The organism is Pseudomonas helleri (assembly GCF_001043025.1).
Taxonomy (GTDB): Bacteria; Pseudomonadota; Gammaproteobacteria; order Pseudomonadales; family Pseudomonadaceae; genus Aquipseudomonas; species Aquipseudomonas helleri.
The window spans coordinates 1-57,671 of record NZ_JYLD01000019.1 but is presented as its reverse complement, the minus strand read 5'-3'; the positions used below and the strand labels follow the sequence as shown (position 1 = coordinate 57,671).

47 protein-coding genes, 1 tRNA gene and 1 other RNA gene (1 of these 49 running past the window's edge) are annotated in these 57,671 nt (G+C 57.1%); 20 read left to right on the top strand and 29 right to left on the bottom strand.

Annotated features, from left to right (window positions below; translation table 11 throughout):
- The 7 genes from TU84_RS22965 to rlmE all read right to left on the bottom strand — a co-directional run.
- Positions 1-48, bottom strand: a tRNA-Leu gene (locus TU84_RS22965) (it extends 38 nt beyond the left edge of the window).
- A gap of 29 nt (positions 49-77) precedes the next feature.
- Entirely contained in the window at positions 78-461 is a 384-nt protein-coding gene (secG, locus tag TU84_RS22960) for a preprotein translocase subunit SecG (RefSeq protein WP_048373267.1), read from the bottom strand.
- A 4-nt stretch (positions 462-465) separates the two neighbouring features.
- Positions 466-1,221: a triose-phosphate isomerase gene (gene tpiA, locus TU84_RS22955; protein ID WP_048373265.1), complete on the bottom strand. Its 756-nt coding sequence runs from the start codon at positions 1,219-1,221 to the stop codon at positions 466-468.
- Positions 1,222-1,287: 66 nt separating this feature from the next.
- On the bottom strand, positions 1,288-2,625 hold the full coding sequence (gene glmM, locus TU84_RS22950; RefSeq protein WP_048373262.1) for a phosphoglucosamine mutase: 1,338 nt from the start codon (positions 2,623-2,625) through the stop codon (positions 1,288-1,290).
- A gap of 16 nt (positions 2,626-2,641) precedes the next feature.
- Positions 2,642-3,493: a dihydropteroate synthase gene (gene folP, locus TU84_RS22945; RefSeq protein ID WP_048373260.1), complete on the bottom strand. Its 852-nt coding sequence runs from the start codon at positions 3,491-3,493 to the stop codon at positions 2,642-2,644.
- 8 nt (positions 3,494-3,501) lie between these two features.
- Positions 3,502-5,415 carry an ATP-dependent zinc metalloprotease FtsH gene (gene ftsH / locus TU84_RS22940; RefSeq protein WP_048373258.1) on the bottom strand — a complete coding sequence of 638 codons (1,914 nt, stop codon included), beginning with the start codon at positions 5,413-5,415 and terminating at the stop codon, positions 3,502-3,504.
- A gap of 190 nt (positions 5,416-5,605) precedes the next feature.
- Positions 5,606-6,256 (bottom strand): 23S rRNA (uridine(2552)-2'-O)-methyltransferase RlmE, encoded by a 651-nt coding sequence (gene rlmE / locus TU84_RS22935; protein WP_019410404.1) that lies wholly within the window; start codon positions 6,254-6,256, stop codon positions 5,606-5,608.
- Positions 6,257-6,361: 105 nt separating this feature from the next.
- Between rlmE and yhbY the strand changes: the two genes are divergently transcribed.
- Positions 6,362-6,670, top strand: coding sequence for a ribosome assembly RNA-binding protein YhbY (yhbY, locus tag TU84_RS22930; protein WP_048373256.1), 309 nt, complete (start codon positions 6,362-6,364; stop codon positions 6,668-6,670).
- 292 nt (positions 6,671-6,962) lie between these two features.
- Here the strand turns inward: yhbY and greA are convergent, their stop codons facing one another.
- From greA to grpE, 7 genes are all read right to left on the bottom strand, one after another.
- Complete coding sequence (greA, locus tag TU84_RS22925; RefSeq protein WP_048373254.1) at positions 6,963-7,439, bottom strand: transcription elongation factor GreA; 477 nt, start codon at positions 7,437-7,439, stop codon at positions 6,963-6,965.
- The gene (carB, locus tag TU84_RS22920) at positions 7,436-10,657 is read right to left on the bottom strand and encodes a carbamoyl-phosphate synthase large subunit (RefSeq protein WP_048373252.1); all 3,222 of its coding nucleotides are present in this window, start codon (positions 10,655-10,657) and stop codon (positions 7,436-7,438) included. Before carB ends, greA begins: the two co-directional genes overlap by 4 nt.
- A 114-nt stretch (positions 10,658-10,771) precedes the next feature.
- The gene (gene carA, locus TU84_RS22915; protein ID WP_048373250.1) at positions 10,772-11,908 is read right to left on the bottom strand and encodes a glutamine-hydrolyzing carbamoyl-phosphate synthase small subunit; all 1,137 of its coding nucleotides are present in this window, start codon (positions 11,906-11,908) and stop codon (positions 10,772-10,774) included.
- Between the two features lie 260 nt (positions 11,909-12,168).
- Positions 12,169-12,975 carry a 4-hydroxy-tetrahydrodipicolinate reductase gene (dapB, locus tag TU84_RS22910; RefSeq protein WP_048373248.1) on the bottom strand — a complete coding sequence of 269 codons (807 nt, stop codon included), beginning with the start codon at positions 12,973-12,975 and terminating at the stop codon, positions 12,169-12,171.
- A gap of 10 nt (positions 12,976-12,985) precedes the next feature.
- Positions 12,986-14,110, bottom strand: a complete 1,125-nt coding sequence (gene dnaJ, locus TU84_RS22905) for a molecular chaperone DnaJ (protein WP_048373247.1) — start codon at positions 14,108-14,110, stop codon at positions 12,986-12,988.
- Between the two features lie 319 nt (positions 14,111-14,429).
- Entirely contained in the window at positions 14,430-16,346 is a 1,917-nt protein-coding gene (gene dnaK / locus TU84_RS22900; protein WP_048373245.1) for a molecular chaperone DnaK, read from the bottom strand.
- A gap of 100 nt (positions 16,347-16,446) precedes the next feature.
- Positions 16,447-17,013 carry a nucleotide exchange factor GrpE gene (gene grpE, locus TU84_RS22895; protein ID WP_048373243.1) on the bottom strand — a complete coding sequence of 189 codons (567 nt, stop codon included), beginning with the start codon at positions 17,011-17,013 and terminating at the stop codon, positions 16,447-16,449.
- 253 nt (positions 17,014-17,266) lie between these two features.
- Between grpE and recN the strand changes: the two genes are divergently transcribed.
- Positions 17,267-18,949 carry a DNA repair protein RecN gene (recN, locus tag TU84_RS22890; protein ID WP_048373242.1) on the top strand — a complete coding sequence of 561 codons (1,683 nt, stop codon included), beginning with the start codon at positions 17,267-17,269 and terminating at the stop codon, positions 18,947-18,949.
- Between the two features lie 96 nt (positions 18,950-19,045).
- On the opposite strand, the gene fur is transcribed toward recN, so the two are convergent.
- Positions 19,046-19,459 (bottom strand): ferric iron uptake transcriptional regulator, encoded by a 414-nt coding sequence (gene fur, locus TU84_RS22885; protein ID WP_048373240.1) that lies wholly within the window; start codon positions 19,457-19,459, stop codon positions 19,046-19,048.
- Between the two features lie 98 nt (positions 19,460-19,557).
- Here fur and TU84_RS22880 point away from each other — a divergent pair, with 98 nt between their 5' ends.
- The gene (locus TU84_RS22880; RefSeq protein ID WP_048373239.1) at positions 19,558-20,091 is read left to right on the top strand and encodes an outer membrane protein assembly factor BamE; all 534 of its coding nucleotides are present in this window, start codon (positions 19,558-19,560) and stop codon (positions 20,089-20,091) included.
- A gap of 59 nt (positions 20,092-20,150) precedes the next feature.
- Here TU84_RS22880 and TU84_RS22875 read toward each other — a convergent pair whose 3' ends face one another.
- Entirely contained in the window at positions 20,151-20,468 is a 318-nt protein-coding gene (locus TU84_RS22875) for an RnfH family protein (protein WP_048373237.1), read from the bottom strand.
- Positions 20,461-20,895: a type II toxin-antitoxin system RatA family toxin gene (locus TU84_RS22870; protein WP_048373235.1), complete on the bottom strand. Its 435-nt coding sequence runs from the start codon at positions 20,893-20,895 to the stop codon at positions 20,461-20,463. The genes TU84_RS22875 and TU84_RS22870 overlap by 8 nt, the downstream gene beginning before the upstream one ends.
- 233 nt (positions 20,896-21,128) lie before the next feature.
- Between TU84_RS22870 and smpB the strand changes: the two genes are divergently transcribed.
- Entirely contained in the window at positions 21,129-21,611 is a 483-nt protein-coding gene (gene smpB / locus TU84_RS22865; protein ID WP_048373233.1) for an SsrA-binding protein SmpB, read from the top strand.
- 123 nt (positions 21,612-21,734) lie between these two features.
- Here smpB and TU84_RS22860 read toward each other — a convergent pair whose 3' ends face one another.
- Positions 21,735-22,502 (bottom strand): GntR family transcriptional regulator, encoded by a 768-nt coding sequence (locus tag TU84_RS22860; RefSeq protein WP_048373231.1) that lies wholly within the window; start codon positions 22,500-22,502, stop codon positions 21,735-21,737.
- Between the two features lie 260 nt (positions 22,503-22,762).
- On the opposite strand from TU84_RS22860, the gene TU84_RS22855 reads away from it, so the two are divergent.
- The 5 genes from TU84_RS22855 to TU84_RS22835 all read left to right on the top strand — a co-directional run bounded on the left by TU84_RS22855 (position 22,763) and on the right by TU84_RS22835 (position 30,343).
- Positions 22,763-24,457, top strand: a complete 1,695-nt coding sequence (locus TU84_RS22855; RefSeq protein ID WP_048373229.1) for a lactate permease LctP family transporter — start codon at positions 22,763-22,765, stop codon at positions 24,455-24,457.
- A gap of 144 nt (positions 24,458-24,601) precedes the next feature.
- Complete coding sequence (locus TU84_RS22850) at positions 24,602-25,426, top strand: (Fe-S)-binding protein (RefSeq protein WP_048373227.1); 825 nt, start codon at positions 24,602-24,604, stop codon at positions 25,424-25,426.
- A complete protein-coding gene (locus TU84_RS22845; RefSeq protein ID WP_048373225.1) occupies positions 25,423-26,874 on the top strand; it encodes a LutB/LldF family L-lactate oxidation iron-sulfur protein in 1,452 nt (483 codons plus the stop codon). Before TU84_RS22850 ends, TU84_RS22845 begins: the two co-directional genes overlap by 4 nt.
- On the top strand, positions 26,871-27,542 hold the full coding sequence (locus TU84_RS22840; protein ID WP_048373223.1) for a LutC/YkgG family protein: 672 nt from the start codon (positions 26,871-26,873) through the stop codon (positions 27,540-27,542). Before TU84_RS22845 ends, TU84_RS22840 begins: the two co-directional genes overlap by 4 nt.
- Entirely contained in the window at positions 27,539-30,343 is a 2,805-nt protein-coding gene (locus TU84_RS22835) for an FAD-binding and (Fe-S)-binding domain-containing protein (RefSeq protein WP_048373221.1), read from the top strand. The genes TU84_RS22840 and TU84_RS22835 overlap by 4 nt, the downstream gene beginning before the upstream one ends.
- Positions 30,344-30,489: 146 nt before the next feature.
- Here TU84_RS22835 and TU84_RS22830 read toward each other — a convergent pair whose 3' ends face one another.
- Positions 30,490-30,840 (bottom strand): DUF6124 family protein, encoded by a 351-nt coding sequence (locus TU84_RS22830; RefSeq protein ID WP_048373219.1) that lies wholly within the window; start codon positions 30,838-30,840, stop codon positions 30,490-30,492.
- A gap of 483 nt (positions 30,841-31,323) precedes the next feature.
- Between TU84_RS22830 and TU84_RS22825 the strand changes: the two genes are divergently transcribed.
- The 6 genes from TU84_RS22825 to TU84_RS22805 all read left to right on the top strand — a co-directional run bounded on the left by TU84_RS22825 (position 31,324) and on the right by TU84_RS22805 (position 40,233).
- The gene (locus TU84_RS22825; RefSeq protein WP_048373218.1) at positions 31,324-31,602 is read left to right on the top strand and encodes a hypothetical protein; all 279 of its coding nucleotides are present in this window, start codon (positions 31,324-31,326) and stop codon (positions 31,600-31,602) included.
- Between the two features lie 72 nt (positions 31,603-31,674).
- Positions 31,675-32,066, top strand: a transfer-messenger RNA (tmRNA) gene (ssrA, locus tag TU84_RS25805).
- 173 nt (positions 32,067-32,239) lie between these two features.
- Positions 32,240-33,445 (top strand): tyrosine-type recombinase/integrase, encoded by a 1,206-nt coding sequence (locus TU84_RS22820; protein ID WP_033898248.1) that lies wholly within the window; start codon positions 32,240-32,242, stop codon positions 33,443-33,445.
- A gap of 140 nt (positions 33,446-33,585) precedes the next feature.
- Positions 33,586-38,481, top strand: a complete 4,896-nt coding sequence (locus TU84_RS22815; protein ID WP_048373217.1) for a DEAD/DEAH box helicase — start codon at positions 33,586-33,588, stop codon at positions 38,479-38,481.
- Positions 38,482-38,962: 481 nt separating this feature from the next.
- Positions 38,963-39,178 (top strand): helix-turn-helix transcriptional regulator, encoded by a 216-nt coding sequence (locus TU84_RS22810; RefSeq protein ID WP_019817960.1) that lies wholly within the window; start codon positions 38,963-38,965, stop codon positions 39,176-39,178.
- Positions 39,178-40,233 carry an AAA family ATPase gene (locus TU84_RS22805; RefSeq protein ID WP_033898246.1) on the top strand — a complete coding sequence of 352 codons (1,056 nt, stop codon included), beginning with the start codon at positions 39,178-39,180 and terminating at the stop codon, positions 40,231-40,233. The genes TU84_RS22810 and TU84_RS22805 overlap by 1 nt, the downstream gene beginning before the upstream one ends.
- A gap of 156 nt (positions 40,234-40,389) precedes the next feature.
- Here the strand turns inward: TU84_RS22805 and TU84_RS22800 are convergent, their stop codons facing one another.
- The 3 genes from TU84_RS22800 to intI1 all read right to left on the bottom strand — a co-directional run bounded on the left by TU84_RS22800 (position 40,390) and on the right by intI1 (position 43,209).
- Complete coding sequence (locus TU84_RS22800) at positions 40,390-41,223, bottom strand: hypothetical protein (protein WP_033898245.1); 834 nt, start codon at positions 41,221-41,223, stop codon at positions 40,390-40,392.
- A gap of 128 nt (positions 41,224-41,351) precedes the next feature.
- The gene (locus TU84_RS22795; protein WP_033898244.1) at positions 41,352-41,927 is read right to left on the bottom strand and encodes a recombinase family protein; all 576 of its coding nucleotides are present in this window, start codon (positions 41,925-41,927) and stop codon (positions 41,352-41,354) included.
- Positions 41,928-42,195: 268 nt separating this feature from the next.
- Positions 42,196-43,209, bottom strand: a complete 1,014-nt coding sequence (intI1, locus tag TU84_RS22790; RefSeq protein WP_000845048.1) for a class 1 integron integrase IntI1 — start codon at positions 43,207-43,209, stop codon at positions 42,196-42,198.
- Positions 43,210-43,366: 157 nt separating this feature from the next.
- Here intI1 and TU84_RS22785 point away from each other — a divergent pair, with 157 nt between their 5' ends.
- Positions 43,367-44,020 carry an FABP family protein gene (locus TU84_RS22785; protein WP_048373211.1) on the top strand — a complete coding sequence of 218 codons (654 nt, stop codon included), beginning with the start codon at positions 43,367-43,369 and terminating at the stop codon, positions 44,018-44,020.
- A gap of 86 nt (positions 44,021-44,106) precedes the next feature.
- Complete coding sequence (locus TU84_RS22780; protein ID WP_048373207.1) at positions 44,107-44,502, top strand: hypothetical protein; 396 nt, start codon at positions 44,107-44,109, stop codon at positions 44,500-44,502.
- Positions 44,503-44,690: 188 nt separating this feature from the next.
- On the opposite strand, the gene TU84_RS22770 is transcribed toward TU84_RS22780, so the two are convergent.
- The 4 genes from TU84_RS22770 to TU84_RS22755 all read right to left on the bottom strand — a co-directional run bounded on the left by TU84_RS22770 (position 44,691) and on the right by TU84_RS22755 (position 49,180).
- A complete protein-coding gene (locus TU84_RS22770; protein WP_003155741.1) occupies positions 44,691-45,314 on the bottom strand; it encodes a recombinase family protein in 624 nt (207 codons plus the stop codon).
- A gap of 61 nt (positions 45,315-45,375) precedes the next feature.
- A complete protein-coding gene (locus tag TU84_RS22765; RefSeq protein WP_048373202.1) occupies positions 45,376-46,593 on the bottom strand; it encodes a TniQ family protein in 1,218 nt (405 codons plus the stop codon).
- On the bottom strand, positions 46,590-47,498 hold the full coding sequence (locus TU84_RS22760; RefSeq protein WP_003155746.1) for a TniB family NTP-binding protein: 909 nt from the start codon (positions 47,496-47,498) through the stop codon (positions 46,590-46,592). Before TU84_RS22760 ends, TU84_RS22765 begins: the two co-directional genes overlap by 4 nt.
- Before the next feature lie 2 nt (positions 47,499-47,500).
- Positions 47,501-49,180 (bottom strand): Mu transposase C-terminal domain-containing protein, encoded by a 1,680-nt coding sequence (locus TU84_RS22755; protein ID WP_000179844.1) that lies wholly within the window; start codon positions 49,178-49,180, stop codon positions 47,501-47,503.
- Positions 49,181-49,487: 307 nt separating this feature from the next.
- Here TU84_RS22755 and TU84_RS22750 point away from each other — a divergent pair, with 307 nt between their 5' ends.
- Together TU84_RS22750 and TU84_RS22745 are read left to right on the top strand one after the other, a co-directional pair.
- Entirely contained in the window at positions 49,488-50,471 is a 984-nt protein-coding gene (locus TU84_RS22750) for a hypothetical protein (RefSeq protein WP_023109109.1), read from the top strand.
- A 527-nt stretch (positions 50,472-50,998) separates the two neighbouring features.
- Complete coding sequence (locus TU84_RS22745) at positions 50,999-51,364, top strand: hypothetical protein (protein WP_031638081.1); 366 nt, start codon at positions 50,999-51,001, stop codon at positions 51,362-51,364.
- 379 nt (positions 51,365-51,743) lie between these two features.
- On the opposite strand, the gene mobI is transcribed toward TU84_RS22745, so the two are convergent.
- Together mobI and TU84_RS22730 are read right to left on the bottom strand one after the other, a co-directional pair.
- Positions 51,744-52,205, bottom strand: coding sequence for a conjugative transfer protein MobI(A/C) (mobI, locus tag TU84_RS22740; RefSeq protein WP_023109112.1), 462 nt, complete (start codon positions 52,203-52,205; stop codon positions 51,744-51,746).
- Positions 52,206-52,966: 761 nt separating this feature from the next.
- Positions 52,967-55,366 (bottom strand): membrane-bound PQQ-dependent dehydrogenase, glucose/quinate/shikimate family, encoded by a 2,400-nt coding sequence (locus tag TU84_RS22730; RefSeq protein ID WP_088500413.1) that lies wholly within the window; start codon positions 55,364-55,366, stop codon positions 52,967-52,969.
- Positions 55,367-56,240: 874 nt separating this feature from the next.
- Between TU84_RS22730 and TU84_RS22725 the strand changes: the two genes are divergently transcribed.
- On the top strand, positions 56,241-57,533 hold the full coding sequence (locus tag TU84_RS22725) for a carbohydrate porin (protein WP_047292077.1): 1,293 nt from the start codon (positions 56,241-56,243) through the stop codon (positions 57,531-57,533).
- A 30-nt stretch (positions 57,534-57,563) separates the two neighbouring features.
- Here the strand turns inward: TU84_RS22725 and TU84_RS26150 are convergent.
- Positions 57,564-57,671 (bottom strand): IS3 family transposase (locus TU84_RS26150; RefSeq protein ID WP_138762977.1); only part of this gene is annotated, 108 nt, incomplete at its 5' end.

The following is a 57,671-nucleotide window of genomic DNA, read 5'->3' as shown; positions in this document are numbered from 1 at the left end:
GGCACAACCACCTCAAGGTTGCGTGTCTACCAATTCCACCACCTCGGCAATACTACAGTTACATCATGAAACCCGTTTTACTTTTGCTCTTGAGCTGGAGGTACGTCAGTCGCTGGAGTAGCCGACTTTTGCTCATTAAGCACCGGCACATCATCTGAAGCCGGTTTTTGCTTTGGTGCTTCCAACACTGCTGGATCTGGCAAACCTACTTGAGTCAGCTCATGAGCTTTCTCTTTAGCAAAGTAACCTAACCCTAAGCTGGTTATGAAAAAACCTGCGGCAAGTATAGCAGTAAACTTACTAAGAAAGGTAGAGGAACCTTGGCTTCCGAACACAGTATTTGATGCACCTGCTCCGAAAGATGCTCCAGCATCCGCACCTTTACCCTGTTGCAGCAATACCAGGGTAATTACACCCAATGCAGCCAACAGATGAAAAACCACTACGACTGTTTCCAGCATTTTCTCAGTTTCCCGCGGCGCGACAAATCGCACCGAACTCATCTGCATTCAGGGAAGCCCCACCAATGAGCCCCCCATCGATATCCGGCATGCTGAACAGTTCGACCGCATTGGCCGCCTTCACGCTGCCGCCGTATAGAAGCCGCACACCTTGTGCCACCTCAGGATTCTTCTGCGCCAGCTGTGCGCGAATGGCCGCATGCACATCTTGCGCTTGCTGCGGTGTTGCAGTCAGCCCGGTACCAATGGCCCAGACCGGCTCGTATGCAATCACTGCGCTTGCAAAGACATCAATACCGAACTCATCAATGACAGCGTTCAGTTGACGCTCTACAACCTCAAGCGTTTGCCCCGCTTCGCGCTGCTCCAGGGTTTCCCCTATGCACAACACCGGCGTTAAGCCAGAAGCCTGAGCAGCTGCAAACTTGCGATTCAGCGTCTCGTCCGACTCACCTAAAATCAGGCGTCGCTCAGAGTGCCCTATCAACACCAGCTCACAACCCGCATCCACCAACTGGCTTGGAGATATCTCCCCAGTCAGCGCACCTTGCTTGGAGTCTATCGCAGCATCCTGAGCGCCAACCGAGATTGGCGTATCTTCCAAGCCATTGATTACACGATCAATAAACAAGTCAGACGGGAATACCGCGATTTCAACATCACTCGGCAAGTCCAGATTACGCAGACCATCGATCAGCTCAGCGACGCTGGCGCGGGTACCGTGCATCTTCCAGTTACCAGCTACCATAGTGCGACGCATGCTTTACCTCGTCGGTCAAAGTGGGCGCAGATGTTACCCAACCAAATCAACGCTTGCAAGCCGAAATCAGGCACAAACTTCACTTACTAGCTTTGTCAGCTCTTCTGCGTAGCCGCGAACCATGTTTTCGTCGTCACCTTCGACCATGACACGCACCAAAGGCTCAGTGCCAGACTTGCGCAGCAACACGCGGCCACGGCCTTTCATTTCATCGGTAACACGTGCACACGCCTCTTTTACAGCCGGGTGCTCAACTGGATTGACGCCCCCGCTAAAACGCACGTTCAACAGTACTTGCGGGCATTTGCGCAGCGCTTGACGCGCTTGAGCGAGGCTTTCACCACGACGGCGCAGCGCCAACAACACTTGCAGCGCCGCAATAATCGCGTCGCCGGTTGTGGTGTGCTGGAAGCAAACGATATGCCCGGAGTTTTCACCACCGATCTGCCAGTCACGCTCTTGCAGTGCAGCAATCACATAACGGTCACCGACACCGGCACGCACAAATGGAATACCCAGGTCAGCCAAGGCCAGCTCAAGCCCCAGGTTGCTCATCAACGTGCCAACCACACCACCCTGCAGCTTGCCGCGCTCATGCAGGTCTCGCGCAATGATGAACAGCAACTCGTCACCATCAACAATGGCGCCCGTGTGATCCACCATCAGCACGCGGTCACCGTCACCGTCGAAGGCGATACCCAGGTCTGCTTTTTCAGCGAGCACAGCCGCCTGCAACGACTCCATATGCGTCGAGCCGCAGTTGTCGTTGATGTTCAAACCATTGGGCTGGGCCGACAACACCGTAACGTTGGCGCCCAGCTCTTTGAACACGCTAGGGGCAACCTTGTAGGTCGCGCCGTGAGCGCAGTCGAGAACCACTTTCAGGCCGCTAAAGTTGGTACTGGTCGGCACACTGCTTTTGCAGAACTCGATATAGCGACCGGACGCATCATTGATACGCGACACTTTGCCAAGCTTGTCCGAGTCCACAACGGTCATCTGTGCGTCGAGCAACTCTTCGATCATCAGCTCAACTTCATCGGGGAGCTTGGTACCCTCACCCGAGAAAAACTTGATGCCGTTGTCGTCATGAGGATTGTGCGACGCACTGATCACGATGCCGGCTTCGGCATGAAAAGTTCGCGTCAGGTACGCAATGGCCGGTGTCGGCATTGGTCCCAGAAGCATGACATCTGCACCCGCAGCCGACAGGCCCGCTTCTAGCGCCGATTCAAACATGTAACCGGAAATACGCGTGTCCTTGCCCACCAGAATCCGACAAGCACCCATGCTACGAAACGCCATACCCGCCGCCCAACCCAACTTGAGCATGAAGTCCGGGGTAATCGGATAAACGCCGACGCGACCGCGAATACCGTCGGTGCCAAAATACTTCTTCGTCATAAGTGCTCCATCATTCTTAGTCGGCGGACTCTACCGCTGCGATCATCCGTACCACATCAACCGTTTCGGCCACATCATGGACACGCAAAATACGCGCGCCCTTGGTCACGGCAAGTGCCGCCAGCGCAAGGCTGCCAGACAAGCGCTCAGTGACAGGCCGATTCAACGCCTGACCAATCATACTTTTACGCGACACACCCACCAGCAAAGGCCGCCCCAACGCATGCAGGGACTCCATATGCTTGAACAAGCTGAGGTTATGTTGCAGTGTTTTTGCAAAGCCAAACCCTGGGTCCAGCACAATACGCTCTGGCGCAATTCCGGCCGCAACGCATTGCCGGGTACGCTCCAGCAGAAACGCCGAGACCTCACCCACCAGATCCGTGTATTGCGGATTATCCTGCATATCGCCGGGCTCGCCCAACATGTGCATCAAGCACACCGGCAAACCTGTAGCTGCAGCAGCCTGCAAGGCACCTTCACGACGTAACGAGCGAACATCATTGATAAGCCCCGCGCCGAGGCGCGCAACTTCTGTCATGACGATTGGCGTGGAGGTATCGACCGAGATAATCACATCTAGTTCACGACTGATGCGCTCAACTACAGGGGCGACCCGATCAAGTTCTTCCTGTGCCAGGACTACACGGGCACCCGGACGCGTCGACTCCCCCCCGACATCAATCAGGGTTGCGCCCGCCAGCACCATCGACTCTGCATGGCGCACAGCCGAATCCGCCGGCGCAAAGCGCCCACCGTCAGAAAAGGAATCAGGGGTAACGTTGAGAATACCCATAACATGCGTATGGGCCAAATCAAGAACCCGGTTGCCGCAAGGCAACCGGGTCAGGGACTGAACAGAAGTCATTTCAAGCCTTAGTGATCAGCTGCAGGACCGCCGATAGGCGCTTCTGGACGATCGGTCTTGTCCAGGGTCGGCGGAGGCGTCGGAGTGCCCTTGCCGCTGTCATCCCAATCACGCGGCTCGCGTGGCGTGCGTCCTGCCATGATGTCGTCGATCTGATCAGCATCAATCGTCTCGTACTTCATCAGTGCATCAGCCATGGCTTCAAGCTTGTCACGGTTGTCCGTAAGGATCTGCTTGGCCGTGCCGTAGCACTCATCAATGATGCTGCGCACTTCAGAGTCGATCAGCTTGGCTGTCTCGCCCGAAACGTTCGCACCCTGACCACCACCGCCACGCCCCAGGTAAGACTCATCATCCTCGGCGTACATCAACGGGCCCAGCTTCTCGGACAAGCCCCACTTGGTCACCATGTTCCGCGCAATCTGGCTCGCACGCATGATGTCGTTGGAGGCGCCGGTGGTAACACCGTCAAAGCCCAAGGTCATTTCTTCAGCAATACGACCACCGTAAAGCGAGCAGATCTGGCTGATCAAAGCACGCTTGGAGAGGCTGTAACGATCCTCTTCCGGCAGGAACATCGTCACACCCAGCGCACGACCACGTGGAATGATCGACACTTTGTACACCGGGTCATGCTCTGGCACCACACGACCGACGATAGCGTGGCCCGCTTCGTGATAAGCCGTGTTGCGCTTCTCTTTATCCGACATCACCATCGATTTGCGCTCGGCGCCCATCATGATTTTGTCTTTGGCCAGCTCAAACTCTTTCATTTCAACAATGCGTTTACCGGTACGCGCAGCGAACAAGGAAGCCTCGTTCACCAGGTTCGCGAGGTCTGCACCCGAGAACCCTGGCGTACCCCGTGCAATCACACCCGGCTGAACGTCATCACCCACCGGCACTTTACGCATGTGCACTTTGAGGATCTGCTCACGACCACGGATGTCCGGCAAGCCCACCACCACCTGACGGTCAAAACGGCCTGGACGCAGCAGCGCAGGGTCGAGTACGTCAGGGCGGTTGGTTGCGGCAATCACAATGATGCCGTCATTCATTTCAAAGCCGTCCATCTCAACCAGCAATTGGTTGAGGGTCTGCTCACGCTCATCATGACCGCCGCCCATACCGGCGCCACGGTGACGACCGACAGCGTCGATTTCGTCGATGAAGATGATGCAAGGTGCGTGCTTTTTAGCTTGTTCAAACATGTCGCGAACACGGCTTGCACCGACACCCACGAACATTTCAACGAAGTCAGAACCAGAAATCGTAAAGAACGGTACTTTCGCTTCGCCAGCAATCGCCTTGGCAAGCAAGGTTTTACCGGTACCTGGCGGGCCAACCATCAGCACGCCACGAGGAATTTTGCCGCCCAGGCGCTGGAACTTGCCCGGATCACGGAGGAACTCAACCAGCTCGCCCACTTCTTCTTTCGCTTCGTCGCAGCCTGCTACGTCAGCCAGGGTCGTTTTGACCTGGTCTTCAGACAACAGACGCGCCTTGCTCTTGCCAAAGCTCATCGGGCCGCCTTTACCGCCGGCACCGCCCTGCATTTGACGCATGAAGAACATGAAGACCGCGATGATCACCAGAATCGGGAAGCTCGCTACCAGCAATTGAGTCCAGATGCTTTGCTGCTCAGGCAGTTTGCCTTCTACGGTCACATGGTTATCAACCAGATCGCCGATCAAACCGTTGTCCTGAATAGCAGGTCGAATGGTTTTGAAGGTATCGCCATCACTGCGTTTGCCGGTGATCACGTAGCCATCCACGGCAACGCGCTCGACTTTGCCATCCTTAACTTGCTGGATGAAGTCGGAATAGTTGAGGGTTTGTGGCTCGTTTGGACTGGAGAAGTTGTTCATCACCGTCACCAGGACAGCTGCGATGATCAACCACAGGATCAGATTCTTTGCCATATCGTTCAATTAGCTACCCTCTGAAGCAAGCCCCGCTATTGAAGCGTGCTTCGCATGATATTCACCGGCATAACTTACTACATTGCCTACAACCCTTGCAGGCTCCGTCTGTAACCCTTTGTGAAACTTGCCTACACAATATTCGTTATGTCAGTTCTGTAAAGCGATACAAAAAAAGCTATCACTTCAGTTAGAGACGCTCATCGCTGGCCGAACCTTCGATGCCGCGGAAGCCGCGCCCCAATAAATACTGCTCGCGAGACCGGTCTCGTGACGACGTCGGCTTGCGCATCTGCACTTTATCAAAAAGTTTGCGGATGTCTTTGTGGTATTGGTCGAAGCCCTCACCCTGGAAGACCTTGATCAAGAAATCACCACCTGGACGCAGTACACGCCCGGCAAGATCCAGTGCCAATTCGCAAAGGAACATTGCACGCGGCATATCTACGGCGGCCAATCCACTCATATTGGGGGCCATATCTGAAATCACAAGGTCTACCTGTGTATTTCCGACGGCTTCGAGAATCTGGGCCAGAACGGCGTCCTCAGTAAAGTCACCTTTAATGAAGGTCACGTCCGGGATGCTGTCCATGTCCAGAATGTCGGAAGCGATCAAACGCCCTTGGCCACCAATCAGACGACTGGTCACCTGCGACCAGCCACCCGGAGCCGCGCCCAGGTCAATTACGGTCATGCCCGGACGGATCAAACGGTCACGCTCCTGGATCTCCAGCAGCTTGTAACTTGCACGCGAGCGGTACCCATCCTTTTGCGCCATTTTGACGTATGGGTCGTTGAAATGCTCTTTCAGCCAGTTAAGGCTAGTCTTGGAACGGGCCACGGGGCACCTCAAAAATATAAACGGGTCGTGATTAACTGGGCGGTCCCGGACTCGCTCGGGTAAACTGGCCGCCGCTTTTACAAGATCAGACACAGGGGTCAGATTATGCCGCTCACTCAAGAGCAGAAGAAACAGTACAAATCCATTGGCCACCATCTGAAACCAGTATTGACTGTGGCTGATAATGGTTTGACTGAAGGTGTTTTAGCCGAACTCGAACGCGCATTGGGCGATCACGAGTTGATTAAAATCAAAGTCAACATCCTGGACCGCGAGTCTCGCCTGGAAGCCATTGCAGAACTCTGCAAGGCCGGCAAAGCGGAACTGGTACAGATTATCGGCAAAATGGCGCTTCTGTACCGCAAGAACGTCAATGTTAACAAGAACCTGTCGAACATCCATCGCTTCAAGTGATGCCGACAGGAGTCAAGGGTGCGCCTGGCGCGCCCTGACACTCTTGCTTAGCAATAGCAAAACTGCCCGCGCAATGCATCAGGCAATCAGATCCGCCCAACGCAACACTTCCCGCCGACAGCCACCCTCAAAACGCTATAACGCGTACTGACGGGCGCCTTGTACATCAGCGATGCCAATCAGTTGTGACCAGCATCGTACAAATTCGTTGTACTGCACCTGCCAGCTGCCAACCCGCAACATCCGGGCTGACGGCCAAAGCAGAACGCCCGCACGAAGCGGGCGCTGTTACTTAGATATGACGCACTTCAACAATCTCGTACTCAATGACGCCACTCGGTGTTTTCACTGCGACCACGTCACCCTCTTCCTTGGCAATCAAGGCGCGAGCAATGGGCGAACCCACAGAGATTTTTCCGAGCTTAATGTCAGCCTCATCCTCACCCACGATCTGATACGTCACGGATTCGTCAGTTTCAACGTTCGCGATTTCAACCGTGGTACCGAAAATCACTTTACCGGTGTGCGGGATAGTCGTGACATCAATGATGACCGCGTTCTGCATGCGGCCTTCGATATCACGAATACGCGCCTCAACCATACCTTGCTGCTCACGGGCAGCATGGTATTCAGCGTTTTCTTTCAGGTCACCCAGCTCACGCGCCGTGCCGATATCCTGGCTCAGCTTGGGCCGAACAACCTTGGTCAGATGAGTGTGCTCTTCTTCCAGGGCTTTCGCGCCCTGGACCGTCATTGGGTATTTGATCATGCCTTCAATCCTGCGTGTAGATCCTGCAAGCGACGTACGGTTTTTTCAGGACCGAATTTAAGCGCTTCACAGATCGCCGCGCCAGCAGCAATAGTCGTGGTGCAGTAAATCTTGTGCTGCAGAGCGTTGCGGCGGATGGAGTAAGAGTCAGCAATCGACTGACGACCTTCAGTGGTGTTGATGATCAACGTCACTTCGTCGTTTTTGATCATATCGACAACGTGAGGGCGGCCTTCAGTCACCTTGTTCACGCGACGCACTTTCAAACCGGCGGCTTCGATGAACTTGGCAGTGCCCACCGTCGACACGATTTCAAAGCCGAGGTCGATCAGGTCACGCGCAACAGCAGCCACCAGTGGCTTGTCGTCGTCACGCACGCTGATAAACGCAGTACCGCCAGTCGGCAGCACTTCGCTCGCGCCCATTTGCGCCTTGGCAAAGGCCTCACCGAAGGTGTCGCCCACGCCCATCACTTCACCGGTGGACTTCATCTCTGGGCCGAGGATCGGGTCAACGCCAGGGAACTTGGCGAACGGGAAGACCGCCTCTTTCACACTGTAGAAGTCAGGAATGATTTCTTTAGTGAAGCCGATTTCTTTCAGGGTCTTACCGGCCATCACGCGTGCAGCGATCATTGCCAGGGAGACACCGATGCACTTGGACACGAAAGGAACGGTACGCGATGCACGCGGGTTCACTTCGATCACGTAGATGTCTTCGCCTTGCAGGGCCAATTGCACGTTCATCAGGCCAACTACGCCCAGCTCCAATGCCATTTTCTTGACCTGCTCACGCATCTCGTCCTGGATGTGCAGCGGCAGCGAGTACGGCGGCAGCGAGCAAGCAGAGTCACCGGAGTGAACACCAGCCTGTTCGATGTGCTGCATGATCGCGCCGATCACAACGTCAGTGCCGTCGCAGACAGCGTCAACGTCCATTTCGATTGCGCAGTTGAGGAAGTGGTCCAGCAGCACCGGGCTGTCGTTGGACACTTTCACCGCATCGCGCAGGTAACGCTTGAGCTCTTCTTCTTCGTAAACGATTTCCATCGCACGGCCGCCCAACACGTAGGACGGACGAACAACCAGCGGGTAACCGATCTTGCCTGCCGCACGAATTGCTTCGTCTTCGCTGCGCACAGTGGCGTTTGGCGGCTGACGCAGGTTCAGGCGCTCAACCATTTGCTGGAAGCGCTCACGGTCTTCTGCACGGTCGATGGCGTCAGGGCTGGTACCGATGATCGGCACGCCGGCTTCTTCCAGCGCACGCGCCAGTTTCAGCGGCGTTTGGCCGCCGTACTGAACGATCACGCCCTTAGGCTTCTCGACACGCACGATTTCCAGCACGTCTTCGAGGGTCACGGATTCGAAGTACAGACGATCCGAGGTGTCGTAGTCGGTCGAAACTGTTTCCGGGTTGCAGTTAACCATGATGGTTTCGTAACCATCAGCACGCAACGCCAGCGCCGCGTGAACGCAGCAGTAGTCGAACTCGATACCTTGACCGATACGGTTAGGGCCGCCACCCAGGATCATGATCTTGTCACGGTCCGACGGGTTGGCTTCGCACTCTTCCTCATAGGTCGAGTACATATAAGCGGTGTCAGTGGCGAACTCGGCCGCGCAGGTGTCAACGCGCTTGTAAACCGGGAACACTTCCAGCTTGTGACGGTGGCGACGCAGGTTCTTCTCGGTCACACCCAGCAATACAGCCAGACGTGCGTCAGAGAAGCCTTTGCGCTTGAGGCGGTACATGGTGTCGCGATCGATCGCAGACAGGCCCATGGTCTTGATCTTTTCTTCGTCCTTGATCAGATCTTCGATCTGTACCAGGAACCAAGGGTCGATCATGTTCATGCCGAAAATGTCTTCGACCGTCATGCCCGCGCGGAACGCGTCAGCCACGTACCAGATACGCTCGGCGCCCGGCACAGTCAGCTCGCGCTTGAGCACAGCCATGCTTTCCGGGTTGCTCAGGTCCAGCTTCGGATCAAGACCGCTAACGCCCACTTCCAGACCGCGAAGGGCTTTTTGCAACGATTCCTGGAAAGTACGGCCGATGGCCATTACTTCACCCACGGACTTCATTTGCGTGGTCAGGCGCGCATCGGCTTTAGCAAACTTCTCGAAAGCAAAGCGTGGCAGCTTGGTTACAACGTAGTCGATGGACGGCTCGAAGGACGCCGGGGTCGCGCCGCCGGTGATTTCGTTTTGCAGTTCGTCCAGGGTGTAGCCGATCGCCAGTTTGGCGGCGATACGCGCAATCGGGAAGCCAGTGGCTTTGGAAGCCAGCGCCGAGGAGCGGGATACACGCGGGTTCATCTCGATCACGACCATACGGCCAGTGTTCGGGCAAATACCGAACTGAACGTTGGAACCGCCGGTTTCAACGCCGATCTCACGCAGTACCGCCAACGAGGCGTTACGCATGATTTGGTATTCTTTGTCGGTCAGGGTTTGTGCCGGAGCCACGGTGATCGAGTCACCGGTGTGCACGCCCATCGGGTCAAAGTTTTCGATCGAGCAAACGATGATGCAGTTGTCCTTCTTATCGCGGACAACCTCCATTTCGTACTCTTTCCAGCCGATCAGCGATTCGTCGATCAGCAGTTCTTTGGTTGGCGACAGGTCCAGACCGCGAGAGCAGATCTCTTCGAACTCTTCACGGTTGTAAGCGATACCGCCACCGGTGCCGCCCATAGTGAAGGACGGACGAATGATGCACGGGAAGCCCAGCTTTTCGAGAACCGCGTTGGCCTCTTCCATGCTGTGAGCGATACCGGAGCGCGGGCAATCCAGACCGATGGACTTCATGGCCTTGTCGAAACGCGAACGGTCTTCAGCCTTGTCGATGGTGTCAGCGTTGGCACCGATCATTTCTACGCCGAACTTCTCCAGAACGCCTTCGCGCTCCAGGTCCAGCGCGCAGTTCAGGGCAGTTTGGCCGCCCATGGTTGGCAGCAGAGCGTCTGGACGCTCTTTTTCGATGATCTTGGCAACCGTTTGCCACTTGATCGGCTCGATGTAGGTCGCATCGGCCATGTCCGGGTCGGTCATGATGGTGGCCGGGTTAGAGTTCACCAGGATGACGCGGTAGCCCTCCTCACGCAGAGCCTTACAGGCCTGGGCGCCGGAGTAGTCGAATTCGCACGCCTGGCCGATAACAATCGGGCCAGCGCCGAGAATCAGGATGCTTTTAATGTCTGTACGTTTTGGCATGGGTTTGTCACTCAAATCCGCAGGTCAGTCGGCAAGCCGTCAATCAGGTTCCTGAGCCGCACAAGGGGCCGCCGATTTCGGGGCCGCCTTGGGCTACTCATTACAAAGGACTGATCAGCGGCGCTTGGCCATCTCATTGATGAAGCGATCGAACAGCGGCGCAACGTCGTTCGGGCCAGGGCTTGCTTCTGGGTGACCCTGGAAGCTGAAAGCGCTCTTGTCGGTACGCTCAATACCTTGCAGGGTACCGTCGAACAGCGACTTGTGGATGGCACGCACGTTGGCAGGCAGGGTCGCCTCATCAACCGCAAAACCGTGGTTTTGGCTGGTGATCATCACAACACCGGTGTCCAAGTCTTGAACCGGGTGGTTCGCGCCGTGGTGGCCATGACCCATTTTCACGGTCTTGGCGCCGGAGGCCAGTGCCAGCAGTTGGTGGCCCAGGCAGATACCGAATACCGGAATCTCTGTCTTCAGCACTTCTTGAATAGCCGTGATTGCGTAGTCGCAAGGCTCAGGGTCACCCGGGCCGTTGGACAGGAACACGCCATCCGGGTTGAGCGCCAACACATCGCTGGCAGGCGTTTGCGCCGGCACAACGGTGACGCGGCAGCCACGCTCAACCAACATGCGCAGGATGTTCCACTTTACGCCGTAGTCATAAGCCACTACGTGGTAAGGCAGATCGCTGGCTTCGATAGTCGGGTGACTGTCGGTTGCCAGGTTCCAGACGCTCGAACGCCATTCGTAAGTTTTGTCGGTGCTGACAACTTTCGCCAGGTCCATGCCTTTCAGGCCAGGGAAACCGCGCGCCGCTGCAATCGCAGCTTCGTCAGAAATGTTGTCACCGGCCATGATGCAGCCGTTTTGCGCGCCTTTCTCACGCAAAATACGGGTCAGACGGCGCGTGTCGATACCGGCGATTGCCACAACATTGTTGGCTTTCAGGTAGTCAGACAGCGACATTGTGTTACGCCAGTTGCTGGCAACCAGCGGCAGATCACGGATTACCAAACCTGCGGACCAAACACGATCAGACTCGGCATCTTCCGGTGTAGTGCCGGTATTGCCAACATGCGGGTAAGTCAGGGTCACGATTTGCTGAGCGTAGGAAGGATCCGTCAGGATCTCCTGGTAGCCAGTCATTGCGGTGTTAAACACCACCTCACCAACGGTCTGACCGTCGGCCCCAATGGCTTCGCCGCGAAAAATGCTGCCATCAGCGAGGGCGAGTATGGCTTGCTTAGTCAAGAAGACCTCCCGTAAATAAAGCCTGAAAGGGCGATCGCAGGTTGTAAAAAAGCGGAGTGACGTATGGACACGTCACCCCGCTTCTTCATCGAATTATCTGCGCGCTTTTAGTGGACACACTAAAGCTGTAGCTTACAGAAAAAGGCTTTTTTGGTCTACCGCTAAAAGAGCCCAAAAGGCAGAGGAATGCGACAGATCATCGCTTAGCGGTTGAAAATCGGACTGTTGCGCTTGCAACAGCCCGATTTTACAAAGATGACTCAACGCAGGTCGAGCACATCCTGCATGTCGTACAGGCCGGGCTCGCGCCCATCGAGCCACTGGGCAGCGCGAACAGCGCCCTTGGCGAAGGTCATACGGCTGGATGCCTTGTGGGTAATTTCCAAACGTTCACCCTCGGCCGCAAACAGCACCGTATGGTCACCCACCACATCACCGCCACGAACGGTCGCAAAACCGATCGTCTCGTGCTCACGTGCACCGGTATGGCCCTCACGACCATAAACGGCAACCTTTTGCAGGTCACGCCCTAGCGCATCGGCAATCACTTCGCCCATGCGCATGGCCGTGCCCGACGGCGCGTCGACTTTGTGACGATGGTGCGCTTCGATGATTTCAATGTCGGCATCATCACCCATCACCCGCGCTGCGATATCCAGCAGCTTGAACGACAGGTTAACGCCAACACTGAAGTTCGAGGCAAAGACCACCGGGATGTCTTTGGCAGCGTCAACCAACAACTGCTTTTGCGCAGCATTCAAGCCCGTGGTGCCAATCACCATAGCCTTGCCCGCCTGACGGCAGAACGCCAGATTGCCGAGCATCACCTCAGGCAGGGTGAAATCGATCAACACATCGAACTCATCTGCCACGTCTTCAAGGCTTGCAGACAGCGGCACGCCAATCCGCCCGAGCGACACCAGCTCACCGGCATCAGCGCCCACCAGCGAACTGCCCGGACGGACAACCGCCGCCGTCAGCCCGCACACCGGCGAGCGCTGTTGAACCGCGTCAATCAGGGTTTTGCCCATGCGCCCGGCAGCGCCCATCACAGCTATACGTCGCATGCCCCGCTCCTTATAAGTCGCCGAAGAAGCGCTTCACGCCTTCGAACCAACCGGTCGCGTTTGGCGAATGGCAACTATCACCTTCCAGTGTCGAGCGGAACTCTTCCATCAGCTCGCGCTGACGACGGCTCAATTTCACCGGAGTCTCGACCACGACGCGGCACATCAAGTCGCCAACACCACCGCCACGCACCGGGGATACACCCTTGCCACGCAGACGGAATTGCTTACCGGTTTGTGTACCTTCAGGCACTTTGAGCTTGACCCGACCATCCAGCGTCGGCACTTCCAGCTCTGCACCCAGCGCCGCATCAGCAAAGCTGATAGGCACTTCGCAGAACAGATGCTTGCCATCGCGCTGGAAAATCGCGTGCTCACGCACCTCGATCACCACGTACAGGTCACCCGCCGGGCCACCCTGCACACCCGCCTCGCCTTCACCCGACAGACGGATACGGTCGCCCGTATCAACACCCGCAGGCACTTTCACGGACAGGGTTTTGTATTCTTCTACGCGGCCGTCGCCGTTGCAGCTTTCGCACGGGTCGGAAATGATCTTGCCCTGACCATGGCAACGCGGGCAGGTCTGCTGCACAGAGAAGAAACCCTGCTGCATGCGCACCTGGCCAATACCGCCACAGGTGGTACAGGTCACAGGCGAAGAACCCTTCTTCGCGCCCGAACCGTCACACGGCTTGCAGTTGACCAGCGTCGGCACACGAATATTGACCGTAGTCCCGCGCACCGCTTCTTCCAGGTTCAACTCCAGCGTGTAGCGCAAATCGCTACCGCGCTGCGCGCCGCCCCGGGAGCCGCCACGGCCACCGCCAAAGAAATCACTGAACACATCGCCGAAAATATCGGAGAAGTTCTGGCCACCAAAACCTGCACCGCCGCCGCCCATTTGCGGGTCAACACCCGCATGACCGTATTGATCATAAGCAGCACGCTTGCTGGTATCTGACAGCACTTCATACGCTTCGTTAGCCTCTTTAAACAGCTCTTCAGAGGCCTTGTCACCCGGGTTACGGTCCGGGTGGTGTTTCATTGCGAGACGACGATAAGCTTTTTTCAGCTCGACCACAGTGGTGGTCCGTTCGACACCCAATACTTCGTAATAGTCGCGCTTTGCCATAATTCTTTGCACTCTCAAGGACGTTTGGAAGAACCCTCCCGAGCCTCACCAAACCCGCTGAGCCTGAACGTACAAGGCTCAACTCACGTCTTTTCAACGATATTGGTTTCTGATTAACAGCCAATGCATTGGCCGACAGGAGCGGTCACCTCGGGCAGAAACACAAAGAAGTCCCTGCCTCAACCGCCAGCATCCGAGCTTGTCGCATGCTGTAAAAATTCCCTTGCTCCAGACACGCCAACGCGGGAGCAAGCTCCCGCGCGGCGACATCCTACCAGCCACCGCTTATGCACGGTTAACCGGCCGACCAACAAGCTTATTACTTGTTGTCTTTAACTTCTTCGAACTCAGCGTCGACAACGTCGTCCGCTTTTTCAGCCGAATCAGCTGGCTTGGCCGCTGCGTCTGCCGGGTTCGCTTGCTCAGCGTACATTTTCTGTGCGACTGGAGCAGACACCTTGGACAGCTCTTCAACCTTGGCTTCGATAGCGGCTTTGTCGTCGCCTTTAACAGCGGCTTCCAATGCTACTACTGCAGCTTCGATTGCAGTTTTCTCTTCCTCGGTCACTTTATCGCCAGCATCGACGATCATTTTACGAGTCGAGTGAACCAGTGCGTCGCCCTGGTTACGTGCCGCTGCCAGCTCTTCGAACTTACGGTCTTCTTCAGCGTTGACTTCAGCGTCACGAACCATCTGAGCAATTTCGTCCTCGGACAGACCCGAGTTCGCCTTGATCACGATGGACTGGGACTTGCCAGTCGCCTTGTCTTTCGCGCTTACGTTCAAGATACCGTTAGCGTCGATGTCGAAGGTTACTTCGATCTGAGGCACGCCACGTGGAGCGGGTGGAATGTCCGCCAGGTCGAACTTGCCCAACGACTTGTTCTGAGCCGCTTGCTTACGCTCACCTTGCAGCACGTGAATGGTCACAGCGCCCTGGTTGTCGTCAGCCGTCGAGAACACTTGCGATTTCTTGGTAGGAATCGTGGTGTTTTTCTCGATCAGAGCAGTCATTACGCCGCCCATGGTTTCGATACCCAGAGTCAGCGGGCTTACGTCCAGCAGCAGAACGTCTTTAACGTCACCAGCCAATACAGCACCCTGGATAGCAGCACCCATGGCAACTGCTTCGTCCGGGTTCACGTCTTTACGTGCTTCTTTACCGAAGAATTCAGTTACCAGCTTCTGAACCAGCGGCATACGGGTCTGACCACCGACCAGGATTACGTCGTTGATCGCGCCAACGTCGATACCTGCGTCTTTCAGAGCAATGCGGCAAGGTTCGATGGTGCGTTGAACCAGGTCTTCAACCAGCGATTCCAGCTTGGCGCGCGAAATTTTCACGTTCAAGTGCTTAGGACCGGTCGCGTCTGCAGTGATGTACGGCAGGTTCACGTCAGTCGACTGGCTCGAAGACAGCTCGATTTTTGCTTTTTCTGCAGCTTCTTTCAGACGCTGCATCGCCAGCGGGTCACCTTTAAGGTTCATGCCGGTTTCTTTCTTGAACTCGTCAACCAGGTAGTCGATCAGACGAATGTCAAAGTCTTCACCACCCAAGAACGTGTCACCGTTGGTCGCCAACACTTCAAACTGGTGCTCGCCATCAACTTCAGCAATTTCGATCACCGACACGTCGAAAGTACCGCCACCCAAGTCATAAACGATGACAGTGTGGTCGCCTTTCGCTTTGTCCATACCGTAAGCCAGAGCAGCTGCGGTTGGTTCGTTGATGATGCGTTTTACGTCCAGACCCGCGATACGGCCGGCGTCTTTGGTCGCCTGGCGCTGGCTGTCGTTGAAGTAAGCAGGCACGGTGATAACCGCTTCAGTCACTGCTTCGCCGAGGTAGTCTTCGGCGGTTTTCTTCATTTTCTTCAGAATTTCAGCCGAGATTTGTGGCGGAGCCATTTTCTGGCCGTTCACTTCAACCCACGCATCGCCATTGTCAGCCTTGACGATTTTGTAAGGGACCATCTGAATGTCTTTCTGTACAACTTCTTCGTCAAAACGACGACCGATCAGACGCTTCACCGCGTACAGGGTGTTATGCGGATTGGTCACTGCCTGACGCTTGGCTGACTGGCCAACCAGAATTTCACCATCGTTGGCGTACGCAATGATCGACGGCGTAGTACGCGCGCCTTCAGCGTTTTCGATAACTTTTGCTTTACCGTTTTCCAGAACCGACACGCACGAGTTGGTGGTCCCGAGGTCGATACCAATAATTTTGCCCATCTTCACTCTCCCTAAATTTGAATTTTTTTGCCGTAGCAGTAATGACCAACTACGGCATTTCTAAACGCATGACATCTAAATGGGGGCCTTGCGGCCGATTTCAAGCCTGCTCGTCAATCGATGGCGAAACCGGCGCTGGCGCCTTGCTGACTACGACCATAGCCGGGCGCAGTAAGCGACCATTGAGCTGATACCCTTTTTGAAACACCTTGAGCACACTGTTTGGCTCCAGGTCAGCGCTTTCCTGCATGGCCATTGCCTGATGGTGCTCGGCATTGAAGGGTTCGCCATGCGGATCGATCGCTTCCAGGTGATAACGCTTCAGGGTGTCCTGGAACATTTTCAGCGTCAGCTCGATCCCTTCACGCATTGGGCGAATGCTTTCGTCATCCGGACTGGACAGCTCAAGGCCGCGCTCCAGACTGTCGATCACCGGCAACAGGTCGCCAGCAAATTTTTCCAATGCAAATTTGTGTGCTTTTTCAACGTCCTGTTCGGCACGACGGCGAACGTTCTGCACATCAGCAGCCACTCGCAAAGCTTGATCGTTAGCTGCCGCCAGTTGCTCTTCGAGCTCCTGCACACGTGCCACCAGATCTACGCCTGCAACATCAGCAGCCTGATTAGCGTCTTGGTTCTGCGTATCCATAGTCTGTTCGTCTGCCATAGATTTCTCCTTTCAAACTTCGTCCGCGAGCTCGACTCGCGCTTCTGCCTCGGTATATGGGGTCGCAATTTTCAGGTTCAAGAGCCAAAAAGCACTAACAATTGCCTTTTAACGCCTCGGCGCACCCCACCCGCCCATACAAAACAGCCTAAAAAAGCCTCAATGCCAAGCAAATAGAACTAAGCACAGCCATTGTCAGCACGAAACAAAACACTGTATAAATAACCAGACATTACGTTTTGGAGCCGCTCCCATGCTGGTGCACCTGTCCGTACATAACTACGCCATCGTTGAACATCTCGATCTAGAGCTGGATCGCGGTATGAGTGTAATCACTGGTGAGACCGGCGCAGGTAAATCGATCATGCTCGATGCGCTGGGCCTGACATTAGGTGACCGCGCAGACAACGGGGTGGTTCGCCCCGGCGCTGAAAAAGCCGACATTCTGGCAACCTTCGACCTGCAGGACATTCCCGAAGCGCGTGCCTGGCTGGCCGAGCGCGACCTTGAGTGTGATGGCCCGTGCATCTTGCGCCGCGTCATCACCGCCGAAGGTCGCTCGCGCGGCTACATCAATGGCACGCCATGCCCCCAAGGCGACCTCAAGGCTCTGGGCGAGCTGCTGATCGACATCCACAGCCAGCATGAACACCAGTCGCTGCTCAAGCCCGACACCCACCGCCGCCTGCTCGACGAATACGCAGGCGCCACCGACCTCGCCCGTCAGGTGCAACTGGCCGCACAACGCTGGCGCCAGACCCGCCAGGAGCTGGAACACCTGTCCAACTCGGGCGATGAACAGCGCGCACGTCACCAATTGCTGAGCTACCAGATCGAAGAACTCGAAACCTTGTCACTCGGTGAACACGAGCTGGAAGAGCTGGAGCAGGAACACAAAAACCTGACCAACGCCGAAACCTTGCTGACCATTTGCCGGCAGGTTGTTGAGCAGTGCAGCGAAAACGACTCCGGCAACGTGCTCAACGCCCTGACCGTCAGCCTGAACCGTCTGGCGAGCATTCATAACAATACCGGCTCATTGAACGAAGCCACCGACCTGCTGGCCAGCGCGCAAATCCAGGTCGAAGAAGCCGTAGGCGAACTCAACCGCTTCATCGACCACTTTGATGCCGACCCCGGTCGCCTGCAGTACCTCGAAGAACGGCTCGACACCATTTACTCGCTGGCGCGCAAACACCGCGTGCAGCCAACCGAGGTCGCCGCTCTGCAGCAACGCCTGCTCGATGAACTCGAAACCCTGAACGCCAACGATGAAAACATCGAGCGCTTGACCCATGAGCTAGCGTCTTACGCACGCCACTATCAAGAGTGCGCACGTGAACTGAGCGACCTGCGCAGCCATGCCGCCACCCGCTTGGGCAGCGCGGTAGAAGAAGAAATCCAGCGCTTGGGTATGCCGGGCGGGCGCTTTGTGATCGAACTGCGCCCAATGAGCAGCAGCGACCCCATGCCTCACGGCCTTGAACACGTAGAGCTACTGGTCAGCGCCAACCCGGGGCAACCCCTCAAGGCGCTGGCCAAAGTGGCGTCGGGCGGCGAACTGTCGCGTATCAGCCTGGCCATCCAGGTCATCACCGCACAGACCTCACGCGTCCCCACCTTGGTATTCGACGAAGTGGACGTGGGCATCGGCGGCCCGACCGCCGAGATCGTGGGCCAGCTATTGCGCCGCTTGGGCGAGCGCGGCCAAGTGCTGACAGTCACTCACCTGCCGCAAGTGGCAGCGCAGTGCCATCAACATCTATTTGTGCACAAAGTGCGCGAATGCGAGACAACCCGTACCGCCGTCTCCAAATTGAGCAAAAAAGAGCGCGTAGAAGAAGTGGCGCGCATGCTCGGCGGTATAGACCTGACCAAAGAATCGTTAGCTCACGCCAAGAAAATGGTCGTCACTGCGAAGAATTTGGCCGCTTAGCGACGAACGGTCATAAAAAATTACATTTCAGATAGCACGAAGGCGACTCAGAGGTCGCCTTCGATCGTTTCGCGAACCGAAATTCGCGCGACATGCTTATTTACCTGACTTGCGTACGTACAGCACCAGGTTGTGATCCACCAACTCAAAGCCATGTTTAGTGGCAATGGCGTGCTGCAGCTTTTCGATCTCTTCGTCGAAAAACTCAATCACTTCACTGGTGTCCACGTTGACCATATGGTCGTGGTGACCACCGTCGGCATCAGCCAGTTCAAAGACCGCATGACCACCATCAAAATTGTGGCGGATCACCAGCCCTGCTGACTCAAACTGGGTCAACACACGGTAAACCGTGGCCAGACCGACGTCCTCGCCCGCGTTCATCAGTGCCTTGTAAACATCCTCGGCGCTCATGTGACGCTGATCAGCAGAGTCCAGCATTTGTAGAATTTTGACTCGTGGCAGAGTCACCTTAAGTCCGGCCTTACGTAGTTCGCTATTTTCAACCATGGTTAGCTTTCTCGCGGAAGCGGCTTCGCAGCTTCTCTTAATACGGGTATGATCGGCGTTTACGTTGTCCCAGCCAAGATAGTGGAAGTCGCCCACCGATGCAAAACACCAAGCTCTTGCTAACCAGTTTCACCTTTGTGGGACTGCTCGCACTCGCCGGTTGTTCATTCCCCGGGGTTTACAAAATCGACATCCAACAGGGCAATGTCGTCACGCAGGACATGATAAACCAGTTGCGCCCGGGAATGACCCGTCGGCAAGTGAAGTTTATTATGGGTAACGCTCTGCTGACCGATACATTCCACCCTGATCGCTGGGATTATTTGTATAGCCTGCAGCCCGGCGGCGGTGAACGCCAACAAGAACGCATCAGTGTGTTCTTCAACCAGAACGATCAGCTCGTCAGCCTGTCAGGCGATTTCAAGCCGGGCGTGAGCCGCGACGAAGCGATTCTGGGCAAAGAAGGGTCGACCGAGGTGATCTCACCAACGGATCCGGCACCAGAACCTGCCGAGAAGAGCGAAGTGCCGGCCAAACCGGGCTCGTTGCTTGATCAAATCCAGAAAGACGTCGACGGCGTTAAAACAGTACCCGTCCCGACGCCTACACCGCTGGACACCCGCGACCAATAATCGCGCGTTGCAAAAAAGCCCGGCATGCCGGGCTTTTTGTTGCCTGCTAAAAAATCGACTTACAGCCCGCTCAATCGCTTGGCCTCGGCCGCTTTTGCAGCCCGCTGACGGCGAATCTCTTTGGGGTCAGCCAACAGCGGTCGGTAAATCTCGATCCGCTCACCGGCCTGCACCACGCGCACCTGCGGATCCATGACCTGCTTGCCAAAGATCCCCACAGGGCAATGCTCCAGGTCCAGCTCAGGAAACGCCCGACCAATCCCTGACGCCAGCACCGCCGCGCGTAACGTCGTGCCCTCAGGCACAGTCAGCGCCAGCAATTGCTGACGCTCAACCGCCGCATAAACCACTTCAATCGCTATCACAGAATCAGCCATACAGCTGCTTGGCGCGCTGGCAAAACGCGTCGACCAAGGTATTGGCCGCCTGATTAAACAGGGGCCCCAAGGTCGCCTTTACGATTGCACCGGCGTAGTCAAAGGTCATGTCCAGGCTGATTTTGCAGGCCTTCTCGCCCAACGGCTTGAACACCCAGAGACCGTGCAGCTTGGTGAACGGGCCTTCTTCCAGGTTCATCTCAATCGACTGCCCCGGCGTCAACGTGTTGCGTGTAACAAAGTGCTGGCTCAAGCCACCTTTGGCCACGCCCAGACTGGCGCGCATCAGCGACTCGGTGCTTTCGATAATCTCGGCCGATGAACACCACGGCAAAAACTCCGGATAACGCGCCACGTCGTTAACCAGGTCATACAAAGCCTGCGCCGGATACGGCAGCAAGGCGGAACGTTGGATATGGGTAGTCATGTCAGCGTTAATTCCACAGCTGGGCGGCAAACACCCTCAGGGTGCCAAGTGGCGCCGCATAAGCGCATCAAGAAAACAATCAGGACGAACAAGGGCAGCATGATACGCGAGGTAAGAAAATTACGCCCAAGCACTCAAAAATGAGCGTGTATTGTCCGGGAATCAAACTACGTGCTCAAGCACACAGGTTGACCGTAGCCGACTCGCTCGCAACTGCCTATAATGCCGCCCCTATGGCTAAACAGAAGAAGCACCCCACAGGGACCATCGCGCAGAATAAAAAAGCGCGACACGATTACTTCATCGAACATCGGTTCGAGGCTGGTCTGGTCCTGGCCGGCTGGGAAGTAAAAAGTCTGCGTGCAGGCAAGGCACAGCTGGTCGACAGCTACGTGCTCCTCAAAGACGGCGAAGCCTGGTTGCTCGGCAGCCATATCTCGCCGCTGACGACCGCCAGCACGCACGTTATCGCCGACCCGGTGCGCAGCCGCAAACTGCTGCTTAACAAGCGCGAGCTTGAAAAGCTGGCCGCTGCTGTGCAGCAAAAGGGTTACGCGTGCGTCTGCCTCTCGCTTTACTGGAGCAAGCACTTGATCAAGTGCGAAATTGCCCTGGGTAAAGGCAAGAAGGAATACGACAAGCGCCATACCGAGCGTGAGCGCGACTCTGATCGCGAGCTGCAACGCGCGGTGCGCAACAAGGGCAAGGACGACTAAGTCCTGTTGCTTGCTGTTGGCGTACATTCTGTGGGAGCGGGCTTGCTCGCGATTCAGACAACGCGGTGTCTCTAGCACAGCGCATTGATCCTATCGCGAGCAAGCCCGCTCCCACAGAGCAGTTCACAGCCCATTACGTCGCTCTGCCCGCGCCACGCGCTGAACTTCCTGACGTACCTCCTCCAATACTTCCTGCACGTACATGAGATGGCGGCTCGCAACGCCCCGCGCATCCTCAGCCCGACCCTCCACAATCGCCAGATACAACTCGCGGTGCTGATCAATCAGCATGTCGCGCGTTTCGCTGCGCTGCTTGTACATGCCGCCAATGTTGGTCACCACGTTGCGCTTGAGCAAATCGAATAACCCGCGAATCGTGTGCAACAACACCGCGTTGTGGCTCGCCTCGGCAATCGCCAGGTGAAAGTTGGCATCGGCCTCCCCTTCCTCGGCCCGGCTCACCTCATCCACCCGCGTATAGCAATCCTGTAACCGCTCAAAGGCAAACCGCAGCCGCTCACGGTCCATCTCGGTCGCACGCAATGCTGCGTAATACGCGCAAGACGCCTCCAGGGTATGGCGAAACTCCAGCAAATCGCGCTGCGCCTCCGGGTTGCTTTCCAGCAATTGCAGCAACGGGTCACTGAAAGTCGAGCCCAGCGACGTCGCCACATAGTTGCCACCGCCCTGGCGGCTGATCAGCAAGCCTTTGGCCACCAACTTTTGAATCGCTTCACGCAACGACGGGCGCGACACCCCAAACTGCTCCGCCAGCGCACGCTCGGCCGGTAAGCGCTCACCGGCCTTCAACGTGCCCTCAAGGATCATGCCCTCAAGCTGCTCGACAATATCGTCCGACAAACGGCGCTGACGGATTTGACCAAACCCCATAACTGCTCTCCACGCACCCGACCACGCGCTGGGCCCTCTATTCTCGCCGATTGGCGCTCGCCAAACACCTATCAGAAAAACCGCCTTTTACCCCATCAGTTGCCCAGGCAACGAACAGCGCGACTAAAGATTAAGTAGCGGCAAATTGACACACGCCATACAAGGCTTTTAACCTAGCCGACAGCGATTGTAAATTGGTATTACCAATTACCCAAATGCAGTCAGCAGCATCGACCAATAACAATTAGGGGCCACCCCATATGCAAACCTGGCAACAGCTTTACAGCCCGCTCGGCAGCCTCGGCTTGTCCGCACTCGCGGCCGTTATCCCGATTGTGTTTTTCTTCCTGGCCTTGGCAGTGTTCCGTCTCAAAGGGCACGTGGCTGGCAGCATTACCCTTGCCTTGTCGATTCTGGTGGCGATCTTCGCCTTCCAGATGCCGGTCGACATGGCGATTGCCGCCGCAGGGTATGGATTTGCTTATGGCCTCTGGCCGATTGCCTGGATCATCGTTGCCGCGGTGTTCCTCTACAAACTGACCGTTAAAAGCGGCCAGTTCGAAATCATCCGCAGTTCCGTCCTGTCGATTACCGATGACCAGCGTCTGCAAGTGCTGCTGATCGGCTTCTGCTTCGGTGCGTTCCTCGAAGGCGCAGCCGGTTTCGGTGCTCCGGTAGCGATTACCGCCGCCCTGCTCGTAGGCCTGGGCTTCAACCCACTGTACGCCGCTGGCCTGTGCCTGATCGCCAACACCGCCCCGGTGGCCTTCGGCGCCCTCGGCATTCCGATTATCGTGGCAGGCCAAGTCACGGGCATCGACGCGTTCAAGATCGGCGCCATGGCCGGTCGCCAGCTGCCGCTGCTGTCGCTGTTCGTACCGTTCTGGCTGGTCTTCATGATGGACGGCCTGCGCGGCGTGCGTGAAACCTGGCCGGCAGCACTGGTGGCCGGCTTGAGCTTCGCCGTCACCCAGTACTTCACCTCCAACTACATTGGCCCAGAACTGCCGGACATCACCTCGGCACTGGCCAGCCTGATCAGCCTGACCCTGTTCCTGAAAATCTGGCAGCCAAAACGCACCGCCGGCGCGCAGATTCCGGGCGTGAGCTCTGACGTAGTTGTTACCGCCAGCGCAGGCGGTTTCGGCAAACCAAACAACTTGATGGTTTCGCCTTACAGCCTGATGCAAATCCTCAAGGCCTGGTCACCGTTCCTGATCCTGACCGTACTGGTCACCATCTGGACCCTCAAACCCTTCAAGGCTCTGTTCTCGCCAGGCGGTTCGATGTACGGCTGGGTGTTCAACTTTGCGATCCCGCACCTTGATCAACTGGTGATCAAAACCGCACCGATCGTCAACGCGCCAACCGCCATTGCCGCCGTGTTCAAACTGGACCCGATTTCAGCCACCGGCACCGCGATTTTCTTCTCGGCACTGATCTCGATGCTGATTCTGAAAATCGACATAAAAACCGGTCTGACCACTTTCAAAGAGACCCTCTACGAACTGCGCTGGCCGATCCTGTCCATCGGCATGGTGCTGGCCTTTGCCTTCGTGACCAACTACTCGGGCATGTCCTCCACCATGGCCCTGGTATTGGCCGGTACGGGCGCCGCGTTCCCGTTCTTCTCGCCGTTCCTCGGCTGGCTGGGCGTGTTCCTGACCGGCTCCGACACCTCGTCGAACGCCCTGTTCAGCTCGTTGCAAGCCACCACCGCGCACCAGATCGGCGTCAGCGACACCCTCATGGTGGCCGCCAACACCAGCGGTGGCGTGACCGGCAAAATGATCTCGCCACAATCCATCGCGGTCGCCTGTGCGGCAACCGGCCTGGTGGGCAAAGAGTCCGACCTGTTCCGCTTCACCCTCAAACACAGCCTGTTCTTCGCGACCATCGTTGGCCTGATCACGCTCGCCCAGGCGTATTGGTTCACCGGCATGCTGGTGCATTAAGCAACAGCGCTATGGTTACACCACGTTAAAAGCGCCGGGGCACGTCCCCGGCGCCCACACTTTATTACCCGGTCTGCCTCGCGGCTGAAGAGGGTTTTCAGCCGCTACCGTGGATCTATAACCGGGACCACCCGGAGACGCCTGATGAGCGAGCTTTTTTACAACGCCGTGCCCAACGCGACCCGTGTCGCCCCACCCCTTCCGACCCCGCGCCATTACCCGGCGCACAAACCCCGCAAGGTCTACCTGTTCGGCACCTGCGTCGTCGACCTCTTCTACCCCGAAGCCGGGATGGACGCGATCCACCTGATCGAACGCGAAGGCATCGAAGTGGACTACCCGCAAGGCCAAAGCTGCTGCGGGCAACCGGCCTACACCTCGGGTTACACCGACCAGGCCCGCGAAGTGGCCCGCGCACAATTGGCGCTGTTTGCCGAAGCTTACCCCGTGGTCGTGCCTTCCGGCTCCTGCGCCGGCATGCTGCGCGAACACTACGAAGACCTGTTCAAAGACGAGCCAGACACCTTGAAAAAGGTCCACGCCCTGGCCGAACGCACCTTTGAACTCACCGAATTTTTGCTGTTCGTGTGCAAAGTGCATTTCAAGGACAGCGGCGCCCCGATCAAAGTCGCGCTGCACACCTCCTGCTCTGCCCGCCGCGAAATGAACACCCACCTGCACGGCCGCGAAATGCTCGCGCAACTGGGCAACGTCGAGCGCATCGACCACAGCCATGAAAGCGAATGCTGCGGCTTTGGTGGGACATTCAGCGTGCGCCTGCCTGATATTTCCGGTGCCATGGTCGCCGACAAGACCCGCGCCCTGATTGAAACCGGCGCGCACCAAGTGCTGACCGCTGACTGCGGCTGCCTGATGAACATCAACGGCTCCCTCGAAAAACAGCAAAAAGCCCTGCGCGGTCAGCATCTGGCCAGCTTCCTGTGGCAACGCACCGGAGGTGCACAATGAGTGCGTTGATCCCTGCTGTTGTCATCGAAGACTTCCGCGAGCGCGCCCACGAGGCATTGGCCGACAAACAATTGCGAAATAACTTTCGCAACGCCATGGACTCGCTGATGACCAAACGCGCGGTGTCCTTCAGCGATGCCCAAGAACGCGAGCATTTGCGTGCACTGGGCAATGCCGTCCGCGCCCGTGCCCTGTCCAAACTGCCTGACCTGCTGGAACGCCTCGAAGCCAACCTGACCCGCAACGGTGTGCAGGTGCACTGGGCCGAAACCGTCGAGCAGGCCAATGACATCGTGCTCTCGATTGCCCGCCGCCGTGCTGCCAAGCAAGTCATCAAAGGCAAGTCGATGGTCAGCGAAGAGATGGAAATGAACCACGTGCTCGGCGCACAAGGCATTGAATGCCTTGAGTCCGACATGGGCGAGTACATTGTTCAACTCGACAACGAGAAGCCGTCCCACATCATCATGCCCGCGATCCACAAGAACGCCGGGCAAGTGGCCGACCTGTTCCACAACAAGCTCGGCGTTGAATACACCAAAGACGTCGACCAACTGATCCAGATCGGTCGTCGCGTGCTGCGCCAAAAGTTTTTCGAAGCCGACATCGGCGTGTCCGGCGTCAACTTCGCCGTGGCCGAAACCGGCACCCTGCTGCTGGTCGAAAACGAAGGCAACGGGCGTATGTCGACCACCGTGCCGCCAGTACACATTGCCGTCACCGGCATCGAGAAAGTGGTCGAAAACCTGCGTGACGTTGTACCGCTGGTGTCATTGCTGACCCGCTCGGCCCTCGGCCAACCGATCACCACCTACGTCAACATGATCTCCGGCCCACGCAAACCCGGCGAACTCGACGGCCCCGAAGAAGTCCACCTGGTGCTGCTCGACAACGGTCGCAGCCAGGCGTTTGCTGACAGCGAACTGCGCCAAACCCTCAACTGCATTCGCTGCGGTGCCTGCATGAACCACTGCCCGGTGTACACCCGCATCGGCGGTCATGCCTACGGTGAGGTGTACCCCGGCCCCATTGGCGCAATCATCACCCCGCACATGGTCGGCCTGGGCAAAGTCCCGGATCACCCCAGCGCTTCGTCGTTGTGCGGCGCCTGTGGCGAAGTGTGCCCGGTAAAAATTCCGATCCCGGCATTGCTGCGTCGGCTACGCGAAGAGAACGTTAAATCGCCCGATGCCGTACCACGCATCATGCGCGGCCAAGGCAGCAAGTACTCACGCAAAGAGCGCCTCATGTGGAACCTGTGGGCCAAGCTCAACAGCTCGCCCACGCTCTACCGCGTGTTCGTCAAAGCTGCCACCCGCCTGCGCGGGCTAACGCCAAACAACGTAGGCCCGTGGACCCAAAACCACAGCGCCCCCACACCTGCCGCCCGCTCGCTGCATGACATGGCCCGCGAACACATGGCGAAAAAGTCGGGAGCCTCGCGATGAGCGCCAAGCAAAACATCCTCAACAAACTGCGTAAAAGCCTGACAGGCACCACACCCGTGCCTGACACCTTCGACGAAGTATTGGTGACAGAACCGTGGACCTACACCCCGGAGCAACGCATCCCGCAACTGCGTAAGTTGATGGAAGCCGTGCACACCGAAATCCACCTCACCACCGAGCACGACTGGCCCGCTCTGCTGGCGCAATTAGTCTGCGACCGCCAATTGCCGAGCCTGTTAATCGCCCCAACCACAGCGCACGGGCAGAAAGTGACGGCGCATTGGGCACAAAACCCTGCGCTGCCCCCACTCAAAGCCTACGACCGCCCCGTGGAAGAATGGAAAGCCGAGCTGTTCAATGACACCCCGGCCAGCTTCACCACCACCTTGGGCGCGATTGCCGCCACCGGCAGCTTGATCCTCTGGCCAACACCGGAAGAACCGCGCCTGATGAGCTTGGTACCGCCGGTGCATTTTGCGTTGCTCAAAGCCAGCCAAATCCGCGACAACTTTTATTCAGTGCAACGTGAAATGAACTGGACCGCGGGCATGCCGACTAACGCATTGTTGGTGTCTGGCCCGTCAAAAACCGCTGACATCGAACAAGTACTGGCCTACGGCGCCCACGGCCCGAAAGACCTGGTGGTATTAATTCTGGAGGACGCATGAGCCTGCCTGCGACGTTTACCCGTGATGCCGAGCGGCTGATCCCCGACGACCGCCGCTTCACCGACCCGCTTTCCACCCTGGCTTTCGGCACCGACGCGAGCTTTTATCGGCTGATCCCGCAACTGGTGATCCGCGTCGAATCTGAAGACGAAGTGGTCGAACTGCTCAACCTTGCCCGTCGCGACCAGGTGCCCGTCACCTTCCGCGCCGCGGGCACCAGCCTGTCGGGCCAGGCCATCAGCGATTCAGTGCTGATCGTGCTCGGCGACAACTGGAACGGCAAAGTCATTCGCCAGCAAGGCGCGCAAATCCGCCTGCAACCGGGGGTCATCGGCGCGCAAGCCAACGCCTGGCTGGCACCGTTCGGACGCAAGATCGGCCCCGACCCGGCCTCGATCAACGCCTGCAAAATCGGCGGCATCGTCGCCAACAACGCCAGCGGCATGTGCTGCGGCACTGCGCAAAACACCTACCACACCCTGGCCGGTATCCGCGTGGTACTGGCAGACGGCACCCGGGTAGACACCGAAGACGCGGCCAACATCGCCGCCTTTCGTCAAAGCCACGGCGCCCTGCTCGACCAATTGGCGACATTGGCCCGCGAGACCCGCGCCAATGCTGAATTGGCTGCAAAAATCCGCCACAAATATCGTCTGAAAAACACCACGGGCCTGTCACTCAACGCCCTGGTCGACTTCGATGACCCGCTGGATATCCTCAGCCACTTGCTGGTCGGCAGCGAAGGCACCCTGGGCTTTATCAGCTCGGTGACCTACGACACGGTCATCGACCACCCCAACAAAGCCTCGGCGCTGATCGTCTTCCCCGACGTAGAGACCTGCTGCAACGCGGTCACCGTGCTGAAAAGCCAGCCCGTGTCAGCCGTGGAGCTGCTCGACCGCCGCAGCCTGCGCTCGGTGCAAGACAAACCCGGCATGCCCGCGTTCGTTAAAGAACTGTCAGCCAATGCCTGCGCCCTGCTGATCGAGTCCCGCGCGGCCAGCCAAACCTTGCTGCACGAACAACTGGCGCAGATCATGGCGTCGCTGTCCGACTTTGCGGTCGAGAAACAAGTCGACTTCACCGAGAACCCCGGCGAAAACGCCAAACTCTGGGCGATTCGCAAAGACACCTTCCCGGCCGTCGGCGCGGTGCGCAAAACCGGCACCACGGTGATCATCGAAGACGTGACCTTCCCGGTCGAGCAACTGGCCATCGGCGTAAACCGCTTGATCGAGCTGTTCGACAAACACCACTACGACGAAGCGATCCTGTTCGGCCACGCCCTGGAAGGCAACCTGCACTTTGTGTTCACCCAGGGCTTTAACAACCCCGAAGAAGTCGCCCGCTACCAAGCGTTTATGGACGACGTGGCGCAACTGATCGCCGTGGAGTTTGGCGGCTCGCTCAAGGCCGAACACGGCACCGGGCGCAACATGGCGCCGTTTGTTGAGCTGGAATGGGGCAGCGACGCCTACCAATTAATGTGGGCACTCAAGCGTTTGCTCGACCCGCAAGGCATCCTCAACCCCGACGTGGTGCTCAGCGAAGACCCGCACATCCACCTCAAACACCTCAAGCCGATGCCGGCCGCCGACGAGATTGTGGATAAGTGCATCGAGTGCGGTTTTTGTGAGCCGGTGTGTCCCTCTAAAGGCCTGACCCTCAGCCCACGGCAACGGATTGTGATCTGGCGAGACATTCAGGCCAAAAAGCGCGCCGGGGTCGACACCCGCGAGCTGGAAAAAGCCTACGCCTACCAAGGCATCGACACCTGCGCCGCCACCGGTTTGTGCGCCCAGCGTTGCCCGGTGGGCATCAACACCGGCGAACTGGTGAAAAAACTGCGCGCGCGCAGCGCCAACCACCTCAAAGCCGCCGACCTGTTGGGCAACCACTTTGCAACCACGCTACAGGGTGCGCGCTTCACCCTGCACGTGGCCAATGGCGCACGCATTTTGCTGGGTGCGCCGCGCCTGGGCAAAATCTCGGCAGCCCTGACCAAAGCCAGCAAAGGCCGCGTGCCGCTCTGGACCAACGCCATGCCGCAACCCGAGCGAGCGGTACGCTTCAGCCCGCCGGTTAAAGATGCCCGCCCGCGGGTGGTGTATTTGGCGGCCTGCGTGTCCCGCGTCATGGGCCCGGCGGCAGGCGACAAAGAGCAAACCTCGTTGCTCGACAAAACCCGCAACCTGCTGGAAAAAGCCGGTTACCAAGTGGTCTTCCCCGAGAACATGGACAGCCTGTGCTGCGGCCAGCCGTTTGCCTCCAAGGGCTACAACGAACAGGCTGAACACAAACGCCAGGAACTCATCGGCGCCTTGCTGCACGCCAGCCGTGGCGGGGTCGACCCCATTTACTGCGACACCAGTCCCTGCACCCTGCGCCTGGTCCAGGACCTGGGCGAAACCCGCCTCGACCTCTACGACCCGGTGCGCTTCATCCGCACCCACCTTGTGGATAAGTTGAACTTCACCCCACAAACCGCCCCCATCGCCGTGCATGTCACCTGCAGCACCCAGCATTTGGGCGAAAGCCAGGCGCTGATCGACATCGCACGCCTGTGCAGCACCGAGGTGGTGATACCGGAGGGGATACATTGCTGCGGCTTTGCCGGCGACAAAGGCTTTACCACCCCCGAGCTGAACGCCCACTCACTGCGCACCTTAAAAGACGCTGTGCAGCATTGCAGCGAAGGAATATCGACCAGCCGCACGTGTGAAATCGGCCTGAGCCAACATGGCGGCATCGACTACCACGGCCTGGTCTACCTGGTAGACCGCGTCAGCACAGCTCGTTAAACGGTGAACAATGTGGGAGCGGGCTTGCTCGCGATACAAACGACGCGGTGGTTCTGAAGACCGCGCCGACACTATCGCGAGCAAGCCCGCTCCCACAGAAATGAGGTCAATAGGACGCGCCTGCTTGCACTCAGGCGCGTGCTGCTCTAGTGCGTCGTCAACCCATCCAGCGACTTATCCACATACGCTTTGGCCAACTCCACCAAATGCATGCTCGACAACACCAAGCTGCGCGCATGCCCGCTCAAACCATTCCCCGCCTCACACGCCGAAGCACCCGCGCAGCGCAACAAGTCTGACGCTTGGGCCAAAGCCGCTTCTACATTGACGTTGTCGGGTATGGCATACGTGGCCTGATCCACGTGCCGTGGAGGCTTATGGTCGTGCAGGTAGTAATTGAGGGCGCGCTCGGTGGCCGCGCGGTCTAACGACAGTGCATCGCACTGAACAGCCTCTTGCGAGGGTAAGGCAGGTGGATCGGGGACAATCTTTTTCATAGCGCTCTCCAAGTTTAGGGAGCTGCCTTAAATCGCGACTAACGATGGGGAGGCAGCCGTACGCAGGTTAGTCGACCGGCAAACTTGGAAACCGGCGCACTCGAAAGTGCCCTGCGCACGGCCACCATAAAACGCAGGCCCTAGAAAAGGGCCTCGTAGAGGTAGCGCCTTGCGCCAAGTTTACAAGCCGGGCGACTAAACCCGACCGCTGATGTGCAGCGATGGGCCGAGACTATGCCCCGAACTGGACAGGCGCAAGCGAACGAGAGTGTCTAGGAAGTTTCATAAGAAGGAAAGGGATCAGGCCTACGAACCGCCTGAAAACGCCCCCTTTTTGGGCACAAAAAAATTCATCAAATACTGGCCAAACGCAGGCAGAACTCCAGAGCGTGGCTATAGTCAATTAGCTTGAACCCTAATGATTGGGGCCTATAACCGAGCCCGGAGCCACCGGGCCTTACTGTGCAAAAGGAGCTTGACCCTATGAAACGTACCGCATTGGCTGGTCTGTTTGTATCCGCTGCAATGTTGGCCTCTCCGGTGTTTGCGGCAGATGACCTCTGCCAGATCAACCTGATAAAAATCGCCGATGCCCAAGCCACCCTTCTTGCCACCAGCGAAAACACCAAAGGTGACATCGACGCCATGGTCGAAAAAGCCAAAGGTGAACAAGCGGCGGGTAAAACAGAAGATTGCATCGCGACCACCACCCAAGCCCTGCAGAAACTGCAAAACCTCACCAAAGGCGGCGACGATAAGTAAGCCCTTGAGGTTGGCCTTCTGCGCCGAATTGGCGTAGACTGCGCAGCTTGCTGGTTACGGCCAGCAAGCATCGGGGCCGTTTAGGATTCGACGCCGGTTGCGAAACTCTAGGTGCATGCCGAGTTGGTAACAGAACTCGTAAATCCACTGTTGCAACTACTTATAGTTGCCAATGACGAAACCTACGAGGGTCAAGCTCTCGCAGCGTAAGCTGCCTTAGCCATCCTCCTGGTACCTTCGGGTCCAGCAATCACTAGGGGATGCCTGTAAACCTGAAGTGATTGTCATATAGAACAGGATCGCCGTGCAGTACGTTGTGGACGAAGCGGCTAAAACTTACACAACTCGCCCAAAGCACCCTGCCCTTCGGGTCGCTGAGGGTTAACTTAATAGAAACGGCTAAGCATGTAGTACCGACAGCGGAGTACTGGCGGACGGGGGTTCAAATCCCCCCGGCTCCACCAATTTGTCTTCCCAAGAAGACCCAGAAAAGCCGTAAAGCCTAGAGAAATCAAAGCTTTACGGCTTTTTTCTTGCCCGCGTTTTCCCACCTGATCCCAGGGCATCCCACAGTTGACGGGGGCATATATGGGGGCATAAAACGCTCATCAGCTCGCTCGGAGAGGATGTGCCCCCAATGCCCCTGAAAGACACCAACTGCCGCAACGCTAAGCCCCAGGACAAGCCCTATCGGCTATACGACGAACAGGGTCTGTACCTTGAAGTGCAGCCCAACGGAGGCCGTTACTGGCGCTTGAAATACCGTTTTCTGGGAAAGGAAAAACGCCTGGCTCTTGGTGTTTACCCTGAGGTCGGCTTGCAGGAAGCTCGGCGCAAACGTGATGACGCTCGTGTCCAACTTGCCAGCGGCCAAGATCCTTCGCTGCAAAGACGCATGGCCAAGGTGGTCAGCCAACTTGATCACCAGCACACTTTTGAATCGGTTGCCACGCAGTGGCTCAATATTCGCGAATCCTCCTGGGACCCGGAGTACACCCGGACTGTACGGCAGCGCCTTGAGCTCAATGCCTTCCCCTGGCTGGGAAAACTCCCGATTAGCAGCATCAGCACGCCCATGCTGGTCGAAAACCTCCAGCGCATCATCAAGCGCGGCGCTCGCGAGACGGCGCGTCGTGTTGCCCAGATCTACAAACAGATTTTTGAGTTCGCCGAAGCTGCCGGCATCACCCCGCCCAACCAGATAGGGAATCTCTCACGGACGCTCCCAGCCAAGCGGGTGAAACACTTTGCTGCCGTGACCGATCCTGAAAAACTCGGGGCACTGCTCAAAGCACTGGATAGCTACACGGGAACAATGCCTGTTTGTTGTGCACTCAAACTGGCCCCATTGCTGTTCTGCCGGCCCGGCGACCTGCGCCACATGGAGTGGTCGGAGGTCAATCTGGATGCGGGCGAGTGGTTGATTCCCGGCCACAAGATGAAAGGGCTCACTGCCACCAAACAGGATCGTCCGGACCATTTGGTTCCCCTGAGCCAGCAAGCAATCGCTGTTCTGCGCGAGCTGAAACCACTCACCGGCAGACATCGATACGCCTTCCCCTCGGCACGAGGAGGCGACCGGCCGATGTCCAACAATGCCGTACTCAGCGCATTACGCCGCATGGACATCAGCGGCGACGAAATGACTGGGCACGGCTTTCGTGCGACAGCGAGAACCATAGGTGCGGAGGTGCTGGGATTTCGCCCAGATCTCTTGGAGCATCAGCTTGCTCACACGGTAAAAAATCCGCTGGGACGTGCGTACGATCGAACCAGCTTCTTGCCAGAGCGGCGTGAAATGATGCAGATCTGGGCCGACTTTTTGGACTCGATAAAACGCTGAATGCAAGCGCCCCCATCAGCCAGCGAGCCCTCAAGCTAATACGAGCACTATCTTATCGCTCCAGTACTGGCTGAATTGCTAAACTGCGCCGATTTGGCGCCTGTAATGCGCCAGACGCAGTCCAAAAGGAATTCCTACCGATGTCAGCCTTATCAGCTTTGCTGAATACCTACCGCAGCGCTTCTGTCACCGAACGCGAAAAAGGTACTTACTTCGAAGAGCTGATTTGCACTTACCTCCGCAACGAAGCCACCTACCGCGACCTTTATGACAAAGTATGGACGTTTGCGGAGTGGGCGAAGGAACAAAGCCTCAGTGGCAAGGATGCGGGCATTGATTTAGTGGCTCGCACCCAGGGCACCGGCGAGTACCACGCCATCCAGTGCAAGCTGTACGCCGAGGACTACAAAGTCCAGAAGAAGGACATAGACAGTTTCTTCACCGCCTCGGGCAAAGCGCCGTTCTCGCACCGCGTCATTGTTGCCACCACCAACAACTGGAGCGAGCACGCCGAGGACGCGTTGCAGGGCCAGCAGCCTCCAGTCAGTAAAATCGATCTGCAAGCCCTGGAAGACAGCCAGATAGACTGGGCCAAGTACCAGCCCAATCAGGCAGTCGCTCTCAAGGCCAAGAAGCAGCTGCGCGCGCACCAGCAAACCGCGTTGAATGCCGTGGCCGCTGGCCTCAAGGACGCCGAACGCGGCAAGCTGATCATGGCCTGCGGCACCGGCAAGACCTTCACTAGCCTGAAAATTGCCGAGCAGCAGGCCGGCAAGGGTAAGCGTGTACTGTTCCTGGTGCCCAGCCTGTCGCTGCTATCGCAGACCCTTACCGAATGGACGCAGGAAAGCGCCACTCCGCTCCACAGCTTTGCCGTCTGCTCCGACAGTGACGTAGGCAAGAAGCGAAAAGCAGAGGATGACGCGGTTCAGGTGTTCACCCATGAACTGCGATACCCGGCCACTACCAAGGCAGATCGCCTCGCGGCAGAAATGCTCAAGCGTCACGATTCCGAGCACATGAGCGTGGTGTTCTCCACCTATCACTCCATCGACGTAATCAGCCGCGCCCAGGCTGATCATGGCCTGGCCGCTTTCGATCTGGTGATCTGCGACGAAGCCCACCGCACAACCGGCGCGACCTTCGACGATGATGACGAAAGCACCTTCGTTCGCATTCATGATGTCGACTACATCCGTGCCACCAAACGCCTGTACATGACCGCTACGCCGCGCATCTACGGCGACAACGCCAAGATCAAGGCCGAGTCTGGTGAAGTCACCCTGTGCTCGATGGATGACGAAGCGCTTTACGGCAAAGAGTTGTTCGTCATCAACTTCTCCGAGGCTGTTCAGCGCGGTCTGCTCACCGACTACAAGGTTCTGGTACTCACTGTTGAAGAGAGCGTTATCAATCGTCGGCTTCAGGAACTGTTGAAGGACGAAGACAATCAACTCAAGGTGGACGACGCCGCCAAGATCGTCGGCTGCTGGAAGGCGCTGGCCAAACAAGGGCTAGCTGAAAATCTTGTGGGTGATGATCAGCCCATGAAGCGCGCTGTGGCCTTCTGCCAGGTCATCTCGCCTAACTACAAAGGAACCAAGCACAAGGTCAGCTCGATCAACATCGCCAGCATGTTCCAGTCGGTGGTTGAGGCTTACCAGGAGTCCGAAGAGATCGACGAGGGCTCGCGCATCATCTGTGAAGCCGCACACGTCGATGGCGGCATGAACGCCAGCCAGAAAGAAGCCAAGCTCAACTGGCTGAAAGAAGAACCACCCACCAACACATGCCGCATCCTTAGCAACGTGCGCTGCCTGTCTGAGGGCGTGGACGTACCGGCACTGGACGCGGTGCTTTTCCTCACTCCGCGCAACTCCCAAGTGGACGTGGTGCAATCCGTAGGCCGAGTGATGCGCAACGCACCAGGCAAGAAGCGTGGCTATGTGGTGTTGCCGGTGGTTATCCCAGCCAATACGGAACCCCATGTAGCCCTCAACGACAATCAGACCTACAAGGTCGTCTGGCAGGTGCTCCAGGCACTGCGCTCGCACGACGACAGCTTCGACGCCATGGTCAACAAGCTCGATCTGATCGGCTCTGACCCGCGCAAGATGGAAGTCATCGCCATCACCGACAAGGCCGAGAAAAAGGCCAGGAAAGCTAGCGGCACCAGCAACGGCCAGGCAGGTAAAGGTCAGTACGGCATTGGTGAGAAACGCGCTAAGTACGATGTCGAAGGCCAGATGACCCAGCAGGCCGAGCTGGCCTATGAGGTAGGGGAAATCGAGAAGGCCATCTACGCCAAGATCGTCGACAAGTGCGGCAACCGCCACCACTGGGAAGACTGGGCCAACGATATCGCCAAGATCGCCCGCACCCATATCGACCGTATCCAGGGCATTTTGGAGAACCCTGAATATACCCAGGAGAGAGCGACTTTCGAGGCCTTCGCCGCAGAGCTGCGCGATGATCTCAACGACAGCATCAGCGATGGCGAGATCGTCGAAATGCTTGCCCAGCATCTGGTAACAAAGCCAGTGTTCGATGCGTTGTTCGATGAATACAGCTTTGCCAGTCACAACCCCATGTCCAAGGCCATGCAAGGCGTACTGGACGCGCTTCACGAACATCACCTGGCCAAGGAAGCCGATACCCTCGAGAAGTTCTACGCTAGTGTGCGTCAGCGTGCTGCCGGCATCGACAACGCCCAGGGTAAGCAGAAGATCATCGTCGAGCTGTACGACAAGTTCTTCCGCAACGCCTTCCCCAAGATGACCGAGCGCTTGGGCATCGTTTACACCCCGGTCGAAGTGGTGGACTTCATCCTCCACAGCGTCAACCACCTGCTGCAACAGGAGTTCGGCCAAACCCTGGGCAGTAAGGGCGTCCACATCATCGACCCGTTCACTGGCACCGGTACCTTCATCACCCGCCTGATCCAGTCTGGCCTGATCAAGCCGGAAGAGTTGCCGCACAAATACCGGCACGAGATCCACGCTAACGAGCTGGTACTACTGGCCTACTACATTGCCGCCATCAATATCGAAGCGGCCTACCACGGCGAAGTAATCGACGAGTACGCCCCATTTGAAGGCATCTGCCTGACCGATACCTTCCAGATGTATGAGAAGGACGATTTGGTAGACGCGCTGTTGGAGGACAACAGCGCCCGGCGTAAGCGGCAGAAGGATTTGGATATACGCGTGATTGTGGGCAATCCGCCTTATTCAGTCGGCCAAGGTGACGCCAACGCCAACAACGCTAACGTCCCTTATCCAAGCTTGGATGAGCGCATTCGAACAACCTATGCCGCTCGTTCAGACGCGAACAACAAGAACGCACTCTATGACAGCTATATCCGCTCCATTCGCTGGGCCAGTGACCGTATTGGTGATGCCGGCATCATCGGTTTCGTTACCAACGCAGGCTTCGTAGAAGCCAATACTGCAGATGGCCTACGCAAGTGCCTGGTGGATGAGTTCTCCAGCCTCTATGTGTTCCACCTACGTGGCAACCAGCGTACCAGTGGCGAAACCTCACGTAAGGAAGGTGGGAAGATTTTTGGTAGTGGCAGCCGTGCCCCAATTGCCATCTCGCTGCTGGTCAAGAACCCCGAAGCGGTAACCCACGGCCAGATCTATTTCCACGATATCGGCGACTATCTCAGCCGCGAAGAAAAGCTGGAGAAGATAGTCAGCTATGCCAGTGTGGCCGGCATTCCAGGCTGGCAGCACGTAGTCCCCGACGAGCATGGTGATTGGTTGAAGCAGCGTGATAATAGCTTTGGCCAGTTCATCGTCTTGGGCGATAAGGACGACAGAACTTCGGAAGTACTTTTTGAAAACTACACCAGAGGGCTGGAGACCGGGCGGGATGCATGGGTCATCAACTCCAGTGAGTCGAAGGTGAAACTCAACGTAGCATCAATGCTGGACTTCTATAACAAAGAGATTCAGCGCGTTGGTGCCGCATCCCTCCAAGGATCAAAAAAGGAGCGAATCGACCAGATAAAGCCATTGTTATCCAACGATGCGACGCAAATTAGCTGGACGAGCAGTTTGTTTGCTAATGCCGCTGACGCAACCATGCTGAAGCTCCGTCCAGATTGTATTGGAACCATGGTCTACCGGCCGTTTACCAAGCAGGCTTTCTCTTATGATTCGAACGTAGTACACCGTGTTGGCCAGATGCCGCGCATCTTCCCGAACGCTAAGGCGGAAAATTGTCTCATCATGGTTAAGCAACGCCCCGCCGAGTTTGGTCAACTTGCGTTAATGGTGAACCGCCCGCCAGAACTACAGACCGATGGAGGCACGCAATGCTTTCCCCTCTACCTCTACGACGAAGCCGCCCAAGCCTCAGATGACGACCTCTTTGCAGAGCCGGTTGAAAGTGGGCTGCGCCGCCGAGATGCCATCACCGATGCCGGCCTTGCACACTTCAATACAGCCTATCCCGGCGAGCAGATCGGCAAAGAAGACCTGTTCTACTACGTCTACAGCATCCTCCATTCGCCCGACTACCGGGAGCGCTATGCCGACAACCTGAGCAAGGAACTGCCACGCATTCCGGCAGTGAAGAAAGCCGTCGACTTCTGGGCTTTCAGCAAGGCGGGCCGCGCATTGGCCGAACTTCACCTGAACTACGAAACCGTCGCGCCCTACCCGCTGACCATCGAGGCCAAGGACACGCTGACTAATGCCGATTACCGCGTGGAGAAGATGAAGTTCGCCAAGAAGGGCGACAAGACCACCGTCATCTACAACCACCGCATCACCATAAAGGGCATTCCTGAAGCGGCGTGGGATTACGTCGTCAACGGCAAAGCCGCACTCGATTGGGTGATGGAGCGCCAAGCGGTGCGTATCGACAAGGCCAGCGGCATCGTCAACGACGCCAACGACTGGGCCAACGAAACCATGGGCAACCCCAAGTATCCATTGGAGCTCTTCCAGCGCGTGGTCACCGTGAGCCTGGAAACCCAGAAAATCGTCAAGGCGCTGCCCAAACTCGATATCGCCACAGATGACTAGTTAAGCCCGATAAAACGCTGAGCACTCAGTCAACTACTGCCTTGGTTGGGGCCCCTTACCCAACCAAGGCAGAGCATCTGCTGATTGCCAGCCCGGCACTCTCATGTTAAAAATTGTCCGTCCCAAGCGATCCCTATCGATCCGCAACGGTCCGCCACGTCGCCCTGGTAACGACGTTAAAAACTTTCGCCTCGTTCGCATCCGCTGAACGGGCCGCATCAGCTGCCATTGGTTGATTTGCGTATCTGGTCAGAACACCCTCAGCCCGTTCTGCCACTAGAAGCCTTAGGGCCCTAGAACTTCTGTAGCCCACAACGACCTCCGACGCTACCGAACATTTATCTCGGAAACGCGCATATACCTATGCGTGTGGCAAATGCCCGTGCTCGCTAAATAGCCAGCCGATTTCCGTCTTTTACCCTTTTTAGCAGTAGTGCCGGAGGACGCTGCCCCACGCTTCAGGACCTAGGACTCAAAACCTATGGCAATGCACGTTAGCAACTTTGACGACGTCGGCGACGATGACAAAATTCTTCGCTTACGCGATGTCGAAGCAATCGTCGGCCTAAAACGCTCAACGATCTATCGCAAAATATCGGAGGGCCTTTTCCCGCGACAACGCCTTTTGTGCGGTTCCAGCGTCGGCTGGAAAAACAGCGAAATCCAAGCTTGGATTCGGCAAAGGGAGGCGCTGTAATGCAGCGCCGAACACCTCAACAGCCAGGCTGGACGGTAGAACTCACAGCAGCGGTCAATATTCCAGTGGAAAAGATCCAGTGGATTTGGCCAGGCTGGCTGCCAAGGGCAAAGCTATCCATTCTTGCCGGCGCAGGTGGGTGCGGTAAAACCACGTTGGCAATATCGCTGGCCGCCAGGCTTAGTAGAGGAGCGGACTGGCCAGACGGCAGCATAGGTGACGCAGCAGGCAACGTTGTAATTTGGAGCGGCGAGGATGGTATAGCTGACACCATCATTCCTCGCCTCATAGCTGCAGACGCAGACCTGAACCGCGTGCACGTAATTGAGGGGCTAAGGGATCAGAGTGGGAATAGGCGACAGTTTGATCCTGCTGCCAACTTTGCCCTTTTAAATGAAGCAGCCGCACGGATTGACGGCGTCTCATTGCTGATTTTCGACCCCCTGATCAATCTCATTCGTGGGGACATGCACCGAGCAAACGAAGTTCGGCAGGGGCTGCAAATGGTAGTGGATTTTGCAGAACGACATTGTTGTGCTGTCCTCGGCATATCTCACCTAAGCAAAGGTTCGGGCCAGTCCTCCGCAGCTAATCGTGTGATCGGCAGCCAGGCATTCTCCGCGCTCGCTCGCACTGTACTGGTGGCAGAGAAAGATCAGAATTCAGAAGCCAGGGTGCTTGTCCGAGCCAAATCCAACGTTTCGATTGATAGCGGAGGGATTGAGTATTTCGTTGAGCCCGTCGTTATAGGCGAGCAGCTGGAAACAACCTGCATCCGATGGGGAGATGCTATCGAAGGAAGCGCTGAAGCCATTCTCGCTGCTATTGAGCAAACGGGTGACGCCAGGCCCGTATCAGCTACTCAAGAGGCCTGCAGCTTCCTTAAAGAGACGTTGCAAGCTGGGCCTGTTGCAAGCAATGACTTGATAGCTCTAGCTGAAGAGCGTTGCATTTCTTCGGCGTCACTTCGCAGAGCCCAGAAACAGCTAGGTATACGTTCACACAAAACAGGAATGCAGGGCGGATGGGCATGGGAGCTTCCCACCACTCCCTGAAGGCGCTCAACGCACGCCGAAGGTGCTCAATGTTTGTGTTGAGCACCTTCGTTTTTTATTGAACGCCTTCGCCTCGCGATAGAATCTGCATAACTGATCACGCAGACAAAATTCCGAAATGATTGGCTGATCGCCAGTCGCACAGGCCGACCACGACTACTTCCCAATGAAATAGAGATTGCCGTTCTTGTTGTAAATCGCGGCAGGTCGGAAGTCCCTAGGCCAATTCCGTCCAGGATAGTACGCATACATCCATTCGGGCAGGTGACGAGCAATACCCGCCAGTGCATCCATGCCGTCCTTATCTGCTCGGCTAGCGTCAGCAAATAGTTCGCCTGAGGGATCGGTCAGGAAAATCGGGCCGTAGGCTTTCTCGGCCAAAATGAATGCTGGCGCAGCGCTCGCCGGAGCGTCGAACGGCGCGGGGTTCCCAGCAGCCAAATCTGCAAGCCTGTCGTATTTCTTACCTGAGCCGTCAGCGTACCTAGCAGGCTCATGGCGCAACTTTGAGATTGTTCCACCGAAGTATTTCTCTCTCGCCTCAAGCCAAGCCGACCTGACCAACGCAGATGCCTCCTTTGGGTTAGACGCCAGCTCCTCAGGCACCCACGCAGCAACCTGGTAGTGATAGACAGGGCCAGCACTGCCACCACCCAACAAGAACAACCCGACGCCAAGAGAAGCTGCTCCTGCGCTGCTAAAACCAGTTGGAGGTGACACGTATCCCAAACCTGCCGTTGCTAGACCTCCAGAGCCTCCCGAAGATCGCGGCGAGCTCAGGTTATCTACTTCATTCCCAACCATTTCTCTTGGAATATCGCGCTGACCATCGATGCGCATGGCTTCCAGAACCAACATGGCATCGGACCATTTTTCGCGAGGAACATCTTTAGGTTCTGGCAACGTGACCTTCGGGGTACTGGAGCAACCCACCAACGCAACCAACAGCAAGGTACCAACGCACCCCTTCACAGAAAAAAGCACCGACATGAAAACTCCCTATTTTTATTCAGTGGTAGTCCGGCACACGTAGTACGCCGGAGACATCCTTCACTTGCCTGCCAGGTCATAGCGCCCAAAATTATCTGAGCAACTTCAGCGGAAAATACCACCACCACTTAAACGACAGCAGATGATTTCGGCGAACCGACGTAGTGGTAAAGCGTTGTTCGAGAAACGCCATACCGTCGGGCAACATCGGTCACCTGTATCTCAGGATCTCTGAGAAGAGCTCGTATCTCACGCACCTGACGATCATCCAGCGCAGGCTTGCGTCCACCTTTTCTCCCACGGGCACGAGCCGCAGCCAGTCCTGCACGAGTTCGTTCTCGAATGAGGTTGCGCTCAAACTCAGCCAGGGCAGCGAACACGTGAAAGATCAGCTTGCCGGCAGCGCTGGTGGTTTCGATTCGTTCGGTTATGGATTCGAAGGCCACCCCTTCCCGCTCCAAGCTACTGACAATCCCAACCAAGTCAGGCAAAGAACGACCGAGGCGGTCCAGTCGCCAGACAACCAGAGTGTCACCACTACGCAGAGCTTTGAGGCAATGCCCCAGCTCCGGCCTGTCCGCCGACTTGCCGCTCATGGTCTCCTCGTAGACTGTTGAGCACCCAGCCAGAGCAAGTGCATCTCGCTGCAGGTCGAGGTTCTGATCATCAGTCGACACTCGGGCATATCCAATCCGCTTTCCCATACGTTTTTCTCACACTGATTTCGGTACAGGAAAAGTGACAGGAAACCGGTAAATCCCAAGCCCAAATGTCGTTTTCAGAAGACGGCTGCACTGAACGTCAGAAGCCGACTGCACTATAGCAGCGGAGGGGTTGGATCCATCAGGCAACGACGGGCTGCTGCCGGCCATCAGCGGACGCAGGGAGGACTTTCCGCAACCGGCCGTTCGATGCGGCACCGATGGCCTTCGCGCAGGGGTAGTGAATCCGCCAGGATTGACTTGCGCTGCCCTACCTCTCACTAGTGAGGGGCGGCAGCGCATCAAGCGGTGAGCGCACTCCGGCACCGCCAACTTTCAGCACATGCGTGTAAATCATCGTCGTAGAGACGTCGGAATGGCCGAGCAGATCCTGCACGGTTCGAATGTCGTAACCGCTGCGGAGCAAGGCCGTCGCGAACGAGTGGCGGAGGGTGTGCGGTGTGGCGGGCTTCGTGATGCCTGCTTGTTCTACGGCACGTTTGAAGGCGCGCTGAAAGGTCTGGTCATACATGTGATGGCGACGCACGACACCGCTCCGTGGATCGGTCGAATGCGTGTGCTGCGCAAAAACCCAGAACCACGGCCAGGAATGCCCGGCGCGCGGATACTTCCGCTCAAGGGCGTCGGGAAGCGCAACGCCGCTGCGGCCCTCGGCCTGGTCCTTCAGCCACCATGCCCGTGCACGCGACAGCTGCTCGCGCAGGCTGGGTGCCAAGCTCTCGGGTAACATCAAGGCCCGATCCTTGGAGCCCTTGCCCTCCCGCACGATGATCGTGCCGTGATCGAAATCCAGATCCTTGACCCGCAGTTGCAAACCCTCACTGATCCGCATGCCCGTTCCATACAGAAGCTGGGCGAACAAACGATGCTCGCCTTCCAGAAAACCGAGGATGCGAACCACTTCATCCGGGGTCAGCACCACCGGCAAGCGCCGCGACGGCCGAGGTCTTCCGATCTCCTGAAGCCAGGGCAGATCCGTGCACAGCACCTTGCCGTAGAAGAACAGCAAGGCCGCCAATGCCTGACGATGCGTGGAGACCGAAACCTTGCGCTCGTTCGCCAGCCAGGACAGAAATGCCTCGACTTCGCTGCTGCCCAAGGTTGCCGGGTGACGCACACCGTGGAAACGGATGAAGGCACGAACCCAGTGGACATAAGCCTGTTCGGTTCGTAAGCTGTAATGCAAGTAGCGTATGCGCTCACGCAACTGGTCCAGAACCTTGACCGAACGCAGCGGTGGTAACGGCGCAGTGGCGGTTTTCATGGCTTGTTATGACTGTTTTTTTGTACAGTCTATGCCTCGGGCATCCAAGCAGCAAGCGCGTTACGCCGTGGGTCGATGTTTGATGTTATGGAGCAGCAACGATGTTACGCAGCAGGGCAGTCGCCCTAAAACAAAGTTAGGCCCGCTGGAATCAACTATGGAAAACATCCCCAAAGACATCTACACGGAACCTGAGCCGGCAGTCGATACGCTCGCCAATCTGGGACCGCTCACCGGCATGGCAGGCATATGGGTGGGCACGCACGGCCTCGACGTCAATCCGAAGCCCAACGGCCCCGAAAAGCAGGCTTTCATCGAACACATGGAGTTGCAGCCGATCGATGCACAGACCAATGGGCCGCAATTGTTCTACGGACTGAGGTACCACACGCGGATCGTCAAGCCTGATGACGTCGAGACATTCCACGACCAAGTCGGCTATTGGCTATGGGAACCGGCGACGGGCACCGTGATTCAGACGCTTTCGATACCGCGCGGACAGGCAGCGATGGCCGTCGGCCGTGCCGAGGCCGATGCGAGAACGTTTCGCCTCGAGGCTGTCCGCGGGTCCGAAACAAACGGGATCGTGTCAAACCCGTTCTTGGAATATGCGTTCAGAACGAAGAGCTACATCATCACGGTTGCGATCAATGTCGATGGAACGTGGTCCTACGAACAGGACACTGTGTTGATCATCCCAGGCCAGGCGGAGCCGTTCCACCATACGGATCGCAACACGCTCCGGAAGGTCGGAGAGCCTACGCCCAATCCGACGGCGCAAGCGGCAGCGACCAAACTCCGGAAATCCTAGGGCCAGGGATGAGCCCTAACATTCAGCTCAACACGGACCTGTCGCGGCAAGCCGCGCCAGCCCGGTTAGCTGCACGTTAGACATTCATGAACTCAGCGCCGAAGTTTTACCTGCTATATATCGATGGGGTGGCAAATGAACCAATCAAACTGTGGTCGATTGGCGAGGTTGGCCCATATATTTCTCAGCACTTTGAGCAAGCGCTTTCAAGCCAACGCCTTGAGCTCGTTACCGAGGCAGGTGAACCCGTCCTAGACAAAGCACACTTGCGCCGAAGTGCCTACTTCGCAAAGTTCGGTAAATGGCAAATTCTGCTCTTCGCACTTTTTGCCCTGGTCATGATTCTCCGCATGTCAAACTTGTGGTTCCGCTGGCTAGGCGGCATCAGCTTTGTAGGAGTTATAGTTTTTCAGTTGGTCCCTGGCTGGCCGTTGTTTCTCACGCGGCTGCGCCAACGCTCACACTCCACCAAAGACCAGTAACTTCACATGCAAGGTAGACCGTAAATGTCCAACCCTACAGTCGAGCGGACCTGCGCGAAAAGCTGCGCAGTCCGCTCACTTCCACGTTGAACGACAGCTTTCCCAAAAGCTCTACGGCTGCTCTGGGTCGACACCGGTAATCGGATCGTTGCCGCACTGAACAGCGCCCCGTTCCAGGTCGCCTCCATTTATGCGGCTGAACCGAGGGAGAGCAGCTTTACGCCGTCTGGCCGCAGTTCGCCCTTGGGCGACACGTGCCGGTAGAGCGTCTGCCGGGTAATCCCGAGTTCTTCGCAGAGATCGCCCACCTTGGTTTCCGGTTGCCCCATGCTGGCCATCGCCAGGCGTAGCTTGGCGGCGGTCATCTTGAAGGGGCGCCCCCCTTTCCTGCCGCGAGCGCGCGCCGAGATAAGTCCAGCGACTGTTCGCTCGGAAATCAACTCACGCTCGAACTCGGCCAGCGCGGCAAAAATACCGAACACAAGCTTGCCGGCGGCAGTCGTCGTGTCGACCGCCGCACCGTGACCGGTCAGGACCTTCAGGCCCACGCTACGCGCAGTTAGGTCGTGCACGGTGTTGATCAGGTGGCGCAGATCACGGCCAAGCCGATCGAGCTTCCACACGATCAGCGTGTCCCCTTCACGAAGCGCCTTCAGGCAAGCAGCCAACCCTGGGCGATCATCGCGCCTGCCCGAGGCCAGATCCTCGTAAAGGTGCGCAAGGCTCACACCAGCGGCGATGAGCGCATCGCGTTGCAAATTGGTGGACTGGGATCCGTCCGCCTTCGATACCCGCATGTAGCCGATCAGCACCTTTTCACCCGTCACGTATACGTTCGATTATGTGACAGTGTGAGCCGGAAAGCTCTATCCGTCAAAATTTGTCACTTAACCCGTCATTTTGTTTAAGACATGCAAAGAGTGCATCAGGCAGGTAATGTGACAGAAATTCCGGCGGGATGCCTTCCTTCACGAAGGTGGCGCGCAACCGTTCCAAGGAAGCGGGATCGCGCCGACCATAGGAAGCCAACGCGAACAGCGAGCGTGCCGTCTCGGGGTTGTGTCGCGCTTCAATGATGGCCTCGTCGATGGCCTGGACTGCACGCTGCCAGTGATTGATGGGCTCGGGCTTCGGCGCTTTCGTCGGCAGGCCACTGGTGAACCCGGTTTGGGGCTCGGACCAGAATAGCTTTGCCTGCTCGCCTGGCGGGCTGATGTCCCTCACCTCAATCAAGCTGATTGCCGTTGCCGCCGCCTCCAGCATCTGTAACCGTACTATCGGATTCAGGGTTTCATACGGTCGCCACAGACTTTGCCCAGCACGCAGCGGATGCCCGCAGCCTTCCCAGACTTGGCGGGGATACCCCGCGCAGGTTCCGCACGCGGAAAGCGGGGTGTTCAGCTCATCGAGCAGCGTGCGAAGAAGTCGAAACCACAATCCGGCGTGGATGCGTCGGCGCGGCAGCTCCACGTGACCGGTTGTCAGTGCCTGCCAGGTACGCTGGTCCATCGCCGCAATCGCGTCGCTGGCGGTGCGCGGTTCGGCGTCGGCGTTCTCCCAGCCGAGAAACCGCCCTGGCACGCCCCAATAGGATTCCAGCCAGCAGCCATGCAGCGGGCAGCTCAGCATCAGGGGCAGCTTCCACGCGAGCAGTACGGCTTGGTTCTCCGGATCGCTCAGGCAGAGCGGACAGGCGCGGTTTATCGGCTGGCTGGGCAGCCAGGCACGCCAGCTCGTGATGGATCGCGTCTTACGGCGGAGTCTTGGCAGCAACACCGAGAGCTGAAACGCATAGGTTTCCAAGGCGTCTGGAATCTGGTCATCAAGGCTGTCCAGTAGCCAAGGCACCCATCCGGCGAAACTCATACAGCGCAGCCGGTCCAGCTCGATGCCGCTCCGCTGGGAAAGCAACGCCAGCAGCGAGAGTGGTGGCGCGGTGTCCAGGTCATCGACCTGGCCGTGACCAAGATCGTGCTCCAGCAGGTCGGGCTCCTCCATGTGATAGCAAAGGGCCACGCGGTTGAGCCATGAGGACAGCGCCTCGCCTTCTTTCGGGGCGGGATGCAGCGGCCAGCGCGGCGCAGGCTTCACATCAGTTCCCGCTCGAATTGCCGCCGCCGCTCGCTGGGTCCGGTGTAAACGGCCATGCTGAGTGTGCGATGGTTGATCGCTTCCTCGCCGCTCTCCACGGCGACGATGGCCGCCGCCATCAGCAAGTGCGCCAGTTCCCCTATGGTGCCCTCGCTGCGTGTGAGCAGGTAGCGAGCCATGTCCAGCGTGGCAATTGGGGAAGGCCGGCGCAGCGGGAGCGAAGCGGCGAAGCTGGCCAGCAGTGAGCAGCAATCGTCGTTGGCCTCCCATACCGGCAGCATCATCGGCTCGAAGCGATTTTCCAACTGGTCATCGGAGCGGATGGCTAGGTAGGCGTCGCGCGTGCCTACCCCAACCAACGGGATGCGCAGTTCGTTGCCGAGGAAGCGCAGCAGGTTGAGGAATTCCCGGCGGTTGACGCTGTTGCCGGCCAGCACGTTGTGCAGCTCGTCGATCACCAGCATGCGCACGCCGACCTTGCGCAGCAGTGCCAGAGCCAGTTGCTCCATTTCCGGCAACCGTGGGCGTGGGCGCAGCGGCGCGCCCATCGCGGCGAGCAGCGCGACGTAGAAGCGGATCACGGACGGCTCGGACGGCATCTGCACGACCAACACCGGGATGTGCTCCTGGTCGGCGTCGGAGCTGGCCGGGTGGGTGCGGCGGAACTTCTCGACGATCATCGACTTGCCATTGTTGGTCGGGCCAACCAGCAGCAGGTTGGGCATGCGTTGCTTGTTTGGCCACGCATAAAGGGCTTCCAGCCGGTTCAGCGCCTCGACTGCGCGCGGATAGCCGATCCAGCGGTCGGCGCGAAGGCGCTGGATGCGCTCGTCCGCCGGAAGACGGGCCAAGCCCTGGGCCGCCGGCAGCAGGTGGGACAGGTCGATGATGGGATATTCGTCCACGGCTACCACTCCTCAATCTGGTCGAACGGTTTGGCGGGTGGCAAGTTGTCTGCCTGCGGGTCGGCAATATCCGTATCCGGCGGAACGGGCTTGTCCGGCCGAGCTGATGTCTTGAGGTGCTGGCGGCGATCCGCGTCACGCCGCGCCTTGCGTGTGGCCTTCTGCGCGCTGGTCACAATCTCACGCATCTGGCCGATCATGCGGAACAGCGCCGACTCATCCACCTGTTCGCGCCCTTGCTGCCGCAGTTTCGCCAGCGCCTGCCGTTGTTCCCAGAGGGTGACAGCCGGATGCGACAAGGTACGGTAGGGAATTTCCAGGTAATGCTGTCCCTCCGGTTCCAGGACCCAGATACGGCTGATGTCGCGCGGATCGCGCCGGATCAGAAAGGACGGCCAGCGTTCACGCCGCGCAATCCACGGCTTGAGCGCATCGGCGTAGTAGTGGATGTGGTCGATGACAAAGCCGGTGCGGGTCAGCGTGCGCCGGAGGATCGGCAGAAAATCGACCAGGAACGAAGTAGCGCGTGTGACGACGGCCGGTACGCCGACACGCGCCACGGCCTCGGCCCAGCGCGCGGCCGGCGGTTGGAGCAGGCCGTTGTGCACCGAACCGTGGTAGGTGCCGACCGCCAATGTGAGCCAGCGCTCTAGCTCGCGCAGCGTCAGGGCGGCCTTGTTTTCGGAATCGTAGTCGCCGCGCTGGTCAGGGTTGGAGAAGGTCGTTCCCGGCAGTTCGTCGTGAATCATCTGCATCGCCGTGCCGATGATCCGTTCCACGATGCCGCCATAGTGCGGCTGTCCCAGCGGGCGATAGTCCAGCCGGATGCCATGCTGCTCGCAACCCCGGCGCAGGGCCTCGCTCTTGAACTCGGCCGCGTTGTCTAGGTAGAGCAGCAAGGGCTTGCCGCTCATCTGCCAATCCATTTCCACGTTCAGTCCTTCCAGCCAAGGGCGCTTGTCGCAGGCGACATGCACGAGGCACAGGCCAACCGAAACGGCAGACGGCGCTTCCAGCGTGACGACCATGCCGAGCACGCAGCGGGTGAACACGTCGATGGCGAGGGTCAGGTACGGGCGGCCAATAGGTTGCCGGTCGCGGTCATCGACCACGATCAGGTCGATGACCGTATGGTCTATCTGCACCTGCTCCAGCGGCGCGGTCACGGCAGGAGGCTCGCCGCCCACACCTTGTAGGTCACGAGCGGCATCCTGGCCTTCCCGCCGGCGGATGACCTTGCGCGGGTCAAGGCTAGCGATCCGTAAGGCCACGGTATTGCGCGCCGGCACTCGCAGTTTTTGAGCCTTGCACACCTGAGTGACTTCGCGGTGAAAGGCCGCTAGGCTGCGCTTCTGCTTGGTCAGGAACCGCTTTTGCAGTAGCTCGTGGATGACGCGCTCGACCGGTTCCGGCAAGCGCCCCTTACCTTTACCTCCACCGGACTGGCCGGGCACCAGATCCGTCACGAGGCCGCTGCCTTGCCGGGCACGCCGGATCAGAACGTATACCTGGCGCCGAGACAAGCCCAGCGCCTGAGCCGCCATATCGGCCGCTTCGTGCCCGACCGTCTCCGACTGCGCCAACGGACTGATGATCTCCGCACGACGGCGCGCACGCTCCCAAGCCTCATCAGGCAGAGTGGCCACGCCTTGTTCTGGAATCCGTGGGGTGTCCGTCGCCATGCTCACCTCGCTTTGGTGCACACGAGTATTGAGCATAGTCGAGATTGGTGCAGATCACTTCTGATATTGAACTGTCAGGAGCTGGCTGCACAACAGCCATTACGCCCAATCAACTGGTGCAGTCGTCTTCTGAAAATGACACCAAAAGCTCATCTGGAATAGGCGTTCCGTAAACGACCGTTTACGGGATGGATGCGCTCGTCAATTTCAGGCGCTAAATGCGACCGAAAACGAAGCCCAGGATATTTTTTCTCGCTCAACATTTCCTTTAGCAGCTCAGCACCTGAGCTGAATGGAGAAATGACCCATGAAGCAGAGTTTCCACTCACATTTTGATCGGGACTTGACCAAGGCCGGCTCGGCGGTACTCGGGGAGGCAGTCCGACGCGGTCTACTTGGGCAACACGAGGCCATGATCCACGACCAGCAATGGGCGCAGTTCTGTGTTTATGCCAGGGACTCTCATGAGGTGGATATCCTGGAATTCGTCAATAAAAAACTTGTGAGGGAGTACGGGGAAGAGCTGTACATCCAGGCATACCAAGGGAACCTTCCGCAGCAAAACGTAATCGCTCTGCTTGAGACTGTACATTCAGTAATGAGCTTCGCAAGTGATGGACGCTGGAAGGGCTCAGCCGCTGATGCTGGTAGCCGGCTTGGCTTTCCAAGCCATGCACGGATTACGGTACCTCGCGGTCTTGACCGAACTAGGTTTGAAGCCGCGATGGTAGATATTCAGGCTCTCCACTCAGAGCAGCTAGCAACATTGATCAGATTGGTTCGATACCTCGGCATGTCAATGCTAGACGCTTTTTTCTTCGACGCAGAAGATGCTCATAAAGAAGCCGAGGCGGAAAACATCTTTTATGCGTTCAGCAAAGATAAGCGTGAGCATCGGATCATTAATATTTCTGATCCTGAGCAAATTGTCATTCTGGATAAGGCCGCAGCATTTCAAAAACGACATGGCAGCAGGCGCCCGAAGCCTGCAGCTTGGCGTACATGGAAATCAAAGAACCTACCTGCAGCGCAAGAGCTTTTACTTTCTCACGGACTAAACATTGATGACTGTCGCGCAGCATATGCCTGCGAGCTCTACCAGCGGACGTCTGGTCACCACGCCCCGATTCTTGGAGGAAAAGCACCCGACGATGAGGATCTGGAGGCTCGGAATGACGTCGCCTACGAGTTAGGGCATTTGCATATTTGGGAAACTGATGCGTACGTCGGTGCCAGGGCCTACATGCGGAAAGAGCCTGCAGGCACCGGGCGCAAAGCCGTCACACAGTAGATTTGGGATTCGATCAAAAGCCCTTAACCTTTAGACCTCAAATCAAAGGAGTAAGGGCATGGATCGTTTTGAGCTGCTTGTATATGCCGTGCTTGCCGTCGTCAGTGCGCTGACCATCGCAGGCGCTATTGGCTACATGGTCGCAGCGCGTCTGGACAAAAAGCGTGGCGACGACTGAGTCTTCAGCGGTACGGCCAGCTACCTGCAGCAAACTGCCCGCTGCCTCTTTTGGCAGCGGGCGCTGATCCAAATCCAACGGCAGGGCACCCTACCGCTGCGATACGCAGTATTTTCCCAAGCCTGTGAGGTCATGGGATGACTTCGGAAGGGCTGTCAGTTTCGGCACCCTAGCGAAAGTGAGCAAAACGCCGAAGCGTTTAGATCAGCTACATGCACGCACGCCATGTGGCGAGCTAGCTTGCCCAGCAAGATAAACTCGTGCGCCGACTCGCTGACAACAGCTGACCTTGGGTTTTCAGGAAGCTACCGGAGAGTGTCTAGCGACCTCATCTATCCGGAGCACCACCATGGAATTTCGTCACCTCGGTAACGGGCAATACTTCCCACCTATTGCACCAAACGGTCGGGTTTACGCTGTACCTCTTGGGCAGGAAACCCAGGTAGAAATTTTTTGCCTGACCCCAGTAGGCATCATGGGCGCGGGCATCCAATCGCACTGGTCAGAAATCGTTGGCTGTTACTACGACGACGAAACATGGGAGATCATCCCGCGCAATTACTCGGGACGAGGAATGCGCTTCCGCAGAGGCCTATCCTGCATCATGGTGATCGCAGGCAATGAGGCCCTCACGACACACATCCAGGGCTACCCCATCCCCATGTGCGTAATTAACCGCATTGCATTCGAGCAGCAGCGTGGCAGTGAGAGATAGCGCGTTACCGCCACCACCCGCTACGCGACACAGGTACCAGCTGGAACGGCACCTACCAATGTTTATTTTATGAAAGTGAAGCCTTTCACTACTAATACAAACGAAAGCTGGCCGGCTGACTTGGTCGTAAGCGTCACTGCTAATAGCAAATACGGCCTCCGCCCCCGCCTGCATGGTCCTGCTGGCTGACAACGAGTAGATTTAGCGCCCTACACTGCTTATAGCCCGAACCCGTCGCCTTCCCTGATCAAGCGCAGCAATATATCTCGCCATAGTTCACTGCTGGTACGAGAAAGCCCCGCCAGACCAAGCTGCACGGGGCTTTCGGGATTTACAATCGGGTCAAATCTGTTCGGCACTGCTTATAGGTACTCAGCCGCTACCCTGCCGAATAGAGGTCGCCATGATTAAGCGTTTGGTATCTAGACAGCTTCTTCTCATAAGCGACCAACGTCCGACGTAGCTGACGATTCTCGCTCGCAACGCGGCGAATCTCCGCAAGCCGCCCCTCAACTTGCAGAACGAGGTGACGGTATGGATATTCAACAAACTCAAACGAGGAAGCCGGGTATTTATGTTTGCCATTCCCCTTGGCAATAGTCAGGGGCGCGAATTTGTTTTTTTGTCCTTGCAGCGGCACCAGTTTGCACCAGTAGATCGAATACGCATTCGGGCTCACCTGCTTGATTGATACGCCGGCCACAACAGATTTGACCCCGGTCTTTTTGTACAGCTTCATGGACGTATCCACATAGCTTGCTACCAAGCATCTAGCGTCCGTAAGCAGCTGCTCGTACTGCTGATCCAGCAGGGTGACTATCGTTTGTGCTTCTTTGCTCATGACGAAAGCTCTCTTCTTTGTAAGAGCCAAATGGTGACCGATCGCTGAGCACCCGGGATTCGATTTCAGACCGTTCTACCGTCGGAAATCTACGGTAAGTGGGCGGACTGGCTCAGGCTGTGACCCAGCTTCGCATCAGATGACCGACGGATGACGACATGTCAGTCGCAGAAAAACATAACATGCAAAGGATGCACGATAGATGACGACGGCAACCTTGACCCTTTGCGAAACAAGGTCGACATGTTAGAAGCAGATGACAGCGAGCGGGCGTGTATCCCTAGCAAGCTGCAACTGGCCAATTTCTGCCAGTTACGAAAGGCAGAAATCGGCCAAAAGCGGACGATTGGGTATGCCTACAATCAAGGGGCGATTCATTCGGATTGAATCGCCCCTGGTTTCGTAGAAACATTTGAGCGACTGCTTATGGCCCAGAGTGTGTAAAAACGAGTCGCCAAATTCGAAGTGCGCGCTTCTGCGTTAAATCTGAAATTCATCAGCACATCAGCAGATGTGGATTTGGGGTAGAAGCGCGGTTTCCAGTCTGGTTTTGAGTAACTTTCGCACCGAAAAACGTTTTTACACAGCCTGGGCCGAAAGCAGACTACCGGACCTATGAGATCAGTCGAAGTCCTCTTCTCGTAACAAGCACAAAATTTAATGCGTTATTTAGGCCGAAGCCGAACAACAACTGGTATAGAACAAAAAAGCCCACCTGTTGGAGAGCAGGCGGGCCATTTGAGTTAACGTCAATTAAGAGGTTATTTCTGGATGATGCTGTCCGGCAATGCATAGGCAATGATGTAGTCACCGACATCAGGCGAGTGGCTCATGCCACCTGCGGAGATGACTACGTACTGCTTCCCGGTATTGGGTGATTTGTAGATCAGCGGGGCTGCAACCGCGCCAACCGGCAGGCGGGCTTTCCAGACTTCTTTACCGGTGGCCGAATCCAGCGCTCGCAGGTAGTAGTCCTGGGTGCCGGCGAAGAACACCAGGCCAGATGCCGTTGAGGTCGGGCCACCCAGTGTTGGCATGCCCAGCGGGATTGGCATGTGCGTTTTGATCCCCAGAGGGCCAGTGTCCTGGACGGTGCCCAACGGAACCTGCCAGACCAGTTTCTGGGTGTTGAGGTCAATGGCGCTCATGCTGCCGAAGGGAGGTGTGTTGCACGGTACGCCCAGTGGCGACTGCAGAATGTCGATTTTCACCCCGCCATAGATACCGGCGACTTGTGGGCGAATGGTTCCCATGAAACCCGGGACTTCATCGGTCGACACGTTGAACTTCTTGGTGTCTTCCTTTTTGACTAGTGACATCCGCAGCGGCATGCGCATGTCATTGACGAACATCATGCCGGTGTTTTCGTCGATGGAGATACCACCCCAGTTCATACCGCCCAGCAAGCCAGGCCATTCGATGTACGGTTTTTCACTTGGCGGTGTAAACGGACCCAGGTAGACGGAGTCTTTGAACATGATCCGGCAATACAGTTGGTCGAAAGTTGTCACGCCCCACATCGACTTCTCGGTCAGCGGGTCGACACCAATGGTCGGCATCCCGACCGAGAACGGTTGGGTAGGCGACAGGTGCTCGCCTTCTGCTGCTGGAGAGGTAGGAACCGCACGCTCTTCAACTTCTGTAACCGGCTTGCCGGTACGGCGATCCAGCACAAAAATGTTGCCTGTCTTGCTGGTCTGGATCAAGACCGGAGTCTTCTCGCCCTGGGCGTTTTTGATGTCATAGAGCACAGGCTGCGAAGGCAGGTCATAGTCCCAGACGTCGTGGTGAACGATCTGATAAACCCATTTGGCTTTACCGGTTGATGCATCGACTGCAACAACGGCCGTACCAAACTTCTCTTTAACCTGGTTGCGATCACCACCCCAGTAGTCGGGCGGGCCATTGCCCGTAGGCAGGTAGACCAGATTCAACTCTTTATCGTAGGTCGGAATTGTCCAGACGTTAGGCGTCTCCAGAGCGAACTGATGATCGTCTGCCACTGCGTTCTTGCCCTCGGGTGCACCTACATCCCAGGCCCACACCAACGCACCTGTCAGAACGTCGAATGCGCGTACGGCACCGGAAGGTTCGCCCGCCACAATGTCCCGTACCCAGCCGCCGACCACGGTGAGGTGGCCCATGACAACCGGCAGCGAGGTGGGGTGATAGCGCTTGCTGTTTTCAGTCGGGCCCATGCCTTTCTTGAGATCGACATAACCGTTGTCGCCAAAGCTCGGGCACAGGGTGCCGGTATGCGCATCAACCGCAAACAAACGGGCATCCACAGACGACACCAGTATACGCTGGCGGCACTGCTGCTCATTGCCATATGACGCCTTGACTTCAGCGCTTAGGCTGTCGTCTTTATCGATGTCGTAATAACCCACGCCGCGGCAAGTCACGTGCTCTTCGCTTTTGGCTTTGGGATCGAATTTCCAGAGCGGGGTCCCGGTATCACCGTCCAGGGCGGTAATCAGGTTTTCCGGTGTGCACGAGTACAGAACATTGCCGATCTGCAACGGTGTATTTTCATCTACACCCGCGCCGGCACCTGTGGTGCGACGACCTGTTCTGTAGGTCCAGGCAACCTGCAGGTCCTTGACGTTGTCCGAGGTGATTTGCGTGTAAGGAGCAAACCGTGTTCCCGAGGCATTACGCCCAAAGAACTCCCAGTTTTCAGGGACGTTGGAGGGCTCTTCTGCCTTGGGTGCGTCAGTGGCGGCGACCGGGTTCGAGATCCCGCCGTGCGGGTAGAACGCAGCAATAAATGTCGCGACCAGTGCCAGGAATACGGCAAACCCGAACCGGTTAGCGGCGCGCCGGGTGCTCAAGGACGTGTCCGGCAATGCGGCGCCGACCCACAGGCTGAGTGTCAGGATGATGGCAGGAATGACCAAGCGTGGAAGCAGTTCCCAATAGCTGAACTGACCCACTTCATAAAAGGCCCAGGCACAGGTCGCAAGGAATATGGCAACAGAGAGAGTAATACCCGAACGCTTGCGAAACAGAAATAGTGCCGCCAGTACGAGATAAGTCAAGCCTGCGATCAAGTAATAACTTGACCCGTCCAGCGCCACTAGTTTGACCCCGCCATAAATCAAAGCTAGTGCCACGGCAAATACAAATAGGGAAAAGAGTACCCTCGCGATAGTGCTCATTGAGCGTCTTGAAGTTTGAGATGGTTGGTCATTCGTCATTTAGTGAATGCTCTATGGGTGAATACAAAACTGCCCGCACGCTGTGCGAACAGCTGGGTCAAATGTTCAGTTCAACCCGAACAGGACTGGGCATGGCAGGTGTTGGAATCAGAACTACCGCCCTGCCGACAGCAAGCGAGCACCGGCAATCAGTGTAGCAGGTTGCTGCAGTCGCAATGAATATGCCGAAGGCTCTACGAAACGCGGGAAGGTGTTTGTCCGGGCACTGCTGGCTCGACGTTCCGAGAGTGAGCTGAAGACTCTGAGCTAGTTTATACAGGTGCTTCTTGGGATAAATCCAAAGGTTTGAGAAACATTGTTGGTGAAACAGTAATAATCCATGGTAAGGAGGGGGGTTGAAGTCCCAAATGTTTTCTCTTCTTTTTGACGTGCGAGTGACCTCAAAAGCAATAAGCGCTGAACACTAACGATCGCCGTTTCTGCAAGCGAAAGGCCGGATATCGCCACCGCGATTATTACTGTCTCCCCAATAATGTTTCTTAGTTCCCTGGATTTATCTGAAAAAAATATCGACATAAACTTAGCCTTACGGCTCACACGGGATGACATTCACCAGCCCTGCCACTTTCAGGGCCTGTTAGTCATGTGAAGCGAACATCCGAACGGTTTCGAGCACCCGCACCCCCGTCATATACCCGCTCATGGACACCCTCTTGCACAGCCAAGGAGGGATCAACTCGGCCCGGGTTCAGGTTATGACACCGCAGTTCTCAAGACGGTATCAGGCCAGAAAAGCTAAAGCGGGCCAGTTTCCTGCCGTGCCAGCGTGTCGTTGAGCGATACACCAAAATTTTTTGCAACGGAGCACACCCCAATGTTTTTTTCTTTCCGCGCGCTGCTGACCACCAGCCTGTGCAGCGGTTTGTCGCTGTGTATCTTGAGCCCGACTTCAGCACTGGCTGACACTTCCGACCTGATGAGTCGTTCGACACTAACCGGCGATTGGGGGGGGGAGCGCCAAAAACTGGTGGACAAGGGCATCACACTGACCGGTGACTACAGCTCTGAAACGATTTCCAACTTGCATGGCGGGATCAAGCGAGGTACGCGCTATGCGCAACAAATACGCGTGGGCGCCAAGTTTGATCTGAGTAAACTGCTGGACACCCCGGACGCTGGATTTGTGCAAATTCTGGTTAACGACCGTCGCGGCCACAGCGCCACGGAAGACTTGCTCGGCAACCGCCTTTCTGCGCAAGAAAACTACGGTGGCGAATACACGCGACTGACCGAGTTCAGTTACCAGCGCAATCTGTTTTCTCCGGACGTGTCTGCCAAAATCGGTTACATGGTGATGGGCACCGATTTTGGTGGCATGCCGATCCTGACCAACTTTGTGAGCGCCGGCTTTTGTGCACACCCATTGACCATGTCCAGCGGCAGCGGGTGGGGCAACTACCCGACGGCCCACTGGGGTGGAGAGTTGCGTTACGACGTCAACGACTCACTGACGCTGCAAACCGCGGTATTCCAGGTCAACCCAGAGCACAACAGCCTTCCCTCTGAAGCGTTTTCCATGCCCAGCCACGACTCCACCGGGGCCATTCTGCCTCTGGAAGCCATCTTCAATAATAACGCCTTTCTCAATGGCCAATACAAAGTCGGCTGGTACTACGACAGCTCTAACTCGCAAAAAATTGGCAGCACAGAAAAAAGCAGCAATCGCACCGGGGCTTACGTGTTGATGGACCAGGCAATCTGGAGGGATGAGCAAGACCCTGAAAGGGTGCTACGCCTCTTCGGCCAGGCAGCCACCAGCAACGCAGCCACCTCACCAATGCGTCGCTGGTACTCGGTCGGCCTGGTTAAGCAAAAGCCTTTTGCCAGCCGCCCGCATGACAGCATTGCTTTGGGTTATGGCCGGGCCGTGCTCAACTCCCGTACGCGTGATGTACAAGAAGCGGCGGCGACCAGCTTCGGCGAATACGAGATGATTGCCAACCTCGACAATGGCGAGCAGATGATTGAGCTTAACTATGGCGCGCAGGTCACCCCTTGGCTGCTGCTGCGTCCTGACCTGCAGTACTACATTGAGCCTGGAGCGTTCTCCGGCAAAAAAAGAGGCAACGCTTTGGCCGTGGGCTTACAGATCAAAGCGACGTTTTAAACAAATGGAGTTTGAATCGCCCCGGGTTTCCTAGACACTCTCCAGGCTCGCTGCGTAACGCTTTTCAAACTCTACCGGTGACAGCTGATTGTTGAAACTGTGGCGTCGTTTTGGGTTGTAAAACATCTCGATGTAATC

Excerpts from the sequence above, each read along its gene's own strand:
- TU84_RS22750 (WP_023109109.1), top strand. The coding sequence starts at position 49,488 with ATGAAGCAGAGTTTCCACTCACATTTTGATCGGGACTTGACCAAGGCC.
- smpB (WP_048373233.1), top strand. The coding sequence starts at position 21,129 with ATGGCTAAACAGAAGAAGCACCCCACAGGGACCATCGCGCAGAATAAA.
- fur (WP_048373240.1), bottom strand. The coding sequence starts at position 19,459 with ATGGTTGAAAATAGCGAACTACGTAAGGCCGGACTTAAGGTGACTCTG.
- TU84_RS22800 (WP_033898245.1), bottom strand. The coding sequence starts at position 41,223 with ATGTCGGTGCTTTTTTCTGTGAAGGGGTGCGTTGGTACCTTGCTGTTG.
- TU84_RS22725 (WP_047292077.1), top strand. The coding sequence starts at position 56,241 with ATGTTTTTTTCTTTCCGCGCGCTGCTGACCACCAGCCTGTGCAGCGGT.
- dapB (WP_048373248.1), bottom strand. The coding sequence starts at position 12,975 with ATGCGACGTATAGCTGTGATGGGCGCTGCCGGGCGCATGGGCAAAACC.
- TU84_RS22870 (WP_048373235.1), bottom strand. The coding sequence starts at position 20,895 with ATGACTACCCATATCCAACGTTCCGCCTTGCTGCCGTATCCGGCGCAG.
- ftsH (WP_048373258.1), bottom strand. The coding sequence starts at position 5,415 with ATGGCAAAGAATCTGATCCTGTGGTTGATCATCGCAGCTGTCCTGGTG.
- TU84_RS22830 (WP_048373219.1), bottom strand. The coding sequence starts at position 30,840 with ATGAAAAAGATTGTCCCCGATCCACCTGCCTTACCCTCGCAAGAGGCT.
- grpE (WP_048373243.1), bottom strand. The coding sequence starts at position 17,013 with ATGGCAGACGAACAGACTATGGATACGCAGAACCAAGACGCTAATCAG.
- TU84_RS22810 (WP_019817960.1), top strand. The coding sequence starts at position 38,963 with ATGGCAATGCACGTTAGCAACTTTGACGACGTCGGCGACGATGACAAA.
- TU84_RS22795 (WP_033898244.1), bottom strand. The coding sequence starts at position 41,927 with ATGGGAAAGCGGATTGGATATGCCCGAGTGTCGACTGATGATCAGAAC.
- TU84_RS22745 (WP_031638081.1), top strand. The coding sequence starts at position 50,999 with ATGGAATTTCGTCACCTCGGTAACGGGCAATACTTCCCACCTATTGCA.
- TU84_RS22880 (WP_048373239.1), top strand. The coding sequence starts at position 19,558 with ATGCAAAACACCAAGCTCTTGCTAACCAGTTTCACCTTTGTGGGACTG.
- TU84_RS22730 (WP_088500413.1), bottom strand. The coding sequence starts at position 55,366 with ATGAGCACTATCGCGAGGGTACTCTTTTCCCTATTTGTATTTGCCGTG.
- dnaJ (WP_048373247.1), bottom strand. The coding sequence starts at position 14,110 with ATGGCAAAGCGCGACTATTACGAAGTATTGGGTGTCGAACGGACCACC.
- TU84_RS22850 (WP_048373227.1), top strand. The coding sequence starts at position 24,602 with ATGAGCGAGCTTTTTTACAACGCCGTGCCCAACGCGACCCGTGTCGCC.
- TU84_RS22845 (WP_048373225.1), top strand. The coding sequence starts at position 25,423 with ATGAGTGCGTTGATCCCTGCTGTTGTCATCGAAGACTTCCGCGAGCGC.
- yhbY (WP_048373256.1), top strand. The coding sequence starts at position 6,362 with ATGCCGCTCACTCAAGAGCAGAAGAAACAGTACAAATCCATTGGCCAC.
- TU84_RS22805 (WP_033898246.1), top strand. The coding sequence starts at position 39,178 with ATGCAGCGCCGAACACCTCAACAGCCAGGCTGGACGGTAGAACTCACA.
- TU84_RS22780 (WP_048373207.1), top strand. The coding sequence starts at position 44,107 with ATGAACTCAGCGCCGAAGTTTTACCTGCTATATATCGATGGGGTGGCA.
- greA (WP_048373254.1), bottom strand. The coding sequence starts at position 7,439 with ATGATCAAATACCCAATGACGGTCCAGGGCGCGAAAGCCCTGGAAGAA.
- tpiA (WP_048373265.1), bottom strand. The coding sequence starts at position 1,221 with ATGCGTCGCACTATGGTAGCTGGTAACTGGAAGATGCACGGTACCCGC.
- carB (WP_048373252.1), bottom strand. The coding sequence starts at position 10,657 with ATGCCAAAACGTACAGACATTAAAAGCATCCTGATTCTCGGCGCTGGC.
- TU84_RS22840 (WP_048373223.1), top strand. The coding sequence starts at position 26,871 with ATGAGCGCCAAGCAAAACATCCTCAACAAACTGCGTAAAAGCCTGACA.
- TU84_RS22825 (WP_048373218.1), top strand. The coding sequence starts at position 31,324 with ATGAAACGTACCGCATTGGCTGGTCTGTTTGTATCCGCTGCAATGTTG.
- secG (WP_048373267.1), bottom strand. The coding sequence starts at position 461 with ATGCTGGAAACAGTCGTAGTGGTTTTTCATCTGTTGGCTGCATTGGGT.
- TU84_RS22820 (WP_033898248.1), top strand. The coding sequence starts at position 32,240 with ATGCCCCTGAAAGACACCAACTGCCGCAACGCTAAGCCCCAGGACAAG.
- glmM (WP_048373262.1), bottom strand. The coding sequence starts at position 2,625 with ATGACGAAGAAGTATTTTGGCACCGACGGTATTCGCGGTCGCGTCGGC.
- TU84_RS22755 (WP_000179844.1), bottom strand. The coding sequence starts at position 49,180 with ATGGCGACGGACACCCCACGGATTCCAGAACAAGGCGTGGCCACTCTG.
- recN (WP_048373242.1), top strand. The coding sequence starts at position 17,267 with ATGCTGGTGCACCTGTCCGTACATAACTACGCCATCGTTGAACATCTC.
- TU84_RS22815 (WP_048373217.1), top strand. The coding sequence starts at position 33,586 with ATGTCAGCCTTATCAGCTTTGCTGAATACCTACCGCAGCGCTTCTGTC.
- TU84_RS22835 (WP_048373221.1), top strand. The coding sequence starts at position 27,539 with ATGAGCCTGCCTGCGACGTTTACCCGTGATGCCGAGCGGCTGATCCCC.
- TU84_RS22860 (WP_048373231.1), bottom strand. The coding sequence starts at position 22,502 with ATGGGGTTTGGTCAAATCCGTCAGCGCCGTTTGTCGGACGATATTGTC.
- mobI (WP_023109112.1), bottom strand. The coding sequence starts at position 52,205 with ATGAGCAAAGAAGCACAAACGATAGTCACCCTGCTGGATCAGCAGTAC.
- dnaK (WP_048373245.1), bottom strand. The coding sequence starts at position 16,346 with ATGGGCAAAATTATTGGTATCGACCTCGGGACCACCAACTCGTGCGTG.
- TU84_RS22875 (WP_048373237.1), bottom strand. The coding sequence starts at position 20,468 with ATGGCTGATTCTGTGATAGCGATTGAAGTGGTTTATGCGGCGGTTGAG.
- TU84_RS22855 (WP_048373229.1), top strand. The coding sequence starts at position 22,763 with ATGCAAACCTGGCAACAGCTTTACAGCCCGCTCGGCAGCCTCGGCTTG.
- folP (WP_048373260.1), bottom strand. The coding sequence starts at position 3,493 with ATGACTTCTGTTCAGTCCCTGACCCGGTTGCCTTGCGGCAACCGGGTT.
- intI1 (WP_000845048.1), bottom strand. The coding sequence starts at position 43,209 with ATGAAAACCGCCACTGCGCCGTTACCACCGCTGCGTTCGGTCAAGGTT.
- TU84_RS22785 (WP_048373211.1), top strand. The coding sequence starts at position 43,367 with ATGGAAAACATCCCCAAAGACATCTACACGGAACCTGAGCCGGCAGTC.